The following is a 57,671-nucleotide window of genomic DNA, read 5'->3' on the forward strand; positions in this document are numbered from 1 at the left end:
TCCTCCAGGAAGGCCTTGGGTTCAACTCAATGGGGAAGGTTGGAGACCATTGGTGCAATGGGATTTAGACCTCATGGCAGGACAGTATGGCCCAAGGGTCGTGCCTGGTGAATATACCGCCAATTTGATTTTGACAGACTCAACGGGTACAGAAGTGGCGAACACATCCACCACATTTATGGTCTTGAAAGATCCTTATGCTGAAGGCAGTATAGAAGATTTGCAAGCCCAAGTTGCTTTCTCTTTACAATTACGTGATGCCATGAATTTGGCCGTTAGTAATATCAATGCAGTTGAACAATTAAGAAAAGAATTGGACATCATTCTCGCTGAAGAGTCAGATCGGAAAACGCAGCAGGAGGCCTTACGATTAAAAGCAGCAGCAGAAGAAGTGGCCTCCAAACTCTACGACATCCACCTGACCGGAGCACGTGAAGATGCCTTTCGCTCCCCTATCAAGCTTTATGGTCGATTGAGTGCGTTGGCTAGTGATATCAATGCGAGTGGAATTGACTACCCTCCTACCGACCAGCAAGGTGAAGTGTACCAAGTCTTAGACGCCCGATTACAAGTTGCCATTGAGCAATTTTCAGAACTGATCAATCATGATATTCAGGAGTTCAATAAAGCCTTGGAACGCAAAGACCGACGGATTGAAATTGAGAGAGTAAGTAAAAACTAGGTTTCATGTAAGCGAATAAGCACATCCATTTTCTTTTCCTGATCAGCTCAAGCTGTTTTAGATTTTATCCCCATTAACCATTGAGGTCTCAAACACCTCAATGGTTTTTTTAATGACTCTAATTTTCTTTTTTGAAGAGCTCCCATGAATACACCAATTTGGAATCAACTAAAAATGAGTATTTTAGAAAAAGAACATTGCCGATCCAAATTGAGGATTGATTGGTGTTGATTCCAACTATTTTGACTCTAGCATTTGGTAGTATTAGCAATGACTCATGATAAAATTCTTTAGAAAAATTAGGCAACGTCTATTGGCTAAAAATAAATTCAGCAGCTATTTGGTTTATGCAATTGGTGAAATCATCCTGGTGGTCATAGGAATTTTAATAGCCCTATCGATCAATAATTGGAATCAAAACCGCTTGGACCGTAACCTAGAGTTCCAGTATTATAAACGGGTTTTGGAAGATGTCAAAGAAGAAAAATTAATCCTAGAAGCGACTATAAATTATTCCAATCAGGTGATTGGCCATGCCAAAGAAGCCATTGCTGTATTTGAAAATTCACCAAATGCCCATCCGGATCCAGTTCAAAATCTTATAGATATGTATCAGGCGAGCCAGTTGCAAGACTCCTATTCTGCTTCGTCCACTTACAAGGAGCTTATTGCTTCTGGTCAAATTAACCTGATTCAAAATGAGGTTTTAAAAACTGCCTTAATTCGGTTTTACGAGATAGAATGGACTGAAACTGGAGTTTTCAAACTTGAAAACACGTACAGAGTAAATTTAAGAGGAAAGATGCCAAATGAAATCCAGACAGAAATTCGATCCAATTGCAACGATATCTATGTAAAATCGAGGGGTAACTATCTAACAGCCTTGCCCGATGCATGTGAAATAACTTTAGCCCCCCATTACGCCAGATCAGTAGTGGAAGAGCTACGGCAAGACGAAAGTTTAAAAAAGGATTTGCGGTATTTAATTGGGAATGAGACCGGCAAACAAAATGATCTGAAGCCAATAATAATTCAGCTCGACGATCTCAAATTGTTACTTGAAAACATAAACAATGATTAAATTTTTTAGGAAAATTCGTCAAAAATTACTTTCAGAGAATAAATTCAGTAGATACCTTCTATATGCCATAGGGGAAATTATTCTAGTAGTGATAGGAATCTTATTGGCCTTGCAGATCAACAATTGGAACTCCTTCCAAAACGACCGGGAAATTGAGCAGAATGTATTAAAAAGCCTGGCCAATGAATTTAAAATAAACCTCTCAGAACTCAAAAAAGACCATAGGTTGAACCAAGCTTCTTTGGAAGCAGGGTATGCATTGCTGCAGGAAAACCGAACCGAATTGAGTTCATATGAAGTGGACAGCCTAATAGGTACTGCATTGAATTACGCCACTTTTGATGCCCGAACAGGAGTCTTTGACGAAACCATAGCTTCCGGAAAGATGAGGTTGATTCAAAACGATAGTCTTAAAACCCTATTGAGCCTGTGGACGGGAAAATTAAAAGACTTAGGAGAAGATGCTATTATTCGGCGAGACCATATCGTTCATAATGCTTCCCCACTTTTTAGAAAATATATTCCTTATCGAAATTTTGACAAAGCTTATGACCGAAACGACTATTTAAGAGAACTAAGAATTAATCCCATCGAAATTCCCGAATCTAATTACGCTGAGTTTTTTTCATCATTAGAAGTGGATGGAGCGATTTATGAAATCTACTTAAATCAATCCTATACGACGAGTAATGAAGTCACTTTGCTAACCTATATCGAACAAGTAATTAGGATGTTAGAGTCCAATATAAAAAACCATTAACAAAAGGAACCTGTCTCCATGGAATTGGTATTTGAGGATTCATTTTTTAGAATACATAAAAATATGAGGAGTCTAGCAACTCGACGGAATTTTTATACCAACAACTTACATACTAAATAAAGCCACCTACTGCACCAATATTTAATCTGTTAAAAATGAGTATTTTATAAAAAGGTATACCGCTATAAGTTGAATTATAAAGTAATACTCGATATATAATGAACAACTAATGGTAAAAATCATCAGATATGAGAAAATACTTCTTTTTAGTCCTTAGCATACTACTTTGGACCATTATGGTCATTGGATTTTCTGATAATTGGTTAACAGATATTCATCAACCCAGTAACTCACAACCTAAATTTCTAATTCATGCACTTTTTGCATTTAGCTGGTTCACCCTCTTAGTGTTTCAAAATATGCTAATCAAAAAAGGCAATGTAACGGCTCACAAAAAAGCCGGCAAAATAGGTTTTTTGATTTACATCGCTTTCCTCCTAAGCACCTTACCTCTCTACTTCAAAGAATTTGAGCCATTATCGATCATGGTTTTTAGTCAGCTAGTCTTTGGGTCAATCTTAATCGGATTGGCTTATTACAACAGAAAAAAAGACACCCATAAACACAAGGCTAATATCATGTTAGGCTCTTTTCTGCTCATCCAACCTGCTTGGGATAGAGCGGTGGGTCATCTTTTTGGGAATTTCGGTTTAGAATGGATCTTGTTTTTTATCCTTATTTATGGACTATTTATTTGGTAGCATAAAAAGCTTAAGTGGCAAATAGTAGTGGGATTTTTCATTTGGGCGGCAGGTCTCGCCAATGTGTTCAGTCATATGGCTTAAAAAACACCTGTTTTCCTGGTACAGCGAAGGTTGATGATCGAATTAAAAAAACCTGAAAGCATAAAAAAAACCGAGCCTAGGCCCGGTTTTGGTGTTGGTTTAGTATGAATAATATTACTTCTCTAAAGAGATATATTTTAAAAACTCATTCCGAGCTTGTTCATCTTTTTCAAACTTACCTGAATAAAAAGAAGTCACGGTGGAACTATTTACGTCCTGCACTCCTCTGGAGCTTACACACATATGGTTGGCATCCATGATGACCGCCACATCATCTGTCTTCAAAACCTCTTTCAATTCGTTTCCAATCTGCATCGTCAATCTTTCCTGAACTTGTGGTCTCTTGGCAAAATATTGTACAATTCTGTTGATTTTGGACAAGCCGATTACTTCTCCGCCCGAAATGTAAGCGACATGTGCTTTACCATAAATCGGGACAAAATGATGTTCGCAGTGTGAATGAAAGGTGATGTCTTTCTCCACCAACATCTCATTGTACTTATACTTATTTTCAAAAAGCTTGGCAACAGGCTTGTTTTTGGGATTCAAACCGCTGAAAACTTCTTTCACATACATTTTTGCTACCCGATGAGGTGTACCTTTCAAACTATCGTCTGTCAAATCCAAACCCATGATATGCATGATTTCACGGAAATGCTTTTCGATTAATTCGATCTTTAATTCATCATCCATTTCAAAAGCATCCTCTCTCAATGGTGTTTCTAAAGATGTCCCTACATGCTCTTCTCCAATTTCCTCAAATGAAGCGCTGGAAATATTAATTCCCATCGTATTCAACAAAGTTTCTTTCTGTTTCATAAAGTCGAATCTTTAATTCGAATTTCCGATCAATTTTATCCCTCAAAATATTCCAAATAACCACTGCAATATTTTCGGCGGTTGGGTTAAGTTGATTGAATTCATCGGTATCCAGGTTTAAATTTTTATGATCAAATCTATTTAAGACATGCTCTTTGATCAAATCGCTGAGCACTTTCATATCATATACATACCCAGAAGCTGGGTCTACTTCCCCTCTTAAAGTCACCACTAATTCATAATTGTGGCCATGATAATTGGGATTATTACACTTACCGAAAAAAGCCTTATTTTGCTCATCTGACCATTCTGGATTGTGTAAACGGTGCGCAGCATTAAAATGCTCTTTTCTAAATACGGTAACTTTCATGCGTTGTTTGAACAGTGGAAATTTAATTTTTGTTTATCTTTTTCTATATTTTTTTAAACATTATTAATAATCCCCTACTGATCAGGGTTTTAAATTTAAAATCAGCTGCGAAATTACAGAATAATATTTCGCTATAAAAGCTATTGTGTAATCATGCAATTTAATAACTAGAAGAACTTAGCAATAGGTTCCCTTTACTAGTTAATGAAAATCAATAAAATTCTTTAAAGTTCTGAGCCATTGGAACTTTTATTCCAAGAATCAACATTGTATCTTTGAAATATCATCCGGATTAAATGATTTCATCGAATTTACTTATTCCCATTCTTTGGATTTTCAGCTATGTTTTTCCGATGGAAGAAGCAACTTCTATTGAAAAAACCATTACGCCTCCACCTCTTTCTTTATATGAGCAATTAGCAGAAACTTCTGCATCGCTTCCCAATAAGGAAGTGTTCGATCTTGCCCTTAAGGGATGGAAGAAATTGAGTGGAGAGTTGAAATCACAGGTAATTACCATCATTGATTTTAGTTTGCCTTCTACCGAAAAACGGCTTTGGATCATCGACCCTCAAAACAAAATGGTCTTACTTAACACCGTGGTTTCCCACGGAAGAAACTCCGGCAATCTGATGGCCAGTAAATTCTCTAACCAGCCAGAATCCTACCAAAGTAGCCTCGGTTTTTATAAAACTGCTGAAACTTATCAAGGTAAGCACGGCTATTCGCTTCGCTTGGATGGTTTGGAAAAAGGATTTAATGACCAGGCCAGAAATCGAGCGATCGTCATTCATGGTGCTGATTATGCCCGAGAGGAATTTGCAAAGAACGTAGGAAGATTGGGAAGAAGCTTGGGATGCCCGGCGCTTCCTACAGAAATCTCTTCAAAAGCCATTGACTTCATCAAAGGAGGCTCACTTTTATTTATCTACGGAAAGGACTCTTATTATCTCAAGTCTTCAGCTTTGATTCAGGCTTCAGTGGAGCTTTCAGCTTCTTGATCAATTCCGTATCCCGATTATAGATATCATGCCTGAAATGGGCATGTCCCGCTTCATCAGTCCAAAATGTCAAATACAACAATAGCACAGGAACTTCTCTGTCCAGTTCTACCACTTCCTCTTGCTCCTGATGCATTGCCTTTTGGATTCTTTCCCTAGTCCATTTTTTATTTCCTAACAAGGCCTTAGCAAATTGATCTGGATACTGAATCCGGATACACCCATGGCTCAATGCTCGTGACTCTCTGGCAAAAAGACTTCTAGCAGGGGTGTCGTGAATGTAGATATTATAATCATTTGGGAACATGAATTTCACTAAGCCCAAAGAATTTAATCCTCCTGGCTTTTGTCTGATTCGATATGGAAAATCAGTCCCCTCTTTTCCCATCCAGTTTACTTGTTTTGGGTTCAATACTTCTCCCGAATTAGACACTAATTCCATATTTTTTTCCTTTAAATAATCTCCATTTTTCCTTACAGAAGGAATGATTTCATCTTGAGTAATGGAGGGTGGAATGTTCCAATAGGGACTAAAAACGATGTAACTCATTGGAGCTATAAATACAGGGGATTCATTGTATTCTTTCCCTACAATTACTTTAGCAGAAAGGATGGTATCCCCATCTTTCATGTAGTCCAATTGGTAATTGGCAATATTCACCAAAACCAATTCTTCCTCCCATTTGATCTCAGGCATCCACCGCATCCTTTCTAGATTGACTGAGGCAATTTCAATCAGTTTTTCAGGAGAATCATTTAGGAAATCGGCGGTCAACTCTCCGATTGCCCCATCCGGATTCATTCCATTCTCCATTTGATAGTTTTTCAAGCCTTTCCAGATAATTGAATCAAAAAGAAGCGCATCTTTCACCTCATACTCTTGCAGAAAACCCCAAAACTTCAATCGATCCCTTAAGCCAGTTACAGAAGCATGCCTATCTCCAACTTTCAAGAAATGCTCAAAACTTACAGGCTTCCAACTCAAAGTATCCTCCTCGCCCTTCTCATATAGAGTTTGAATTACTTTTCTACCCTTCGTATACATTTCTATTTCAGGATAAAGGGATGCCAGTGCTTTTTGGATATCAAGACCGACCGCTACTTCATCCAGCAAATCCAGTGAATGGATTTTCGACTCTTTGGCGGCTAATTTCCAATAGGATCCCCTTTCATTTGGAGCAACTTTCCCTACCTCCAAGTCTTTGGAAAGCCTCAAAAATGCATCCGTCATCAAAAATTCAAGATCCACTAATTCTGGAGTGGATTTGGGCTTAAGAATCTTTCTATTTCCATGAATTTCTTCGAAAAACTCCTGAATCAAAATTTGGTTGTAATCTTCAGGGTTGAGTCCATCGTATTTGACATTTTCAATTTCCATCAGGAAATTTTCAGCTAAGGAATTAATTTTTCCATTCTCTGACCAGATTTCTTCAAAATCCCTTTTTAAATAAAAGGCCTTGATTTCTTCTGAGCTAAGTAGTGGTTCCCCAGCAACCTGTACAGCTTGTTTTTCATCATATGAAGAAAGCCTCATTTCGATTTCCTCCGTAAGGTCCGACCTTCCTATTCTTCCTACTATAAAAATAGAGGCAGCAATCAAAAATAGAACTAAAATAATAATCAGTGGTTTATTTTTCATGGTCAAGAAGGGTAGGTTGAGATATTCCTATGCTCCACAGTCCAATTTGAGTGCTGCATATTCTAAGCTTCTTAAAGATTCAAAAAAGTAGCCCATTTAGGCTCTAAATAAAGTTTTTGCTAAAAAAAGAAAATCCATTTGAAATAGATTCAAATGGATTCGCGAAATAAAATTCCTGTTTTGGGGAATCTGGATTCTATTATTAGTCCAAACTGTTCTGCTTCAAAGCTAACAGTACTTTTTCATCTCGGTCATAAATATCCTCCCTAAAATGTGCCTCTCCTTTAGTATCTGCCCAAAAAGTAAGATAAACCAACACCACGGGGATTTTACGATTCAATTGGACTACTTGTTCCTGAGTCTGATGCATAGCAGTTAGTATACGGTCCATGGTCCAGCTCGGATCATCTGCCAACAGCGCTTTGGCAAAATCCTGGGGATTTCTAACACGGATACATCCATGACTTCGAGCTCGATCATCCAAATCAAAAAGAGACGGGGCATTAGTATCGTGGATATACACATTATGTTTATTGGGAAACATAAATTTCACTAGACCCAAAGAGTTACCTTCTCCGGGTTTTTGACGAACCAGATAAGGAAATGACTTGGAATTCCAATTAATAGTACTTGGATCTACCAATTTGCCTGAAGGAGTGATGACTTCCATGTTCTTTTCAGATATGTAATTGGGATTTTTCCTGACACTGGGAATGATCTCACTTTGGGTAATGGAATAGGGGATATTCCAATAAGGGCTAAAAACAATGTAACTCATGTCCGCCATAAATATGGGGGATTCATGGTATCTCTTTCCCACTATCACTCGTTCAGTCAAAAGTGTATCGAGGTTTTTCAAGTAATCCAACTGGAAGTTAGCGATGTTCACCAGAATAAATTCCGCATTCTTTACGGTATCAGGGAGCCAACGCAACCTCTCCATATTAACGATCGCTTTATTCAGCTGCTGCCGAGGACCATCATTAAATGCTAGAACCGTCTGCCTACCAATAACTCCGTCAATATCCAAACCATGAGTTCCCTGAAAATCTTTGATTCCATCCATCATTACTGAGTCATATAATCTCTCGTCCTGAAAATCATATTCCTCAAGTAACCCCCAATAAATCAAACGTTCCCTTAACCGAGGAATCACCGGATTGGATTCTCCCACATGGATTGCCTTGTCAATTTTGACCTTCCTCCAGTTCAGCGTATCCTCTTTTACCTTTTCTACAAGCTCTTTGATTACTTTTCTTCCTTCCTTGTAAATGCTGAATTTAGGATACAAAAGTTCAATGCTTCCATGAATATCATTTTTAGCCAAGGCTTCTTCTAATAAGGCAGGAAAGGTATGAACAGGCTCTTTTCTGGCAATTTCCCAATCCTTTCCAAACTTAGACGGATCAACTTTGCCTATCTCGAGATTCCTAGCTAAATGAAAAAAGGCATCGCTTAAGAAAATATCAAAATCAGCAAGATCTCCAGGTTCGTTTGCGACTCCATTGGCCTTATTCCCCTCAAAAGTCCTAAAAAACGACTCAATCATACTTAAATGGTAATCCTCTGGCGTCAACCCATCAAATTCAGACTGAAGTATCTCCAATCTCAAATCATAGGCTGCTTTTGTCAATAAACCATTTTGTGACCATGCCTTTTTAAATGTTCGATTGTTATAAAAGTTGATGATTTCATCCGTAGTCAACAAGGAAATCTTACGGATTTCAATCTTATCCATAGGTTCATCCGATTCTATCCTAAACCGTATCAGTCTACTCACCTCATCTTCAGATTGGGCATGTAAACTAACAACTTGAACTATGAAAAAGAGGAAGAAAAAAGCAAAAAATGGAAGCCTCATGGATGTTTATGATTTATTGGATTTGAAAGTCTTGATATTTTCTTCCTACTTCCCAAGCCTCCTTTAGCATCTCCAGAAAATCACCCATTCTGTGAAGCGGAATCAAATTTGGCCCATCACTCAATGCTTTAGCTGGTTCCGGGTGAGTTTCTATAAAAAAGCCATCAATCCCTGTACCTGCTGCTGCTCTTGCCAAAATCGGTGCGAATTCCCGTTGCCCACCGGAAGTTCCTCCTTGGCCTCCCGGTTGCTGTACCGAATGAGTAATGTCAAATACCACAGGAGCAAATTGCCTCATAATAGGTAAGCCCCTCATATCCACCACCAGGTTATGGTAGCCAAGAGAAAAACCTCTTTCGGTCAAACACACATTTTCATTTCCAGTAGACCGTACTTTGGTCACTGCGTATTGCATATCTTCAGGTGCCATAAACTGACCTCTCTTGATCTTCACCGCTTTTCCAGTTTCTCCAGCAGCCAATAATAAATCGGTTTGTCTGCAAAGGAAGGCCGGTATTTGCAATACATCTACTACCTCAGCTACTTCCTTTGCTTGGTAGCTTTCATGAATATCTGTTACCAAAGGAACGTCCAAAGCTTTGCCTACGCGTTGCAAAACCTCCAAGGACTTATCCATCCCAATGCTTCGGAATGAACCTGAGGAAGTCCTATTAGCTTTATCAAATGAAGCCTTAAAAACATAGGAAAAGCCATGTTGTTCCGCCCAAGCTTTTACTTTGGTGCCAATTTCAAGGCAAATATCATAGCTTTCTACAGCACAAGGCCCAGAAAAAAGTACCGGTTTTTCTTCCCCTAAAATCACCTGATCGGTAATTTTCATGGGTTTAGTATTTCTAATCATGCTTCTTTAGTTGATAAACTCTCAATAATCGGGACCAATAGTCCTTTGGAATGTAAAATTAAATCTCCTACCTCTCTAAATACCCCTTCTCCTCCTTTGCTTTGGGTCACCCAATGTGCAAATGGTTGTACATAAACCAAAGCATCTGCAGGACAAATGGCAAGTCCTACTTGGCTTAGTATGGGAACATCGATCAAATCATCCCCAATGTAAGCAACGGTCTCCATGTCTATTTCCATGGTTTCCAGGAGATCGTTTAGCTTTTTGCCTTTATCCTTCACTCCATGGTAATGAAAATCAAACTTCAATTCCTCGCATCGGTTCATCACTACTTGGGACTCCCTGCCAGTAATCGCTCCAACCAAAACGCCGGATTTCCTCAAATGCTTGACAATTAACCCATCTTTTACATTGAATTTTTTAAATTCCAATCCTCTATCATCGTAGATGATTCCCCCGTCAGTCATCACCCCATCTATATCGGAAATCAGGAGTTTGATTTTTTTTGCTCTTTCCCAAATGTCTTCAGAAATTGAACTGAAATAGGATGCTATTATTTTTTCTGTTTCCATTGGATTGAGTAAAGGTCTAATCTTCTTTGTTCTAAATTTCTTACACTCCCTGCTTTTCTTTGCTTGGTCAATAAATCCAAGTCTACATCTGCCACAATGATAGTTTCTTCATTTTCAGAAGCCTGCGCTACGACCGCATCGTGAGGGAATGAGAAATCAGATGGTGAAAAAATAGCTGCTTGAGAATACTGGATATCCATATTTTCTACCTTAGGAAGGTTTCCTACGGAACCCGTGATCGCTACATAACATTCATTTTCGATAGCCCGGGATTTGGCACAGGTATTTACTCGAAGAAAAGCATTCTTCGTATCCGTCCAGAAGGGCACAAAGAGAATGTCCATCTCCTGTTCTGCCAAGATTCTTCCTAATTCAGGGAATTCCACATCATAGCAAATCAGAATACCGATCCTTCCTGCGTCTGTGTCAAACACATTGATTCCATTTCCGCCTTGAAGTCCCCAATAAGCCGCTTCATCCGGAGTAATATGTAATTTGTATTGCTTGGCTTGCGTGCCATCTCTTCTACATAAGTAACTCACGTTTCTAAGCTTTTTACCATCGTACTCAGGCATAGAACCGCCAATCACATTTACATTATAAGAAACCGCCAAGTCACTCATTCTAGAAACAATCTCATCGGTATAATCGGCCAAATTACGAATGGCCTCAGAAGCATCCATGTCATTAAACTCTGCCAACAAAGGCGCATTAAAGAACTCTGGAAGCAAGCAAAAATCTGATTTGTAACCTGATACCGTATCCACGAAAAACTCTACCTGTTGCATCAAATCATCCACATTGGAAAAACGACGCATTTTCCATTGAACCAGGCCCAATCTTACGATGGATTTCTTATTGCCTATCAGCTTTTCGTCTTTCTCATAATAGATATTGATCCATTCCAAGAGGGTGGCATAGGCACGGGAATCAGTATCTTCAGGAAGGTATTTGGTGATTACTTTACGAACGTGAAATTCATTCGCAAGCTGGAAAGACAACACCGGATCAAAAATCTCTTTATTCTTGACCAAATCGATGTATTTACGAGGGGTCATCTCATCCGCATAATTGGCGTATCCAGGAATTCTACCTCCGGCAATTATAGATCTTAAGTTGAGGTTTTCACAGAGTTCCTTTCGCGCATCATACAATCTCCGCCCAATACGCATTCCTCGGTATTCCTTATCTACAAACACATCGGTACCATACAAGGTATCCCCCTCATCGTTGTGTGTGTCAAACTTCCCATACCCTGTAATCTCATCATAGGTATGGTTATCACCGAACTGGCTATAGTCCACGATCAAACTCAAGGCTGCCGCGACCACTTTCCCATTGTCCTCAATACAAATCTGACCCTCTGGGAAAACTCGTAGTTGATTTTTAAGTTCTTCCTTAGTCCAGGCCCCCCCTGGGTTTTTATAAATTGAAACCATGATTTCCCGGATATCTTCAAAATCCGAGAGTTTTATATTCCGTAGCCGAAGCCTATGTTCAAGTTCTTCTTTATTCTTACTCATGCGTCAAAATTAATAAAATCCAATCATCCATTTTAAAAGCATGACTAAATCACTCTTAAAACAAAATATTATATTGAACTTTTAATCAGGTTTAAATATATATAGTTTAAGGCCCTTATTCTCAATAATTTTAAAGTCGAAATTTCGACAAAGTACCCAAATTATATGCAAGAAAATCTAAATCAAGTAGCAAAAGAAAAAGCTTCCTCATTTATAGAATGGTTTCAGGACATTATGAATTATAGCCTTTTCAATTTGGGCGAGTCTAAACTTACCATTGGGTTAATTATTACCCTATCCATTTCATTCATTGCACTCTTTGTAGTAACAGAATGGATCAGACGGTTTATGGTCCATAAGGTTCTAAAACGATACCATATTGATGTAGGCACCAAGCAATCCATAGGCACCATGATCAAATATTTATTGATCTTGGGAGGCATCTTCTCCATTTTACAAACCAATGGAATTGATTTAAGTGCCTTTGGAATTTTGGCAGGTGCCTTGGGTGTCGGTATAGGTTTTGGTCTTCAGAATATCACCAACAATTTTATTAGTGGACTAATTATACTTTTTGAACAACCCATTAAAGTCGGGGATCGAATTGAAGTGGGAGATGTAACAGGGGATGTAATCAAGATTTCTGCACGGTCTACTATGATTGTCACCAACGACAACATCACTATTATCGTTCCCAACAGTCAATTCATAGATAGTCAAGTAATCAATTGGTCACATAACGAGCGTAAGATCCGTTTCAACTTCCCGGTGGGAGTTTCCTACAAGGAGAATCCAGAAAAAGTCAGGGAAATCTTGTTGGATGTTGCCAATGCCAATAAGGGGGTATTGACCACTCCCGAGCCAGATGTACTTTTCGAAGATTACGGGGATAGCAGTATTAACTTCAACTTAAGGGTTTGGACTTCTGAATATATCAATAGACCAAAGATCCTTAAAAGTCAGTTGTATTATGAAATCTTTAGAAGATTTGGCGAAGAAGGGATCGAAATTCCATTCCCTCAGCGAGATTTGCATCTTCGTTCCGGATTTGAAAATATGATTAAATAGCCTATTTTTCGTAAATTAACTCTTTTCATACAGGAAAGCTTGGGGTTGAACATGAGAAAACTGTTATTCATAGGTCTGTTTATCTGTACTTGGTCAGCCGCCAATTCTCAGAGCTTCTACCGCTATCGTTTTGAAGAACCTTGGTCTATCGGAGCAAGTATAGGACCTACCCAATATTTTGGAGAATTATATTCCTTTTGGAAATATCAGGAAGGTATTCAACCGGATTGGAACGCTAACTTTTTGGTAAGAAGAACCATAGGAACACACCTCCGGGCAAGGTTGGAAGGGACTTATTATAAAATGTCCGGAGCGGATGAACCTTCAGATCCACGAGCCTTCAGATTTCCGAGAAATCTAACTTTCCGATCTAAAAACTGGGAAGTATCGAGCATCTTCGAATACCATTGGCACCCAGTCAAAGTGCCCAATATCCATAGACCACTTTGGAACCCTTATATTTTTGCAGGTTTGGCATTATCTACCAATAATCCTGAAACACAGCTTGATGGAGAGTGGGTAGATTTAAGGCCGTTACAACTCGAAAACAACCCCTATGAGCGTTATATCATCGCTTTCCCAATGGGATTAGGCCTTAAATACAAATTAAATGTCTACATGGACCTGACTTTTGAAGGTAATTATAGATTCACGCTCACCGACTATATGGATGATATTTCCGCCTATAATGTCAGTGAATTTTATCTAGACTTGGTAGAAGACTATGTAGATGGAAGCAATCCAGATCGCTTGAGGCTAGCCATAAGAAACCCTCAATTTTTAGATGACAATGGTATGCCAGACGTAGACAAAATCCTTAAAAATGGAGGAAGGATCAGAAGAGGCTCCGGGTTAAGACACCGTTTTGATGGATACATGACTGTCAACATAGGGCTGGAAATTCACCTATCCGAAGACATCTTCCAAAACTGGATCTTCAGGGATCGAATCTACGAGAAGCGGTTTAGATTCTGGTAATTCAGACCTTAATACTGAGCACAGCCAAGTCGCTTTGAAACACCAGCGTTTCAGTAGTTCCAACCTGATAATTCGGGATTTTTTCATGATGACCGGAGACTAAAGCCATCAATCCTATTTTATGCAATTCACTAAATTTCTCTAACCCAGTTTCAGGATCGGAATAATTAAAAACATGTTTATGGAAAGTAAACTCCTCAAAGCCCTTGATGAAATGATTCATGCGCTCCTCCACTTCAATAGAATTTGTAAAATGAGCTGGTGTATTGACAAAAACCAGATGCACACTGGCTCTAAATACTTTCACCAGCGGCTTGATACGTTCAAAAGCAGTTTTGGAAGCATGGTCAAAATTTGAAGCGAAACCTACTTTTCTAAATCCATTCCCGTCCAATAATTCCTTGACTGCAAGAACAGGATAAGGAGAGTTTCTTAAGATTTTTTGAAGGGTACTCCCAATAAAATTCACTCCGCCATTCCCTTTTCCATAAGCTCCTAAAACAATCAAGTCAGCGGAATACTCCTTTGCAACCTGAAGTATTGATTCAAATGGAACACCAATTTTCACAATTGGTTTGATCGGCGCTTTGGCAGGAGTAATGGTCCGCAAATAGGAGGGCAAGACTTCTAAAGCTTCATTGTATTCATCCAGAACTTCAGAATGTTTGGCTTTTGCCTCCTCTGATAAAAATTCCCAGTCCAATTCGGTAGGAACCACGGTAACACATAGAATTTCCGCTCCTGACTTATGACTGATTTTATAAGCAGTTTGTAAAGCGGCAACAGCATATGGAGAGAAATCAAAAGGAACAAGTATAGTCTTCATGGTTATTGGGGTTATAACTTAAACCTCAATATCCTTAAAAACCCATCAACTTATCCTAATGAAAATCAAGTAGAAACATGATAAAAATCCTGTTTTAAAAAGTAGATCTAGACCAGGTCTAATTCCATCTTCACGTCACACCTACAATATTTACCTGCTTCTGGAACCGATTCATAAAAACCAAGTTTTTTATAAATATGTAAGGCTGGCTGAAGTTTGGTACTACTATACAGGACCAGTTTCTTCCCTCCCATTTCTTTGGCCTTGTCAATAATAGCTTTGCCCAATAACATACCTACGCCCTTCCCTTGGGCAACTGGCTTAACTCCCATTTTCACCATTTCAAAAACTCCATCTTCTGCTTTCGCGAGGCCCACAGTCCCCACAACTTCATCGCCCATCTTGGCAAAAATAATATCCCCTCCAGGTTGTATGATTACCTGCTCAGGATTTTCCAGCTGAGCAATATCAAAAGGTTCCAGCGTAAAATAATCTTCCACCCAAGCCTTGGTGATCGCGACAAAATCAGATTTGTAATCAGGAGAATATGGAATTATGCTTAGATTACTCATGGAAATAGGTTTTAAATACGCTGTAAAAATAAGCAGAAACCCTTAGCTTAGGAATACTAAATATCAACCAACGCATGAAATTGAAACAATTAATCTTCGGATTGGCATTCATCTTTTGCCTTCCAATGATGGTACAGGCTCAAAACCCTGAAGCAAAAATTAAAGAGCTAGGCCTCAACCTTCCTGAAGTCGGTGCACCTATGGGGACTTACGTTAAATGGCGACAAGTAGGTAATGTACTTTATCTTGCCGGAAATGGGCCTGATGTGTACGGCAAAGTGGGGGCTGATCTAACCGTAGAAGAGGGGTATCAAGCTGCTAGAGAAACAGGTATAGAAATCCTAGCTGTGCTCAAAGCTGCTACAGGTGGTGATTTGAGCCGAATCAAACAATTTGTAAAAGTATTGGGAATGGTCAATTCTGCCCCTGACTTCACCAAACATCCTGCAGTCATCAATGGTTTTTCTGACTTGATGGTAGAAGTTTTTGGAGAAGCAGGAAAGCATGCAAGATCTGCTGTGGGCGTAGCTGCACTGCCTAATGATATTGCCGTAGAAATTGAAGTAATCGTCGAACTGAAAGACTAAGCTCAAAACAAGCTTTGTTGGACAGGAAAACCTTCCAACTCCAGCAAAGCTTGTTTTCTTTCCAAGCCTCCTGCATAGCCTGTCAGCTGACCATTCGTACCAATAATCCTGTGGCAAGGAACAATCACCAAAATGGGATTGGCTCCAATAGCTGCTCCCACCGCACGAATCGCTGCTGGGTTTCCCAGTTTTTGGGACAATTTCATATAGGTAGTCGTTTGCCCGAAAGGGATTTCATTCACGGCCTGCCAAACACTTTTTTGAAAATCTGTTCCTTTTAAATCCAAAGGAAGATCAAATACTTTTCTCTTGCCAGAGAGATACTCATCCAGCTGATGTTTTACTTCCTTTACCATTCCTTCTAAGGATTCATCACTAACCGGATCCTCGGTAAACTGAAGTAAAGTGAGTTTTCCCTCATCTAGTTCGATGAGCATGTTTCCCAGGGTGGTGGCTATAATTGGCATGGACTAATTAGTGTTTTTCAAAAGAGAGAACGTAAAAGTATTTCAACTGTATTTCGCCGAATGGAGTGAGACATATTTCCTTTTCATTAGTTAATACATCAACTCATCGCCAATCGATACCTCCAAATCTCTCTTACCTGTTCGATCTCCACCTCAAAAGGCGGGTAAATCGGATTGGCGGAACAAAGTAGCAACTTCTTTTCTTTTTGGATTCGATTGTAAGCCAGTTTAAAAGTTACGCCATCCTGTTCGGTTACCACCACATAGCGTTCCCCATTTTTGATGGACAGCCAATCATCTACATATTCACAAACGATCCAAGCTCCATCAGGGATGGGAAGCATAGAATCTCCATCTACCTGAAACACGCGATGCTTTTTATCCATGGGTAGAAATGGCAAGGAAAATCGAGGCAAATCAGCAATGTATTCCGGATCGGCAAAACCGGCCAGGTAACTTGCTTTGGCACGTTGGGAAACCACTTCGATTAGCTCCCTCCCCTGTTCATCCACGGTCGTCGCCAAAACCCGAAGTTTTCTTCCTCTCAGAAACTGGTCTGTTTCCAGCAATTCACGAAGCTTATATTCCGAATAAGATGTCAAATCTTCCCGAAGCAAGATATCCACTGATACCCCCAGATGATCCGATAGCTTCACCAAGGTTTCCAAGGGAGGATTGACATTGAGCTCATAGCCTGCCAGTTTAGATCTGGAAATCCCCAAGGCAGAGGCTAACATCTCTTGGGTGAGCGATTTTTTCTTTCTTAGAAACTTAATGTTGGCGTTTAAAGTCATAATTATATCTGAAATACAGTGGAAACACAATGGAAATAAGCCCGCAAGCGGGCGAAATACTAGACTAGCTATTATCTTTTAGTTGATTTTTAGCAGAATAAGTAGATTTAATCATGTTATTTAACCTGACTTGAACATCACGCCTGAGCTGATTGAATAATAAGAATTCTTGATCAGAAACAATACCTCTTTCAAAGCCCAAATCAATCCAATGTTCTACGCCTTCGGATAAAGATGCCCTTGAAATGTAATAGAATCTGGATTTTTCTGAAAAATGAAATCGAGCATATCCCTCAGCAATATTTGCTCCTACTGAATCAACAGCAGATAACATTTGATCGCCCCAAACTTTCTTTTCTTGAAAACTCAACCGTTGATAAACAGTCCATGCACTCGTAGAAAGCTTTCGGGAAAGACGATAAACCTCTAGCTCATGAATTGGGATATAAGCTGATTTCTCATTCATATTTTATTTTTTAGTGGAGTATATTTTTTACGAAATAGATTTCGAATCAATTATTTCACCGACCGAAGGGAGGTGTATTTCCATTTTATTTCTATTGTATTTCGCTACAGGCAAATCCTGCAAAGCATATCTCCCCCTTTCCGTCAATCTCCTTCAATCTTTCACTCCAAGTATCCAAATATAAAACTTTTGTTTAAATTATAAACATTAAAATGTCAATTTAATTAACAATACAAATGGAAGGGAAGAGAAGCATCGTGCACATGGATTTGGATTCCTATTTTGTGTCGGTAGAACGGTTATTTGACAGCAGGCTCAACGGGAAGCCTATATTGATCGGGGGCTCAGGAGACCGTGGGGTCGTAGCTTCCTGTAGTTATGAAGCAAGAAAATTCGGGGTACACTCTGCCATGCCCATGCGTACTGCCAGGCAACTTTGTCCCGAGGCATTGATCATCCGAGGAGATTTCGAAAAGTACAGTCAAAAATCCCACGAGGTCACCGAGATCATTCGGGAGGAAGTCCCTTTGTTTGAAAAATCCTCCATCGATGAATTCTACATCGATCTTACGGGAATGGATCGCTTTTTCGGTTGCTTTAAGCTTTCGCAGCAAATCCGACAACGAATCATGAAAGAAACCGGGCTGCCTATTTCCCTAGGACTCTCAGAAAACAAAACTGTCTCTAAAGTAGCTACGGGTGAAGCTAAACCCAATAATGAAAAACAGGTTCTTTTTGGGGAAGAAAAGCCTTTTCTCGCCCCTCTTTCGGTGCGGAAAATCCCTATGATCGGAGAGAAAACCTCCCAAACGCTCTACAATATGGGCGTTCGGAAAGTGCATACCTTGCAGCAAATGCCAGCCGAACTCCTGCAGGCTACTTTTGGAAAAAATGGGAATATGATCTGGGAAAAGGCTAATGGCATCGACCGGTCTCCGGTAACTCCTTACTCTGAAGCCAAATCCATCTCTACGGAAAACACCTTCGAACAGGACACCATTGATGTGAAAATGCTGGAAGCAACGCTCGTAGCCATGTGTGAGCAACTCGCTGGAAAGCTCCGTCAAAACCTACAGTTAACAGCCTGTGTGAGTGTGAAGATTCGCTATTCAGATTTTGATACACACACCGTACAGCAACGCATCCCCTATACTTCCGCAGACCATACGCTGATCCCACTGGTCAAGGAACTTTTCCGTAAGCTCTACAACCGTCGCATGTTAATCCGCCTGATTGGAGTACGTTTCAGTTCGCTGGTTTATGGCAATTACCAGATCAAACTCTTTGAAGATACTCAGGAGCAAATCAACCTGTACCAGGCCATGGACAAAATCAATGGAAAGTTTGGAGAAAAAACCATCTGCCGAGCCGTAGGCATGAGCGTAGGAAGAAGAAGGTTCAACCCATTCAATGGAATGGCTGTATGAGAAAAAGAAGTCTTGAAATTCAATAACACAAGCACGATATTGCTTTAAATTCAACTCTAACTTGAAAAAAGACTCCTATCTCTTCACTTCTACCCATCTTGGTTTTCGAACCTGGATAGATTCTGACCTAAAACAGTTTAGCTCCATGAACTCTGACCCGGAAACCATGAAATACTTTGAGAAACCTCTGAACATGGAGGAATCTAAAGCCATGATGGAGCGGATGAATAAGCTATATGAAGACAAAGGTTATTGTTACTTCGCTGTAGAGCGATTGGAGACAAGCGAATTTTTAGGAATGATTGGATTAGGATGGAAGACTTTTGAGGCGGAATTCACCCCTTGTGTGGACATAGGATGGAGAATCCGGAAAGAATTTTGGAACAAAGGCTATACTACCGAAGGGGCAAAAAGATGCTTGAACTATGCAAAGGAACTTGGACTCAAAGAGGTGCTTTCACTGGCCTCCTCAGACAACAAAGCCTCCATTCGGGTTATGCAAAAAATCGGAATGGAATATTGGCTGGATTTTGATCATCCGGACCTAAAAAAGTCAAAACATCTGAATCCTTGTAGTTTGTATCGGATAATACTTTGAAATACCATTGAAATAAACCTCCCTATGGTCGGTGAAATACTAAACCAAGCTATTTCGCCGAAGGCTTATTTCGGACGACGAAGGAGTCCCTATCTCGCCGTAGGCATATCTCGGGAGCAAAGCGACCCTATCTCAGCGAAGCTGTATCTGAGGAGAGCAGCGACTCTATCTCGCCACAGGCCTATTTCGGACGACGAAGGAGTCCTTATCGCGCCGAAGGCGTATCTCAGGAGCGTAGCGACCCCATAAAAAAAGATGCCACTTCCAATGGAAATGACATCTCACCACCCAACCCAACAATTCTAATTATGCCAAGAATAAAGACGCTATACCAAGTACCTGATCTTTGCTTAATGGTTCATCCCAGCCTTCGGAGACAGCTGCAGCATCAATCCCGGTCAATGAAGTCACATCAACTCCTCCCTGCATCACATTTTCTTCTCCAGCATAAATCGCCTGAGTAGCTGCAGGAAGGGATCCGATAGACCCATTGGTGATCCAACCTTTCACAGTATCCTGACCTTTTTTGGTTCTTAATCTTCTGACCATGGAAGCATGTCTGGCCTCCACCGAATGAATGGAAAGCGCTGCAGTTAAGACTACATCTGATTCCATCACATTTCCAGCCTGCCCTTTATAGGCTCTTACCCCTGTATCTTCAAATGCCTGTGAAAGAGCTAAGAAGGTAGGGTAGTCTGTAAATGGAGAAAAATTCCCTCCAGCAGTAAAGTCAAATTCTGGCTCTTCAACAGGTGTTCCCATCAATACATTTCCAATTACTTCCGTTAAGAAATTGACATGTGCCAACTCATGATCTCTAATCTTCAAGAAAATATTTCGATCAGCTCCTTCGATTACCCCAGACTCAATGCCCATTTGATAGTACCGGTATTCAAGGTGTTCCAGTGTCAATGCATAATTGAGTACATCGATCAGACTAGCCGTATCTGCTTTGGCTACTTTTGGCAAGGCCGAAAGTATTCCCAATGGCACCGCTGCCATGGCTAATTTTTTACTGAGACCTCAAAACTGGCGGAAAGCCTCTCTTCTGGAGAAAAATAGATCCTTTTCTTCCGGACTATTGGTGTCCGGACACATGGTATCGAGCAATTTTAATAAGTTCATATCTAATTGTGGTTAAGGTGAATATTAGCTAGGCAATTGACTAAAGTCGATCGGCGTCTTTATATAAGTAGATGCCGCAGTCAATACATCAGTAAAGCCCAAGGTGCGTTCCAGACCATTGGAGTCAATCAAATCATCTCCAGCAAAATCATCTGAACCTGGATTGATCAAGTCACGAATCGCAGCAGCATGTCTTGCTTCCACAGAAACTATCTTCCCTGCAATTAATAAATAGTCAACATTCTCGATAAACTGTCCAGCACCATTATATGCTGCCACACCTAGATCTTCAAATGTCTTGGCTGCTCCCAAAACGGAAGTCCTGCTGCTAAAATCAATGGAACTGAAATCCACTTCCAAATCTGCAATTGCAGCGCCTCCCAATGCCGCTTTAAAAAAGTCTCTGTGAGCCCTTTCATGCTTCTCCAGATCCCCCATAATGGTCTTTTCTTCTGCATTTGCATTGGCAAAATATCCCCCGGCAATTACATTGGCATAAAATGCCGCCTCTAACTGCTCCAATGCATAGGCATAATTCAAAATACCGATATCCCCAGAACCAAGGCTTACTCCCTCGTTCATCATAGGAGGCATCATATCTTCATCGTCATTACAGCCCATCAGCAGAAGTCCTGCCCCTGCAACTGACATCGTTCCAAACTTCAGAAAATTCCTTCTGTTGGTATTGGTCACCAGTCCTTTAGGCTTGATCAGTTCATTTTTCATTTTAATTGTGTTTAGGTTAATAATCCGGTTTTTGGTTTTCCATGGAAAAAAATGAAACCATATGACCAAAACAGATTCGGTCGGATGATTTGGAAGGAGTTACGAAGCGTTTTGAGTAACTGGATTTAACAGACCGAAAAAAAAGATGATTTTAGTCATAGTAACATTATTTTAGTCTTAAAAAAATACTAAAATCATTGCCGAATAATGCAATCGTTTTTATAAATTAGATTGACAGTATACTGACTGTCAATATTTTGCGACGGGCCCCTACAAAAGGGACAATGAAATTTTTATTTATTCACATTTTTCAAACAATAACTCAAAAAACAATGAAAAATTATTTTCGTGGTTCGTATTGTGGGCTTGCAATGGTGCTCACAATGACAATTATTCTATCAAGCTGTATCACTGACGAAAGCAGTCTTGATCAACCTTTAGATCCAAACACAAATCTCGAAAGAGCAACAGATTATCCGGAGGCATTTTCCCTGGAGAACCTCAGAATGGATTCTGAAACAAACAAAATGCTCGCAGATCTCCGGGCGGCCACCGCTAAATACCATCGGATCGAAGTAGCGATGGAAAATGGCTATGTTTTACCTGAGGGGTCTGGATGCGTATCCACCCCTAGTGGTGGAATGGGGTACCATTATGTCAATTTCGCTGCTTTGGATGGAGAGTATGACCCTACCATGCCAGAAGCATTATTATATGAAATGGATAAAAATGGCCAAATGAAACTGGTAGGAGTAGAATTTGTGATCGTAGCGGATGCCTGGGATGCAGAAAATGTGATGACCCCTTATTTTGGAATACAGGAATTTGATAAAGCTTTTCCTCCTGCTCCACTACCTTTCCGGAATTATCAACTCCATGTCTGGGTTTGGAAACATAATCCAAATGGTATTTTTATCAATTTTAACCCAAATGTCAGCTGTGAATAGCTTGTAAAGCTCCCTTTTATGGGAGCTTTTTTTACTACTCACCCAGCCAATCAAATCAATAATAAATGGGAAATCTAGGGTAAATCAGATGATCGCGTTTGTGAAAACACTTGCATATTAATCAAAAAGAAAAAGGAATGCTTTGAAGGGGAAAAAGAAAAACCAATTTCGTTTTCTAACACAAAAAACCCATATTTTTTTTATTCAAAAAAAATACCCTATGCCAGAAGTTTATTTTTTCACTAAAAAATATACGTAAAAATTTGATTTACAATGATTTATGAAATCAACCTCTTGAAAATTTTCAAACATCTGTTTTTTTTAATTTATCCCAAGTAAATTATATTCCCCTTTTTAAAGCAATTAAGTACTAGATATCACTGAATGTCCAATTTAATTTTATTGATTTCTCTGATTTGGACTAGCCCACCTATTCAAGTGGAAAATTCTACTAAAATGGATTCAATGGTGATGTTAGATACGCTGATCAGCAAAGGTGAAAAATATCTATATGCAGAATGGGATAGTGCTTTCTTTTACCTCACCAAAGCGGATTCTCTTGCCAGACTACTGGAAGAAGACAATAAAGTTGGGAAGGTTGCCAATTTATTTGGAACCTTATACTATGTAGAAGGTGACTACGTAGAATCGATCAGATATTACTCCATAGCCAGCGAAATTTTCAACAAAACCCAAGATGAATCTGGTCTGAACTATGCACTCAATGGCCGAGGGCTCATTTACTTAAGTCAAAATCAACTAGAGAGGGCCATTGACATATTTAACCGGTGCATTGAAATCAGCAAGAAACTCGGAGACACCTACGGAATCGGAAAAAATTACTTTAATAGAAGTATCGGTGAAGCCGACCTCGGCCAGTTTGACAAAGCCCACCGCTCCATTGACTTGGCTTTGGAATATTTGAAAGATCATCAAGACCGAGTGATCTATACCATGACCCTCAATAGAGCCGGTAAGATTTATTTTGATGAAGGAAAACTCGAGGATTCCGAGAAATATTACAAAGAAGTATTGAACTACCCGGGTCAATTATCCAATTGGGCTAGCGCATTTGCTTATACTGGTTTGGCTGAAATAGAATTTACCAAAGGGAATCCTAAAGCGGCGTTGGAATATGGAGAAATTGCCAAAGCTTATATCGACAAAACAAGAGCATATTGGGATAAAGGTAGATTATCCAAGCTTTTGATGGCTGCCTATGAACAAATTGGTCAATATGGTCTGGCACTGGAATATTCCAAACAATATAAATCCTATTCAGATAGCTTATACAACGAAAATAAGAATGCAGAAATCAGCTATTTACAGCTACTCCTAGCCAATGCTGACAATCAAAATTTATTAAATGAAAAAGAACTGGCAGAGAACAGTGCCCAATTCAATAAAAAATTCACAATCATCCTAGCTATCGTCTTAGTTGGAATGATCATAGGTTTTATACTTTATGGGAGGGTGATTCGACAAAAAGAAAAAATAAATCAAGTTCTTCTAGAAAAGCAAAGGGAAATTCAAATCCAAAATGAAAAACTGGAGGCTATTAATGAAGAAAAAAACAGGTTATTCTCAATCCTTTCCCATGATTTAAAAGCCCCTATCAATTCTGTCAAACAGCTGTTGGAATTGGAAGAGAATGGTCTTTTGGATGAGGACGAACAAAAAACCGTAAGGAAACTACTGATCAAACAGGTATCCGATACCGATGAGATGCTCCGAAAACTTCTTCGATGGTCTCATGCGCAGCTCGATGGAATCATCACCAACCGAACGGCTACAAATCTTACCGAAATCATAAAAGAACAAGTGGATCAATTGGATTATCAGACAGTTTCTAAAAATATCACTATCGATTTTTCATCGATTTTTGAAAACGCCCTTGTACTAGTAGATCCCCAGCAGTTTCGGATAATTTTGCAAAACTGTCTTCAAAATTCCATTAAGTTTTCCAACTCTAATAGTCAAATCAAACTGTGGAATTCTGTCCAGGAAGAAGGTGGATTTATCAACCTCCATATCAAAGATTACGGAATCGGGATCTCTGAAGAGAAAATGAAAGAAATTTCCTCTCAGGTGGTACGGGTTAAATCCACTGAAGGAACCCAAAAAGAAAAAGGAACAGGATTAGGACTACTGCTAGTAAGACAGTTTATGGAAAAAAACCAAGGACATATTCATATTCAAAGCAAACCTAATGAAGGAACTGAAATCATTCTTAGCTTTGAAAGAATAAACGCAACGCAAGAACCAATTGAGTCTTAACCAAATTCTTTACCCCTCCTAATGAAAAAACTTTTTCTATTTCAACTGCTACTATGGATGGCTTTGCCTCTTTTCTCCCAACAAATCACTACTCGGGAAATGGACCGAATCAACTGGATGGAATTTGCAGAGTTTGTCCCAAAAAAAATCAATACAGTATTACTTCCTACTGGCACTTTAGAACCTCATGGTGTTGTCAATAATGGTGCAGATAATACCGCTCCTTTTGCGATGGCTAAAGACATTGCCGACGAACTCAATGCCATGATTGCCCCTACACTCAATTATGGAATCACAGGAAGTATGGCAGCCTACCCAGGCGCTTTCAAAATCAGCGAAGAAGCCTATGCCCCATTCATCCGGGACATTTTGAAAGGATTGGCTAGAAATGGCTTCAAAAATATCATTATTCTCAATGGACATGGAGGTGGACAAACTGCCGTTTTACAAAAAGTAGCAGAAGATATCTCCAATGAATTGGGTGTACGAACCTTGGTCATCAATTGGTGGTCTTATGCCTCTGATGTGACGATGGAGGTTTTCAAAGAAGATGGTGGACATGCAGGTCTCAACGAAACCGCATACATCCAAGCTATTGACCCTACCTTGGTTCACAAAGAAAAATACAATGCAGACATGGCAACTGCTTATCCTAAAGCAGGAACCTATTCAGCTGTACCTTTTCCATCTAGCATCGGCTTATACCAAGAAGGTCAAGGATATCCTAATTTTGATGAAGTACAAGCCAAGGAATACTTCCAAAAAGTCAATGCAAAAATCGCTGGATTAATCAAGGAAACCATCCGAAAGTGGGATATGGCAGGACTCTAGAATGACGAAAAACGAAGTTAGAAATACGAAACTCTTGAAGACCTTGTGGGCTTAAATTACTTCTATTAGTTGAATTCTTAAAACATTTTTGCTTAGGGCAATGCCCTAAAAACCCTTTCATTAAACAAGAATGGCATATTACTCTGACCAGCAATTCCAAAATCTAAATTCAGAAAATTTCCTGCCAGGAGAATATGAAGGCTGCAGTTTTTCCCAATGCAATTTCGCTGGGATGAACTTGCAGAGCTTTAGCTTTGAGGATTGCAGTTTCACTAATTGTGACCTGAGCAATTGCAAGGTTCCCGGAGTTTCTTTTCGTGGTATCAGTTTTGGTTCCTGTAAAATGCTGGGGATTCACTTTCAAAGCTGTAACCCTTTCTTGATCGAGTTTTCTTTCAAAAACTGTCAAATGGACTATTGTGGATTCTACAACCTACAAGTGAAAAAAACCATTTTCAATTCTTGTCGATTACTTGAAGCGGACTTCACGATGGCCAATTTGACTGGAAGTAGCTTTCTGGGTTCCGAACTAAGTGGTGCCATTTTTGACCAAACTGTATTGGAAAAAACTGATTTCCGGGAAGCTCAAAATTACCACATCGACCCAGAGCTCAACCGCATCAAAGGAGCCCGTTTTGATTTGGACGGACTTCCTGGTTTGCTAGGAAAATATGGAATTAAAATTGGATAAACCTTTCTCCAAACTCCACCGAAGTCAAACGCTTCGGTTTTTTTATTTCTCTCTTCCACTCAAAAAAAGTCCCGACAATTCTCTACATCTTCTTGCTTTCGACTGCACTTTATGTTTACATTATAAACATTAAAATGTTAATTAAATTGACATTTAAAAAGGGTGATAGATATACTTAGAAATACAATTGAAATATACCTCCCTTCGGTCGGTGAAATACTATTTCCGTTTTATTTCGCCGAAGGTATATCTCGCGCAAGCATATCTCGGGAGCAAAGCGACCTTATCTCAGCGTCTACCGAAGGTGGTAAGCTGTATTTCAGGAGCGCAGCGACTCTATTTCGCCGCAGGTCTATTTCGGACGACGAAGGAGTCCTTATTTCGCCCCGTCTGCCTGCCGAAGGTAGGAAGGCATATCTCGCGCAAGCATATCTCGGGAGCAAAGCGACCTTATCTCAGCGTCTACCGAAGGTGGTAAGCTGTATCTCAGGAGCGAAGCGTCTCTATTTGGCCAAAGGCTTATTTCAGCGTAGCGTAATATTATAAAATCATGTTTATCAACTGTCATTCTCACTTCAGCTTCAAATACGGGACCTTATCCGTAGACGCACTCATCGGGGAAGCGAAAAGCAAACGTCTGGATGCGTTTGCCCTGACAGATATCAATTGCACCGCAGGAGTATTCCCCTTTATCCGAGCAGCCCAACGGGTGGGCATTCACCCCGTCATCGGGATTGACTTCCGAAATGGCACCCAACAACAATACATAGGCTTAGCCAGAAACCAGGTGGGGTTCTATGAACTCAACTCACATCTTTCTGAGCATCTCGTACACAAAAAACCATTCGGGAAACGGGCTCCGGTTGTCGATCATAGCTTTATCATTTATCCCCTGCCCAAGCGCTTTTTTGCCCTGCGGGAAAATGAATACATCGGAGTACATCCCACTCAACTCAATCAATTAATCTCCTCCCCTTGGTTCCAATACAAGGATCGACTGGTCATGTTGCAATCCGCAACTTTTAGCTCCAAAATTGAGTTCAACGCCCATCGACTCTTGCGAAGTATGGACCTCAACACCCTACTGAGTAAACTTCCTTTGGAGGAACAGGGAGACCCTGGTGATCGCTTCTATAGCTATGCCGATATGGTCGCCCGTGCCGAAGGTCATAGCTACTTACTGGCCAATGCCCAAAAACTACTGGAACACTGCCAATTCTCCTTCTACTTTCAAGCGGTCAAAAACAAACGGGATATTCTAGGCTCCGATTGGGAAGATTACGATTTCCTCCGCCAGGAAACCTTCAAGGGGGCGCTCTACCGCTATCCCGATCTGACACCCGAGATTTCCCAACGCATCGAAAAGGAGCTGGAACTGATCCAGCAAAAGGCTTTCACCTCCTATTTCCTGATCAATTACGACATTGTGACCTTTGCCCAGCAGCGCAACTTCTACCATGTAGGCAGGGGATCCGGTGCCAATAGCATCGTGGCTTATTGTCTGGGGATCACAGACGTGGACCCCATCGAATTGGATCTATATTTTGAACGGTTCATCAACTTATACCGGGAAAATCCTCCCGATTTTGACATCGACTTTTCATGGAAAGACCGGGATGAGGTCACAGATTATATTTTCAGAAAGTACAATCAAGGCAAACAGGAACATGTCAGTCTATTGGCAGCCTACAGTACCTTTCAATACAACTCCGTCTTCCGTGAACTCGGAAAGGTTTTTGGTCTCCCAAAAAGTGAAATCGAGTCCCTGATTCACTTTGCCGACAAACCTAGCTACCAACCGGATCAGTTCGGGAAGCTGATTATGAAATACAGCCAAGTACTCCATGACATGCCTTCCCATCTGACCGTACATGCCTGTGGAATTCTGATTTCCCACAAGCCCATCCATTATTACACCGCCACAGAAATGCCCCCCAAGGGATTCCCTCTTTCGCATGTGGACATGCATGTGGCTGAAGACATCGGATTGCATAAGTTTGACATCCTGAGCCAGCGAGGCCTCGGACATATCAAAAGTGCGATAGAGATCATCTACCAAAACCAAGGCGTGAAAGTGGACATCCGAAGGGTGGAAGAGTTTAAAAAAGATCCCTTAATTCGTCAACATTTGCAGACAGGGCATACCATTGGTGCTTTCTATGTGGAATCTCCTGCCATGCGCATGTTGTTGGCCAAGATGAAAGCCAATACCTACCTAGAACTCGTGGCTGCCAGCTCCATTATCCGTCCAGGAGTGGCAAGGTCAGGGATGATGCGTGAATACATTTTGCGTCATGTGGATAAGGAGCGCCGCAAAAACGCCCATCCTGTCCTCGCCGATATCATGCCTGAGACCTATGGCATCATGGTCTATCAAGAGGACGTGATCAAGGTAGCGCATTACTTTGCAGGATTGAGTCTGGGAGAAGCAGATGTACTGCGAAGAGGTATGAGTGGGAAGTCCCGCTCCAAGGATGAGTTCCAGCGTGTCAAGGACCGGTTTTTCAGCAATTGCCGGGAGAAAGGCCATCCCGATCAAATCGCTAGCGAAGTCTGGCATCAGATCGAGAGTTTTGCGGGCTATTCCTTTGCAAAGGGACATTCCGCTTCTTTTGCTGTGGAAAGCTACCAAAGCCTCTACCTCAAAGCCTATTTCCCGCTGGAGTTTATGGTGGGAGTGATCAACAATTTTGGAGGGTTTTATCACACCGAGTTTTACGTACACGAACTCCGAATGAACGGAGCCGACATCCAAGCTCCCCATATCAACGAAAGTGAATACCTGACCCGAATTATCGGAAAAACGGTTTATCTCGGATTCATCCACCTCAAGTACTTGGAGAAAGCTTCAGTAGAAAAAATTCTGACGGAACGCAGGCAAAATAGGCACTTCCTCGGACTGGCTGATTTCTGCGGACGTGTGGAAATCAGCCTGGAACAACTACTTATTCTCATTCGGATCAATTGCTTCCGGTTCACCGGTAAAACCAAACAGGAACTGCTTTGGGAAGCACATTTCATCCTAAACAAGCGGAAAGCGATACCCGGTCCCACCGATCTTTTCAAGCAAAATTCCGGGTTCAATTTCCGTCAGCCTGCAGTACCCCAACTTGAAGAAATCGACATCCGACAGGAGATCGTAGACCAGATCGACATTCTGGAGTTTCCACTGGATTCCCCTTTTCACCTCATCAAAGATCAAAGCATCCGAGGCATTCGGGCTGCCGAACTCAAAAGCCACCTAGGCAAAACCGTGCAGATCATCGGCTACCTAGTGACCGTCAAGTACACTCGCACAGTGAAAGGAGAAGTCATGAATTTTGGTACCTTCATCGATCGGGAAGGGCAATGGATCGACACCGTGCATTTTCCTCCCGTGGTCAAAAAATATCCTTTTAAGGGACGAGCTATTTACCTGATCGAAGGGAAAGTCACCGCCGAATTTGATTTCTACAGCATCGAAGCTACCAGATGTGAGCGATTGGAATATTGGAATGCAGGGGAATAGAAATTAAAAACGGAGAATGTAAAATTGAAAATGAATAAATCACAAGACATTGAAAAGTCTATTTCAGGAAAGACTGACGATCGACAATATTTTTTCTCCAAAAATAGATGATCCCTCTTCCAACTGGAACCAACTCCCTCCTTCCCGAACTTCACAGGAATTCGGACCCCAGCTATTAACTTCCAATACATTGTGTTTTTTCTATCCCATCTGTGGTAGCCCCTACTTCATTGAATTTGGTCATCAACCCACTCTCGGAAAAATTCCACCATATTACTTACAAAACCTACCCGTAACAACTCGACCAGTGAATTATTAAATGATCCTACTTTTCCCCTGAAAGCACCTTCAACTTATAATAAATTACTTACGACAATCCATCAAAATCTGACTTTCGAATATTCGATCATCCTCCAAAATGTTGAAAAACTCTTGAAGATAATTGCTGAAATTTCTATAATCAGGTTTATCCATCATCCCTTCATGCGCCTCCACTCTTGCCCAGATTTCCGGTTCCAATTCTAGAAATTCCTGTCTGATTGCCTGCATCAGGGATTCTTCTCTGCAATATCCTCTATACAGTCGCTCCGTGACATGTTCAATATCCACTAAATTACTCACCTGGGAATAAGGAGGGTTTACGATACCCGTCATATCAAAATCATAGGCCAATGGAACTACCGTTTTGGAATCCAATTTCAGAATTTTCATATTATGCTGAAACATGGTAGACCAATCTGTATTCCCAATCATCAACTGGAAATAATCATGCCGTACGGCTGCCGAGTCTTCTAGTAAGGTTCCAACGATCTTCTTTCCCTCTAAAATCTCTCCTCCAAATCGATCTGCTACATTGTCATCATCTTCTATGAAAAAACCAACCAACTCTTCTACCTCGTCTTTCTTATCATCCTCATTCTCAAAATAAACTTTAACCAATCTGGTTTGAAAAGTATAAGGCGTAATGGGTTCAAAAAGCTTATAACAAAGGTATTCTTTTACCACATCGCTATCGGCTCCATTTGACCTAGTACATGGGATCACCAGCTTCAGATTTCTATTTCCATCGAATATGGTTCCTTTGGCCTGCTTCTTTTTCACTTTTACCCGAAGTGGGGGATAAAAACAATTCTCCAACCTGAAGTTCCCCCTTACACGCATCTCAATATCCAAGGATTCCCATTCCCCAGTTTCTTCATTTTTAAGTTGGAGATAATGGTCCATGTAGGTAGAATCATTCGTTTGTTTTCTTAACTCTTTGATTGAAAACTTCATTTTGATTTCCAGCGGTTCTTGATCTGAAAACAAATCGAATTCCTCTTGGGAATACCCATTCAGTTGAAACAGCAACAACCCCAAACAAGTCCCTATTCCGTACAATAAACTTTTCATAGCTCGATTAAATCATAAAAAAACAGCAAAAATCAGCCTGATTTTCAGACTGATTACTCATTCAAATCAAACATTTCCAATTTCACATCATCTACCCCTACCTGATCAAATGGATTCTCCAATTGTATCTGAACATTAAAAAGTGAAATCAGAATGAAAGTGGAAATCATCCCTAAGGAATACAATATCCATGGGTTACTTTCTGAGCCCCCCTCTTGAAGAGTGAAATAAACGGAAGGAATATAAATGATCGGATACAGGTAAATAAAGACCAAGCAGTACGCTCTGATGGAAGCCGGAGTTCTATGTTCTTTGATAGCCGCAGTATTTTCTATACCTGACAATACATCTCCCATAAACCCTTGGATCTTCATCGAAGCATTGTATTTCATATGAGAAGATCGCTGCTGAATATAGGAACTCACTTTTATGGCATCCGCCCTCACTTTTTCCAACGGAATAGGATCGGGACCTAAATATCCTCTTAAGCTTTTTGAAACAGCCAGAATATCTGCTTTCACCGCCGCTTTTTCTTCCTCACTAATTTTCGGTTGACTTTGTAAACAGGCATTGACAGTAATCAAAGCTGAACGGAATCTCGCTAAATGCTCCAATGCCTTTTCTCTACGTCTAAATGCACTTTTAATGGAAAAAACCAAAGGAAAAATAATGGCAATACTGATCATGGTCAAACCAAAATTGTATTGAAAATTATTTACAAGAGTAAAATGGGTAGTAACCGCGGAAATTGCCAATACTACAAAAGTCCTCCAATTAATAATGATTAGGTACTTTTCCATGATAAAAATCCTGAGTTGATTGGTGATAATGCTTCAATCAAATTGAATTAGTTCAATTTAAAACTAAAATTTCCATCAATAATCCTGACAAAAATTTGAAAAACAACGAAATACAACTCTTTAATATAGGATTTTTTTCAGTTTATTTCAGTCAAAAAGATATTCTTAAATTCGACCTCAGCACCTTCCGCCTGCAATGCCACTTGTCCTTTGGTGGTAGTCGCCTCAAAGCCTTCATTTACCAATTCTCCATTGAGCCAAACGGTAATCGTGTCCTTGATACATCTGATTTTTATGTGGTTCCACTCACCTAAAGGCTTTTCTGAATCATCCGTTAAATTCATAATTCTTCTTTCTTTCCCTTCCGAAATCCCCCAATCCTCTTTAGGGCCTCTCCTACTTTCCATTTCTTCCACCTTGATATCCTGCTGTATACACCAAAAATCTCCCGCATTGCTATGCATCAATTGAACCTCAATGGATTTTGGAAACATATCATATAATGCCCTAGGTTCGGAAGCATGAACCAATATCCCACAATTTCCAGGCTCTCCTGCAAATCGATAATCCAGTTCCAATAAATAATTTTCGTATTCCTGATCCGTGATTAAATGTCCTTCAGGTGTACCCAAGCTCACTAGCAATCCATTTCTAATAATAAATGGAATCCTTAAACTACTATCCGCTTCCAAATCTGGAACATCCATATGCCAGCCATCCAAATTAGTCCCGTTAAATAATGGGATTGGTTCATTGGAAGGCTTGGTGCATTGAAAAAAACAAAGGGTTGCCAATCCAATTGAAAGAACAGCGTATAAAAAATTCTTCATTATAAGAGATTTTAGAGTGGTTTACTTGCCAACGATATTGTATACAAATGCGCGGTATTTAATCAAGGCTACGAAAATTGCTCCTCCAAAAGCATTTCCCAGTAAAGCCAATCCTTGAAACATCAAATAATCAAAAAGCGATATGTCCGGGGATTTCAACATTCCTGAAAACACTTCAATACTTCCAATAATGCTATGGTGCAAACTGGTGAATGCTAGTACCGAGGTAATCAGAAAGATCATAACAATTCTACTGATTGTATCCTTGACAGAAGCTAAAAGCCAAGACAGCAATCCCATCAACCAACCTGCTACGATTGCACTAACCAAGATCACCATCGGTTTCACTTCCAAGACATGCAAGGCAATGGTTACCACCACCTCTTTATCAAATATTCCTAATCGCGGACCTAGCCAATTAAGTAGCAAAGCAATGATATAGCCTCCTATTAAATTCCCACTGATCACAATCCCCCATAGTTTGAGCATGGCCTCAATGGTTTGTTTTTTATTTAAAACAGGCAAGGTCAACAAGGCAGTTTGTTCCGTAAAGAGGATACTTTGCCCCAAAACCACCAAAATAAACCCCAATGGATAGACCAAAGAAATCAACTTAAAAATAGAACCTTCATCCATTTTGCCCATTGCAAAAAAGAAAACGGTACATATCATCAGGTAACTAAACCCAATCTCTAGACCAGCGGTAACAGAACTCAAAAACAAACTACTTGGACTTTTTTCATAAGTCTCCAGGGCATCAGAAATCTGGTCTCTTAGAATCTCCCCATGCGACTTAGGGGCATCTTTCCCAGTTTTTTTGGTAGTCTGGATTTCCTTGTCAATTACTTTCTGCTTCTTTTTCTCTTCTGAAGCCAGTTTCTTTTCTTCCGAAGCTAGCTTCTTTTGTTCTGCAGCAATTTTTTTTTCTTCCTCGGTCATATTTCTAGGGTTTTTCACCTGAGTGATTCTTTTGCAAAAAGGATAAGTTAGATCAATTGTCTACCTTCCCAGATTCTCATGAACAACATATGAGCCATTCTTCGTGCATGCTCTTTCGCATAAGATGCCACTTCCCCTTCAAAATATCGATCTATAGTAGTAAACCATAATTCCAACCAATTTCCAAAATGTTGCTGCTCTATGCTGTGATCTACTGCGGCATCCACTTCCCGATGGACTTTAGTGGGATTAAACTTGCCAGCTCCTGGACCGGTTTGCAGCAAAATCATCTCCCAAAAATCGCTTAAATGAGTCAAATGATGCTCCCAATCCTCCACGATCTGATTAAAAACGGGTCCTAAGGCTTCATGAACCCGTACCTGATCATAAAATCTACGAACCAGAAAGTCTACTTCTTTTCTACTGCGAATATCAATCTTATCCATTCTAATCTTTCAAAATTGGCGCTAACACCTGTAACTCCCCATCTATATCTTCCGGAATCGGTAATCCCAAAATCTGACATATCAAGGGGTAAATGTGGATATTTTCAAAGGACTCAATGGTCAGACCTTCCTTAATCTCAGATCCATTGGCATAAAAAATCCCATGCATTTGTTGATAATTAGGACTAAAACCATGGCCTCCATAATAATTGGATCCTGCTCTAGCCATATTGGCTTTTACTCGGGCCAAGCCTTCTTGGTTGCTGGCTATATAAAATCCCAATTCAGGTAAAATCAAAATATCACCAATCCGGTCTCCAAACAGCGATAAATCCTGGTAGTATTCTGATTCTTCCACATCCACTACTTTGAAAGGACCCTCTCGCTTATTTAGTTTCTTCAACACCTTTTTTTTCTTTTTGGGATTGTCAAGATACAAATGCGCTAAAGCTCCATTATTTACTACTTTAAGGTCCAGCCCCTCTGTAATTTCATCCAAAGCAAAGAAGTTTTCAAAGGGCACTTCCATCATGCCGTGGTCAGAAACAATAAAAATATTTACCTCTAAGTCCAAACTTTTTACTCCTTCCATCAATGTTCCTAGAACTCCGTCTAACTGCTGTAACTTTAAATTCAGTTGTTCATCATTTAAAGGCCCAAAGGAATGACCTACATCATCCATATCCGAAAAATACATGGTAATCAGCTGGGGCATTTCTTCTTCTGGAAGCTGCAACCATTCAAATACCTGACTTACCCGAGTTAGGTTATTGATCCTTCCATCGTATTTAAAATAGTAGCTTGGCCTTACTCCCTGAACATCTGCTTCAGACCCCACAAAGAAAAAACTAGCCGCTTTCATCCCATTTTGTTCGGCCAAGACCCAAAGTGGCGTTCCACCATACCAAGATCCATCGGTTGAATAGGTAGGATTGTTATGATGGTATTCCTCATCGCGTTTCGGGTCATAAAACCCATTATCCACAATTCCATGATGTTCGGGTTTCATTCCTGTAGCAATGGTGTAATGGTTCGGAAATGTTTTGGTAGGAAAGGAAGGAATTAAAGAAGTAGCGGCTGTCCCTCCGGCAATAAATCTACTTAGGTTTTCAGGCTGAAATCGCTCCACATAATCATATCGAAATCCATCCAAAGAAATCAGAATCACCACTGGTTTTTTGGATTCCTGTGCCCAGGAATAGCAATGAAATCCCATCAAGGCAACTAAAATCAAAAAGGTCTTTTTCATAAAAGTAATCTTTGCATGAAAATACTTTGGGATTAAATCGAAACCAAGGATTCTTTTCTTATGGCTGCTGCTTTTCCCTCCAAATTGGAATTTCACCTTGGCCTATTCAATAGATTAAGATTAGTCAAAAACTGTGGACTACGCCCCATATTCGGGAATAATTTTCCATCCTATTTTCTCAAAAACAGCTAAAATCGCCCAAAATCGAACTGGCCTATGATTTGAACTGCTGCAAGCTTCAAACAAAAAGATTATGAAAACGACCAACAAAATTCTTTATACTGCAATGATTGCTTCCCTATCCATGGGAGCTGTCAGTTGTAAATCAAGTAATGCTGTCAAGGGCGGCGCAATAGGCGGCGCCGCAGGCGGTGTGCTTGGTGGTGTAATTGCCGGAAAAGACAATACAGCCACAGGCGTATTGATTGGTTCAGCAATCGGAGGTTCAGCAGGTGCTATTATTGGAAACCAAATGGATAAAGCGGCTGAAGAACTTCAGAGAGATCTGGAAGGCGCTACCATAGAACGAGTAGGTGAAGGAATTAAGATCACCTTTGATTCTGGATTGATGTTCGAAGTGGATAAATCTGATCTCAATGCCAACTCCAGAGAAAACTTGACCGAACTTTCTGAGACCTTGAAAAAATACGAGGACACTAACATCCTAGTGGAAGGCCACACAGATGCTACAGGTTCTGATGAATATAACCTAAACCTATCAAGGGAAAGGGCTTATTCTGTAGAAGATTACCTGACAGCCATGGGGGTTGAAAGATCGCGATTGGAAATTGAAGCATACGGAGAATCACAGCCGATTACTACGAATGAAACTGAAGCCGGAAGACAACAAAACCGAAGGGTGGAAGTAGCTATTTATGCCAATAAAAAAATGAAACGAATGGCTGAACGAGGTGAGTTGGGACAATAAGTCCTACCCCCTATTTATGGACCCGAAAGGCGACCCAATGGGCTGCCTTTCTTTTTATTGATTACTATTATTGGCTAATTGCTCTTGATAGTACGTCATCCGCTCCTCATTCCCAACCGCTTTATTGAGTAGATACAAATTGGAGAGCACAGATCTGCTAGACCCATATTGAAGGGATTTTTCAAATGCTTCAATGGCCTCTCGTTCTTTTTTCTGTACAATTAAGGCAGTTCCAAGGTTTGTATAGGCTGAGAACTGATCTTCATGACCTGCCTCCACTGCAGCCCTAAAATACTTTTCTGCATTCACATAATTCCTGTCCTTTAAAAAGGAGATAGTACCTAAATTGGTCAATACCACAGAATTGCCTGGGTCTACCTCAAAAGCTTTCAAAAACCTGGCTTTCGAAGCAAGCGTATCCTTAGACTCTAGCAAGGCTTTTCCGTAAGCGGCATAATACGAAGGAAACTTTTCTGCCCCTCCAAAGTTCTCAAACGCTGCCTCTATTTCTGAATAATTTCGAACTGCTTCCGCATAATTTTTATTTTCAAAGGCAGTATTTCCCGCTTTCATCGCCAATAAAAAGGCGGTCTCTTCCACAGAAAAACCATCTTCTCCTGCGCCATAGGCTTTAGCCTTTTCCAAATCCCCCAATTCGGTATACAAATAAGCCAGGTTTCTATTGATTTCTGGATCCTCTTGAACCTCCAGCGCCTTTTCAAAAACTGCCACCGCATTCGCTTTTTCATTCAGCCGGATATAAGTCAAGCCCAAGTTTTTATAAGTCGCATACATATCAGGATTTTTCGTCTGAAGGCTTTCCAGATACAATCTCCTTGCCTTTTCATAGTCCCCTCGCTCAAAGGAAATTGCCGCCAATTTGAATTTGGCGAAATGAGAATCCGGTTGTTTATCTATGCTTTGCTCCAGCACCACCAAAGCTCTGGAGGTATCTCCTACTCCAAGTAAAGACTCCGCTAAAGCAGCCAAATATTGAGAAACGGAGGCATCTTCTCCCAAAATCTCATAAGCCTGATCAAAATGCATAACCGATTCAGCATAGTAATCCCTGGCAGAATCCGGAGAAGTTGTTTTTAATTTGTCTGCTTCCAAACGTAATTCCTCTGCATACATGACGTGCGTTCTCCAACTTTTTGGAGCAGTTTCGATTCCTGAATAGGAAAGAGAAAGGCCGTCTTTCCATACTTTGGCACGATCGATAGTCTTCCAGGAGAAAGCAAGTAAGAAAGGCATTAAAATCAACGAGGAAATAAGAGGAGCCTTTTGAATTTGATAATGCTGCATGAGCATATAAAGTCCATATACCACCAAAAAACAGAATGCCAGAGAAGGGATGAACAAAAACCGTTCTCCGAGATTCGATCCAATGGTCAAAGAATCTGTTAAGTTGGCGAAAATCGAAAAAGTAGCCAGGTAAAAGAGAATCCCAAAACTGATCAATGACCGGGACTTCAGGCCTTTGACTGCCACAAAAATCAACCCGGCGAAGAATAGTAAACTGATCCAAACAAGAGGATCAGTAAAGGTTTGAACATCAATCTGGCTGAAGGAATAATCCCAGGAAAGCGGATGAGGAACTACCAGCAATTTTACATACTTGAGGTATATAAATAAGTTGGTGGCCAATCTTTCTCCGCCTGATACGCCATATAATACTGAATTGATTTTGGAATCATACACAGTGGCCGCTTCTTCCAAAACTATCATCCGGCAAACCAAATAAAGGATAACTGGAATCAAATATGGAATTACAGATTTGATACTTGCTCTAAAGGAGCGTTTCTGAAAGAAGTAAGCGATTAAGAAAACCAAAGCCATCAGGGTAATGGTTTCCTCTTTTGAAATCAGGGAAAGCAAAAATAAGCCTCCCACCAAAAATTGCTTAGGAAGGGTAAGCCTCCCTTCATTTTTGACCCAGTAAAGAATTGCCGAAAAGGCGAATAAGGAAGCTAATAAAGTATCCCTGCTTTTGACCGATGCCACTACTTCCGTATGAATGGGGTGAACTGCATACAGAAGTAATATCAGCAAAGGAACAAAGATCGGAAGGGCCTTCTTTTGGGTTAGGATCACCAATAGATTTCCCAAAATGACCAATAGCGAGAAATATAAAATCACATTGAAAATGTGGCCATTTGACGCATTGAACTCCCCAAAAATCTGATACTCTATCGCAAATGTCAGTAAAGTAAAGGGTCTGTAGATACTAGTATTTACGGGATTAATCGAGATAAAATTCATAGAACCGTATTGAAACAGTTCCGTCCATTCGGCTAATCCTTTTTGGGTGACCCGATTGAAATGGGCATAAATCCCGTCGTCTCCGGAATACCCATAATTAAAGGTATGAATGTATAATGCTGCTCCAAAAAGGGAAATGAAAAGTATCCAAAAAATGGGTTTTTGCTTCATCCTTACTAGATTCTTTAATTCGAAAAATAAGGATAAAATTCAATTTTGAGAATTTACCTTCTGACTAATACCTACCTGTTGAATTTAGACTTCTTTTTTCATTAGCCAGTCCGTTTGAACCTCATCTCCAAATGGAAAAGGATGAGCCCCGAATTTTTTAAAACCCTGCTTTTCGTAGAACTGAATGGCATTTTTATTATGCTCCCAAACTCCTAGCCACACATATTTCAGGGAATTTTCCCGGGCAAAATCAAAGGCGTAGTCCAGTAACTGCTTCCCAATACCTTGACCTTTGTAGTCTTCCAACACATACAGTCTAGCAATCTCTAAACTCTCTTCATCATGGATATCTGTTTGGGAAGGCACCTGATTGACCTTAGTATAACCTATAATTCTCCCTTCTAACTTCGCTACAAAGAACTTGGAACAAGGGTTTATAAATTCCTTTCCAAATTGGACTGGAGTAAATGCTTCATCCAAATAGGCATATACATTTTCAATTTTATTGCCGGCAGTAAATGCTTCTAAAAATGACTTCCTGGCCATAAGTACCAACTCCTCTAATTCATGGGCAGTTACTTCCTGAATATCCACGGATTTCATGATTTTAGTTTTTGTTCAATATTTTCAATGCCTGATCAATCTGATTATTGGGAAACTCTCCCAAAATCGATCGGTATTCCCCGCTTGGATGAATCACTACAAAGCTTCGGCAGGGATAAGGAAATTTAAAAAACTCTTGCTCAAAAACACCATCTGGATCAGGCATCCAGGAAATAATTCCTTGGTATTTCTCCAAGCCATGGGAGTTTTTGAAAATATAGTCCGGTTCAGAAGCATTTCTCTTCGAAGCCACCTTCATTAAATAATCATGGGTTTTCTGAAAATACTTACGGTCATTGGCATTATCTCCAGTAGAATTGCATTCATCTTTCCCCGGATAAAAAATTACGATCAATGATTTCCCCTCTTTCAACTCCTCTGATTTTCCCAGCTTTTCATAAAATGGCCCCGGTTCCACTTTACCGAACGGCATTCTATAAATAAGCATCATCACTTCCGGATCCTCACTGGGCACACCAAAATAAGGTCCATTCAAAATCTTGTTTTGGAATTCATCTTTGGATACCGACCTACCTAATTCATCTCGATACCTGGTTTGAGCCTGGGAAGTCCAGCTAGCCAACATAATGATCAGGAAAAGAAAATACTTCATCCTAGCGTTTCTGTTCAAAGAAATAAACTACCAACATCTGGACAGGGACATCTCCTTCATTGACGGGATTATGCTCCAGTCGGCCATCAAATAATAAGGAATCTCCGGCATTTAAAATAATTTCCTGATCACGGAATACATATTTGACTGAGCCTGAAATGATGAATTTGTATTCAAAAGCCTCGGTTTGTACAAAATCTCTGGTGCTTCCCGGCTGAATTTCCAACAAGACAATGTCGATGGTACTTTGTCCCATTTTCTTGGTGAATATTCGAAAATATTCATAGCCACTGGAGGGCTCCTTTTCAAAACGCTCGTAGTCAGATTTACGCTGAACGATAATTTTTGTCTCTTGGCTATACCGACTTAACTCAGCAAAAAATGAATCCAAATCCACTTCCAAAGCTTGGATAATCTGGATCAATACTAAGAGGGAAGGGATAGTTCTACTATTCTCAATTTGTGAGATCAAGCCTTTAGTTACTCCTGCTCGATCGGCAATATCCTGTAGGGTGAGTTTTTTTTCCTTTCTTATGCTTTTGATCTTGTTACTGATCTGCACGATTACTTCATGCTCCATAAATTTTGGGTCTAAACAGCTGGAAAACTACTGATTAATTGCGTTCCAGAAAAAAATTACTACTTAAAAGAGTTTTGAAAGCTCTTAGAGTTGATCAACGACTTCTTCTCCCAAGCCAAATGACAAGGTCATACCTGCCCCACCTACTCCATTGACAATGGTTACATATTGATCTATATCCCTTACAAAGTCAATGGTTCCATCTGTCATTTTAGGGTAAATGCCATGCCAGGCAGAACCGATTCTCCAATCCTTAAACTGGGCAAAGGTTTTAAGGAAATTGATGATGAGCTCGTTGATATGGCTTTGGTCAAATGGGCTCAAATTCAGGCCGTATTCATGGCTATCCCCGATGGTCAATTCTCCCAATCCATTTTGAGAAACCATTACATGGATCCCCAATTCCAATAATTCAGGGAATTGTTGCTGGTAGACCTCACGAAGCTTTGACAAAGAGTCCGCTACTTCAAAACCTTTGTAATGGATAAAACTCAAACCCGCACACAAAGGTGGGCCTATCCTCCAATTCTCCGGCTGCTGCACCAAGCGCATCATTTGCAATTTGCATTTGGTAATGGGAATCCCAGCAAATACTTCTGGATACAAGGTTTCAAAATCCGCTCCGGAACACACAAACACCTTGTCAGCTGACCATGAAGCTTGTCCACTGTACACCGTATTCCCTTCAATTCTGGAAATGACTTTATTCCAAATAAACTCCACTTCAGGCAGGGAGTTCAGGTATTTTGCAGTTTTAAACACCGCTTCCCTCGGGTCTACAATCATCTCTTCATCTGACCACAAAGCTCCTTTCAACCCTTCCAATTTAGTGGCTGGGCTTATTTCTTGGGTTTGCTCGGGAGTCAGTGCCTCCGCGGACTTCACTCCTTTCATGGCAGCTACATATTCCTCCACCACCTGCATTTCCAAATCTGTATAAGCCAAGTGAAGAGATCCTGTTTTCTCCGCAAAAAACTCCGCCTTTTGGCTCATTTCGATCCAGATTTCACGGGCTCTTTTTGCTCGTTGATAGGCTGGCCCTTGAGCCTGCCCGATGGGCCATATCATTCCAAAATTCCGAACAGAGGCTCCCTGGGCCTGTGGATGCCGCTCTATGACCGTAACTTTCCACCCTTTTGCTTGTAAAGCGCGGGTGACTGATAAGCCTACGATTCCGGCTCCAATAACGATTGCTGATGAAGTTGAACTCATATCCCTTAATTTATTAAAAATTCAGTGTTGATTCGATTATCATTTTTCTACTGCTAAAAAAAGGGAGCTTCGTGCAAGACACTTACCCCCTTGTTTTCAAAACCAACTCAATTATTGTTTAGCAAAATTAAACTTTTGTACAGTATCAAAACTATTTATAAGGTTAATTATTTATTAACTTAAGGGATGAAAATCAAATCTTCTAGGGATTATTCAATCTATATGGATTATATAATCTAAAATTAATAGAGATTTGATTTAAACTTAACCTTTCAGATTTTGCAGGTAATCCTTCAACAGGTTATTTAGTATTTATAAACTAGAAAGACATGAAACTAACCTATTCAAACCAATCCAAAACCAAACGCATTGATCTGGTTTTTGACTTGTACCGGAAATATGGGGAAGAGGATTACATTGGTGAGCCTGTATCACAGATCGAACATATGTGTCAATCCGCGCAGATAGCGGAAAAAGAAGGATACGATGAGGAGGTGATTCTAGCGGCATTCTTTCATGATATCGGGCATCTTTGTGTGCACCTGGGCAATTTTGAATCCATGGATGGATATGGCATCAAAAGCCATGAGAAAATCGGAGGGGACTTTTTAAGAGACCTGGGATTTCCAGAGAAAGTAGCCAAACTAGTAGAAAACCATGTGCAGGCAAAACGGTACCTCACTTATAAATTTCCGGAATATTTTGACAAATTATCCGAAGCCAGCAGAAAGACTTTGGAGTTTCAGGGAGGAAAAATGAATGCTTCCGAGGCAGCGGCATTTGAAAATGACCCCCTATTTGAAGTTTCTCTAAAAATGAGAACCTGGGATGAAATGGCCAAGGAAGAACAGGTGCCACTTCCAGATTTGGAGAACTATAAGAAAATAGCAAAGAACTTATTAAATAAATAAACACTGCTTTTTAAACGTTGACTTCTAAATTAAGATGAGAAATAGAAGATAACCCCTAAAATACCTGTTATAAAAATTTCCTTAATTTTTTTTAGTTATATTAATATTCAAACAAAATATTAAATATCAATAAGATGAGGGAAACCACGTATACAGTTGAAGTTAAAACGGGCCATAAAGGTACTAATGCAGACATTGAAATTTTTCTGATCGGAACAAAAGGTATGTGGAAAGATTTTCAACTAATGGATAACCCTGGAAGAGATGATTTCGAACCTAACCAAACCGATGTGTTCCATTTTATTGATGATAACGACATAGGAATAGTCACCGATATCGCTTTAAGACCTAGAGGACCTGGACTTTATCATGACAACTGGAAAATGGATTCTATAAAAATAAAATCTGATGCAGAGGGATCAAAAGAAACGAGATTCGGTGAAAGAAAACGGTTGTTTACTGGTGAGGCCGAACCAGTCTATTTGAGAGCAGAAAGTTTTATTGGTTCAAAACTCGCAGAACAATCTACAGAGACGCGGCTGAAAAATGAATATGTGATAGTAGAGAATAATTTTGGAGGAAACGCACCGAAGGATCGTATCCTCACAGATGAAATTATTGATATAGATAAATTGACTAATACCGATGAAAATTTAACATCAATTAAACAGTCATATGAAATTAAAAAAAGCATTTCTGCCCCCATCGACATCGTAAAAGTGGAAGCTTCCATGACTTTTGCAGGTGAAATTGCAACAGCTTTCAAAAATCAAGTCACCTCGGAAAAACAAAAGCAAAAGAGGCAATTAACAAGTCAGAAATATGAAGGCCTCGATTACCATTGTAACTTTTTCTTCTACAAAGAATATGAGATTCTTGCAGTCGGTTCCCTTAACAATTCCTTTTTATCTTCTCCGGAATTAAAGTCCGTCATAAAGGAACATAAAACTGTTGAAGTCAAATCCTTTAAAGCTATAGATCAAGTACTTAATGGAAGCAATGAATCTTTTGCAGAATTATGGAACAAATATGGAAAAGGCCCGATGCCAAATAGTCCAAAACTTGCCGACCTTACTTGACTTTGGTGAAGTCCTTCGATTGGGAATTGGTGTTCAAAAAGAACCTTTACCAAATCTTCCTTTGCAAAAAACGCCTCTCCATAAGTAGGAGAAGCATTTTTGATGGATGGATTAGTACAGCTAGTGAAAAAAAATCAAATAAGCTAGGCCAATCAGTATTCTCATTTGATCATTTCTTCGATTACCGGCGCTGCTTTCTCATCAGGGTATTCCAACCCTAATAATTTGAACACGGTTCTCGCTACCATGGAAGAATGCCACTGTCCATTGGATTTCATTTCTCCTGTAGCCGGTGTATCCGGGCCGATGGCTGCCAACCAAATTTGACCTGCTTCTGGAATTTGGGTGCCATGACCTCTCCAACTGGTTTTGGTGGTCCCTCTCCCATGATCCACACCGATAATCATCGTTGTCTTATCCTTGTATTGCGGGTCCGATTGTATAAAATCCCAAATTTCCTTGATATAGGCATCTGTCTGTTTGGCTGACCAAATGTATTGGTCGTAATGATTGCCATGAGCCCAATCGTCTGTTTCTCCATAAGAAATGTACAGCACTTTTGGCTTTTTGGTCTTTAAAGCAGACATCGCATAGCTATGAGTAAAAGGATCTAATCTCACTCCTCCCCATGGACCACGGATTTCACTTTGAAGTTTGTTGGTCAGAATTTCTTCAGGGGTCAGATTATTTCCTTCTGCAACATCAAATCCGGCATTGACAGGAACACCACTGCGCTCCTCATTGACGATGTAAGGAAAGACATCCCAGGATCCAAAAGCCATTACTTTGCCTTTGTATTCCGGTCTTTGATTCAAATATTCCAACAAAGTGATATTAGGATTATTGATTTTATCATTGCTGGTGATTCGCTCATCATCCGCGAAACCACTTAAAAACTCATTGTAGCCCGGGTAAGAAAACCACATGTTATTGCTGTTGTCTACCTTATTTCCATAGGCTCGATTTCCATAAATTTGCCCTTCTTTACTTAAGGTATTCCAAAAAAATGGAAGCAGCATTTCTCTTCTTTTCAACGGATCCGTATCCCAAAAATCTTTCAATAAAGAACCTGGAGATTCAATCATACCCGTATCATCTACCATCAAAGAATCTGCCCCTTTAAATACTTCCTGCCATCTCATTCCGTCCAGGGTAATCAATACCACATGTTCAGTTTTGTAATCCTGGGCCCATCCTTCCAGAGAAAGTGCCAGCAGCGTCACACAGCAGGTGAAGGTTATTTTGAGGTTTTTCATGAATTTGGTTGTTGTATGTTGTGAAAAAATCCGCCAAGCCGAATGGCTTGACGGATGAAGTATTCGTTTAGAAGTTACGAATTAATCAACATCCCACCATACACGAGTCTTGATGGCATCTGGACCTTGTCTTTGAATCGCCGCTTCATAATTGTCACCATTCAAGGCCTGAATGCTGGAAGGATACATAAACCTCACTGGAACGGTATTGATGTATGCCGCAGGTCCTGGCTCAATTTTAGGATAATCAGTTCTTCTCCAGTCATACCAAGCTTCCATTCCAGTGAAGAATAGGGAAAGCCATTTCTGTGTCCCGATTTTGCTTAATTTCTCTTCCGTGGAGCCCGTGTAGGCCACCTTAGGCTGAGTTAAATACGCTTCATCAAATATCAATAGATCAGCGATTTCAGAAAGATTCACGATTCTGTATCTGGATTCATAGTAGTTAAATGCAGCTTTCACTCCATTGTTGTAATACGTTGCTGCATCCCCTGAGATATATCCTTTTTCACTCGCTTCTGCCAAGATAAACTGCATTTCTGCATAGCTCATCAAAATTGCCTGCGCTCCGATCGGATTTGCCAGGGAAGTACAGGCAGAACAAGACCATAATAAACCTACTCTGGAGATGAAGTTAGACCCCCCTTTGGCAGGATCGCCTGATGGGCTATACGCCAAAGCTTCTTCATCTGCCAATCCGTTAGGTACTCCTTGATAGTCGTCCACCTCTCCGATAATTCCTGCACCGGAATCATTGGTTGGTTGCGCATAGGCAAACAATCTTGGATCGTTCAATTCTTTCAAAACGGATTCCATATTCTCACTCAATCGATACTCATCAAAGGAACCTGATCTAGTCGTGTAGAGGCCATGTTGATTGGGCACGTCCAGCAGGTACTGAAGCGCTGCCTGATCTTCAAAGCTGGTGAAAATAGGGTAGTTGGTAGGGTCCGAAAGAATGGTTTGCATCGCTACAGATGGATCGATTCGATCTGAAAGTCTCATCAAGATTCTCAAACGAAGTGAATTCGCGAACTTCTTCCAACTCATCACATCCCCTTCAAACAAGATATCTCCCTCTATCACTTCGTTGGTGGAACCCAACAACTCATTGGCCTCCTCTAATTCAGAAAGGATGTTGCTGTAGATTTGCTCTTGGGAGTCAAACACTGGATAGTTGATGCTTTCTTTTGCTTTGGTCGCTTCAGAGTATGGTAGATCACCATAGGCATCGGTCATAAAGGAGAACATGTGAGCTCTCATAATTTTCGCCACTGCCACGTAGTTGTTTTGATTTGCTTCCGTGGAAATGGAGATCATGTTGTTGATGTCCCTTAGCGAGTTATAAAACGTGCTATATGGGTTGCCTTCAGGCCCCCAATTGTACCGGTCTTCATTGGTAAACTGGATTTTTGCAGTGTATTGCATGACCACATTGCCATAACCCCATGCCTTACCGGAAATCTCATTGGTAGAGTTTCGAATAATGGTAGGCAGCAATAAGCTGGAGGAAACCGTCTCTGGACTGTTAGGATTCATGTTGATCTCTTCGAAATCTTTGTCACAGCTAGTCAGCGCCAAAGCGAAAGCCAAACCTAATCCTGCTATATAGTTACTATTAAATTTCATAATTGTCTGTCTTTGAATTTAGATTCGTTCAGTGGAATTAGAATTTCACATTCAAGTTAAAACCGATGCTTCTGATAGAAGGGAACGCCATGTTTTCAACACCAGGCTGTAGCGTACCACCAGACATGGAAAGTGTTTCCGGATCGAAATGTGGATTCTCCGTCCAAAGGGCCAGGTTTCTGCCTACCAAGGAGATTTTCACATCCTGGATTGGCATTTTACCCAATACAGATCTTGGAATCGTGTATCCGATGGTCACTTCTCTCAGCTTCAAGAATGTCGCATCGTACTTGGCCGCCTCTACGTTATTTCGCTCGTAGTACCTGTTGTGCCAGTTACGAGAAGTCGTTTTGAAGGTGTTAGGGCTATAAGACCCATCTGCATTCTGAACTACTCCCGGGCTGATGATTCCGTTACCTTCCACTTCTAAATCGTAGCCATTTTCACGACCATACAGTGTTTCTTCCAATTGACCGGAAGTACTTCCGATGGTTTTTGTTCTGGACACTACAATTCCCCCATATCTGAAATCGAATAGGAAACCTAAACTGATCCCTTTATAGTTGAAATTGTTCTGTAGACCCAACATCCAGTCAGGATTGTAATTTCCCTGAAGTTTCAATTCCGGATCACGTAGCGGGGTTCCAGTGGAATTATGGACAATCTGGCCATAGTACTCAGAGTTTTCATCTTCTACTCTTTCAAAACCTACCCCGTAGATATTCCCCATTCTTTCACCCACTCTGGCCTGGATGACCGCACCATTTCTGTCTGTAAGCGTGTAGGCATCCAGCCCTTCCGTCAATTCCAATACTTTACCTCTGGTCCGGGTGAAATTGGCTACTATGCTCCAATTCAATCCTCTTTCAGAATTCAGGATATTGGCATTTACTACTGCTTCAATCCCCTTGTTTTGTATCTCACCGGCATTGATGATTCTGGAAGCATAACCTGTTGAGATATCCAATTCGATTGGAATAATCTGGTTTCTGGTTCTATTATCGAAATACGTGAAATCTAAGCCTACTCTACCTTTCAGGAATCTAATATCCGCCCCTACTTCAAAGGCTCCAGTTCTTTCCGGCTTCAGTTCTGAATTGGAAAGTCTGTTGGACTCTGATTTCGCCTGAACAGACCCCCAAGCGGTTTGTGAGCCGTATACATTGGAAAGACTATATGGATCGGTGTCATTACCCACTTCCGCATAAGCTCCTCTCAACTTCAAGAAAGAAATCGCTTCTGGCATGGTGATCATGTCTGAAATCACTGCACTTAATGTCGCTGAAGGATAGAAGTAGCTATTGTTATCTGCCGGTAAAGTACTAGACCAGTCATTTCTTCCGGTAACATCCAAGAAAAATACATTTTTAAACCCAATTTGACCGAAGCCATACAAAGAGTTGATTCTCTTTTCCGAAGTGTACTGGTTCACCTGAAGGTTTACTGCTGTATTCGTGAAATTGTAAATTCCAGGAATCAACAATTGAGGAGCTACAGTTTGCACATATCTGTTTTCCTGACGCATGGAGTTACCTCCCAAAGCAATGCTATAAGACCAAACTGGCTTGGTATGCTCTGTATAGGTTATCAAGAAATCGGAGTTTTGCTCAGAGAAGAAAACATCATCTTCTCTATAATTTCCTTTTGGAAAACGTTGCGTACTGAAGGCTCTTTTACGATCTCTCAATTCATTATAGGTATCCAAACCTGTTCTCAACATTAAGTTAAGTTTATCAGTGAATTTGTAATTCACAGAGATGTTCCCATAGATTCTATCTTTTGACTGACCGTTGGTATTTTCATACACATTGAAATACGGGTTGTCATGATAGTTATAGTTGTAATTAAACTGCTGCTGACCTTCCAGTCCACGCATCCAGTAATCTCTTAGGTTTCTGGTATTAATTTGACGACCATACCAGATCCACAGATACATCAAGTTTTCAGTACCATAACTGATGCTGGGACGGTTACCACTGTTTGTTCTTTGGTAATTCACTACAGAATTCACCGAAAGTTTGTCGGTGATATTCATCCCTCCATTCAAGGCAATGGTATTTCTTTTCAAATCGGTATTTGGCACGATCCCTTTTTGATTGAGATTCGTCCAGGAAAGTCTAATATTTGACTTTTCATTTGCCGCGGCTAAGGAAACATTATTAGAAAGTGTAACTCCCGCATCAAAAAAGTCCTTGATGTTATTTGGATTAGATACCCAAGGGGTTGGAATAATTGTACTCACTGCAGGCGCATTTAAATCACCACCTCTAAAACCTTCTACAGATCTTGGAGAGTCAAACTGAGGGATCATCAGCCCTGCATCCAATTCAGGACCCCAGCTTTCATCTACCCCATCAGCAATACCTGAACCCGAACCATCTACAAATTCAAACTGACCATTGTTACCCTGCCCATATTTGTTTTGCCAATTTGGTAATACCAATGGATTGTCAAAAGTGGTATTGGAGTTAATCGTCACTCCAAGACCTTTCTTGGATTTTCCTGATTTGGTAGTAATCAAAATAGCGCCGTTAGCGGCTCTGGAACCATAAAGGGCCGCAGCAGCTGGACCTTTCAATACGGTCATGGAAGCAATATCATCTGGGTTGATTTCACCCGCAGCATTTCCATAATCGACTTCTTGATTACCGGAACCGGAAGAACCAATGATATTATTGGAAATAGGCACACCATCTACTACAAAAAGTGGTTGGTTGGCGTTGATATTCAAAGAGGATTCACCTCGAATAGTCACCCTTGAAGATCCGCCAATTCCTGAAGATCCATTGGTAATTTGGACACCTGCCACTCTACCACTTAATGAATTGATCACATTGGTTTCTCTTGCCTCTGTGAACTTATCTCCATCAACGGCTTGAACCGAGTAACCTAATGCTTTGGTTTCTCTTTCCACCCCAAGAGCGGTTACCACCACCTCGTTCAAAGCAACACCTTCACTTAATGTCACATTGATTACGGTAGAATTCCCAACAGTTTCTTCCACTGTTTCAAAACCTACAAATGAGTAAACCAAGATTTCTCCTAAATTAGCCATAATTAAATAAGAACCGTCAATATCGGTTACCGTTCCGCGTGTCGTTCCCTTCACCAGCACGGATGCTCCCGGCAAAGGCTCGTTTTTCTCGTCAATTACCTTCCCTGTGACCCGGGATTCCTGGGCAAAGGTGAGGCTCAGTGTGAAAAACAGCATTGCTGTCATCACTCCATACCAAATGCTTTTCTTAGCAATCATTTTAAAGTAGAGTTTTTAAATAGTGAGTTTTTATTGGTTAAAAATTTTACCAAAGCTAAACCTCCAATAAAAAAATGAGGTTAAAAGTTCTTTATCAAAAAGTTAATTATTTTATTGTTAAAATTATATTTTATTCTAAAATTATTTCACAAATCAACAAAACACAAAGCATTATATTAATTAATATTAGATCCAATATGTAGTAATTGTTACTTATTTGTTATTAAAAAATATATAAATGCTAAACTTTCACATACATAAAAAAAGCCTCCCGAAAGGAGGCTTCTTTTAAAAGTGTTAGGGTCGATCAAAGCAAATTAAATGCTCCTTTTACCAAAATTTTTGAATTTTCATTCAGCTGTTGATTGGGATATATTTCTACCAACTGATCATTTTGTCTACCCAATTGAACTTCTACTTTAGTAAGAACAAAGCCCTGATCATTGGTTCCACTTTGAACCAACACATAATTCCTCCCTTCTGATTCTACTACAGCGGCTACAGGTAGAGACCATCCTTCCTGAGGTGCTAACTGAACCCTAGCTTCTAAATACATTCCAGGAACCAGTCGTTTTTCTTGACTCTCATCTACTAAATGGGCATGAACCGGAACAAAACGTTGTTCGCTGATCGATTTTCCTACCACATACACTTTTGCTTCGAATTCACTCCCGGGTAAGTCCGGAAGTGTAAAAATCACTCCTTGACCTTCCGCTACATGAACCGCATCTTTTTCGAAAATATTCAGCTCAATATGCATGTGCTCTGTACTGATCAGTGTGGCAGCTTTGGAAGCAGAAGGCAAAAACGTCCCAGGTACCGTAAATACGCTTTCCACAAATCCGGCAATTGGAGAAATTATCGGAACTTTTGCCTGAATAGTAGCCGGAGTAAGCTGATCCGTATTGACATGGATCATCGCCAGTTGCTTCTTCAGACTTTCTGATCTTGCCAAGGTACTTTTGTAATCTGACTCTGCTTTTAAATATCCTTTTTGGGAAGCTATTTTCTCTCCATAAAGGGTTTTCTGTCTTTCAAACTCCTGCTTTAAGTAATTCAGCTGACTTGTTGTTTCCAGATAGTCCTGCTGTAATTTCACAAACTCAGGGCTTTCTAAGTAAAACAACACCTCTCCTTTTCGAACCTCTTGCCCTTCCATTAGTTTGAGACCGGAAACATATCCTCCAAAAAAGGGCGTGATATCCTGCATTCCCTCGACAGGAATTTTCACCTGACCTTGCACTTTCAGTTCCTCGGAAAAAGTTTTCAAAACCATATTTCCCCACTCCATATTCATGGCATCGTATTGTGCCTGAGTCAAGGAAATCTGATCCGAATTACCTACAACAGACTGAATTTCCACGCCACCGGAGGCGTCCTCTGTTTTTGAACTACATTGAAACAATGCCCCTATAGAACACGCGATAATAAGGCTTTTACAAATAGTTGATTTTATAGCTTCCATCAGTTGATGAGATAGTTTAATTCTAACACATTGATTTGGTAATTGTATCTGCTTTCTAGGTATTGCAGCGTGATATTCATGGAGTTCTCCATCAGTTGAACAAATTGGAGAAAGTCTATCTCTCCTTCTTGATAGGATCGATTTGCTTGTTCCATCAGTTGAGTAGCCAACTGCTCACCCTCTTCCTGATAATATCGGATGACCTCCAAATTCTGATCTACCTTGTACTGGGTTTGGCTATACCTGGAACTCAGTTTTTTTTCATAGTTCAAAGCTTCAAGTTCCATCATTTCTTTACGAAACTTGCTGGCTCTGACTTGAGACTTTTGGGCCCCAAAAAATAGCGGAACGCTAATTCCTCCCATGTAGGAAGGATATATTTTTGAACCTGAATACACGTTGGTTCCTCGGGCATACTCCAATGTCAGATCCGGAAGTAACTTCCTTTTCTCAACTTGCACCTGATGATCAGCTTGCATCAGTGCATTTTGGTAATAATTGACTCCGGGATGAGATTCCATATCTAATTCGGCTAATTTCAGTTCAATGCCTGAATCCACTACATTCAAGTCTCCCTCCCAATTCAACAAAATCTTTAATCCTTCCAAAGCGACTTGAAAATTCTGTCCTGCTTCTGTGAGCTTCAACCCAATTTCACGCTGTTTTCCTGAGGCAGTTAATTTTTCCAGGTAATTGGTTTCACCCAATTCAAATCGTCTATCTGCTGCATTCGCAAATACCCTATATAAACTATCCAACTTTGCATAATGATTTTTTACCTCATCCCAATGAACAGCAGTAACATAAGCTTTACTGACTTCCCCACGTAGGCTCCGCTGCTGAATGGCCAATTGACTTTCCTGCATGGCTACCTGATCCTGTAGCACATTTTTCTGCGCTGTATACAAGGAAGGGAAGGCAAAACTTTGGAGAAGTCCCCACTTGTTATTGGCATAGCCATTTTCAGCGATATCGTTTTCATCTCGAGAATAGAATAGCTGCATCTTTGAAATATCCCATCCTGCTCCAGTTTTTACGCTAGCTGCTTCTAGCCCTTTACTCGCTGCTTGTAAGTTGAGGTTTTGCTCCAAAGCCATGTTCACAGCTTCATCCAAGGTCAGTGTGAGCTCTTCAGGCTGCTCCTGAGCCATTGTAACGGTACTCAATGAAAGTAGGATCAACAGACTCAGTCCGGCCTTTTTGGCACCCGAAACAGAAATTTTCACTCCTCCTTTAAATAAAACATACAGAACAGGTAAAACTACCAAGGTCAAAATCGTGGCTGAAATCAAACCTCCAATTACTACAGTCGCCAAAGGTCTTTGTACCTCGGCACCGGCAGAACCTGAAACTGCCATGGGCAAAAATCCCAATGCCGCAGCAGATGCCGTCAACAATACGGGTCTCAATCGTTCCTTGGCTCCAATCAATACCAATTGTTTGATATCTGAATACTTAGATTCCATGGATTTAAAATGTTCTATTAACACAATCCCATTCAAGACAGCAATCCCAAACAGGGCTATAAAGCCGACTCCAGCGGAAATACTGAATGGCATATCTCTTACCCATAGTAGCAATACTCCTCCTATAGCTGAAAGCGGAATTGCTGAATAAATCATCAAGGCATCCCTTGTGGAGGAGAAAGCAAAATATAAGAGCACAAAAATCAAGATCAAGGCAATTGGAACTGCAATCAACAAGCGGTTTCTCGCCTGTTGTAAGTTTTCAAACTGACCTCCATAATCCACACGATAGCCTTCTGGAATATCTATTTGCGTACGGATGATTTCCTGAATATCATCCACCACGGACTGCAAATCCCTATTTCTGACATTTACTCCTACCACAATCCTTCTTTGGGTATCATCTCTGGATATCTTTGCAGGGCCTTTGGTATAGGAAATCGTTGCCAACTCCCCTAACGGAACACTTCCCCCGTCAGGCAATAAGATCGATGCTTGTTCAATGTTTGAAATATCTTTCCTAAAATCTTTCTCAAAACGAAGCACCAAGTCAAACTGCCGTTCTCCCTCAAACACCTTTCCTGCAGTAGCTCCAGCAAAACCCATCGTCACGATGTCGTTCAACTCAGAAATATTCAACCCATACTTGGCTATCTTACTGCGGTTGTACTCAATTTTCATCTGAGGTAAACCATCCACTTTTTCCACGATAATATCCGCTGCACCTTCCACTCCTTGGATAGCAGCCTCTATTTCATTTCCTGTTTTAAGCAACTGATCCAAATCGTCACCAAACACTTTGATCGCCAAATCAGCCCTTACCCCGGTAATCAGCTCATTAAAACGCATTTCGATGGGCTGGGTAAACTCATAATCCAGGCCTGGAATTACCTCCAAGGCCTCCTTGAACTTATCCGCCAATTCATCCTTGGTTTCTACCGTGGTCCATTCTGATGGCGGGTGCAAAGTCACAATAACATCTGTTTCCTCCATTGACATGGGGTCTGTTGGGATTTCAGCAGCTCCGATTCGGGTAACCACTTGATTCACCTCTGGAAATTTCATCAAGATCTTTTCGATCTGGGTCATGGTCTCCACGGTATTAGTCAAAGATGTACCTGTCTTCAACACTGGCTGGATGACAAAATCCCCCTCATCCAGGGTGGGAACAAATTCAGATCCCATGGACGAGAATAACAATACCGCAGCGATTAGCATGGCAGCGGCAGTACTCAAAACAATTTTAGAGTTGTCCAAGGCCCATTTAATGGTAGGCTCATACACTTTATTGATCTGACGAATCAAAAGTGTGGAGATATTTTTTGGTCCCGGAGGAGTGGATTTCAAAAACAAAGAAGAAACCACTGGCACATAGGTCAATCCAAGGATCATTGCACCGATCAAAGCAAAACTGAATACCTCTGCCATGGGACGGAACATTTTTCCTTCTACTCCGGAAAGTGAGAGAATAGGAATAAATACAATAATGATGATGATCTGACCAAAAATTGCAGAATGCATCATTTTAGATGCCCCGTTAAATGCCACCTGGTCCTTCTGTTTCTGGATTTCCGACTTGCTTAACCCAGCGAAATTCTTGTGTATTTGGGTGAATTTATAAGCAATAAATTCCACAATAATCACTGCCCCATCGATGATGATCCCAAAGTCAATGGCCCCCAAACTCATTAGGTTGGCATCTACCCCAAAGATGTTCATCATGGAGAGTGCAAATAATAAACTCAAGGGAATAATAGAAGCTACCACCAAACCAGAGCGGATATTTCCCAAGAGAAGCACCACCACGAATACCACGATCAAACAACCTTCAATCAGGTTTTTGGAAATGGTAGAAGTTGTTCTACCTACCAATTCAGACCTATCTAGAAACCCATTAATTTCAATTCCTTCCGGTAAGCTGGGCTGAATTTCCTCTAATCTCTCCTTTACTCGTTCTATGGTTCCTTTCGAATCCGCACCTTTGAGCATCATCACCTGCCCCAATACTTTTTCTCCTTCTCCATTTCCGGTAATGGCGCCAAATCGATTGGCATGTCCAAACCCTACGGTAGCGATGTCTCGAATATAAATAGGAGTACCATCCCTGCTTTCTATGACGATATTTCCAATATCCTCCAGACTTTCTACCAAGCCCTCTCCTCGGATAAAGAAACTCTCATTCGTTTTCTCAATGTATCCTCCACCTGCGATGGAATTATTTTGTTCCAAAGCTTTAAACACATCGGATAGGTTAATCTGCATCCCCTTCAATCGCTCCGGATTGATAGAAACTTCATATTGCTTTAAAAAACCTCCCCAAGTGTTCACTTCTACCACACCCGGAATACCCGAAAGCTGTCTTCTTACGATCCAATCCTGAATAGTTCTTAAATCCGTGGTAGTGTATTGACCTTCATAGCCTGGCTTCACATCTACCACATATTGATAAATCTCTCCCAATCCTGTAGTAATAGGCCCCATAAACGGCTGACCAAACCCTTCCGGAATACTTTCTTGAGCTATTTTAATACGCTCGGCGATCAACTGTCGTGGAAGATAAGTCCCTAAATCATCATCAAAAACAATAGTCACTACCGAAAGTCCAAACTTGGAAACAGATCTGATTTCCTGAACTCCAGGTAAGTTGGCCATCTCCAATTCTACAGGATAAGTCAAGTACTTTTCGACATCCTCCGTAGCTAAGTTTCTGGAAGTGGTAATCACTTGAACCTGATTATTGGTTACATCAGGAACAGCCCCGATAGGTAATGAACTCAAAGAATAAATCCCAAAAGCAATCCATCCTGCGATGGCCAGAAAAATGATGAGCTTATTATTTATGCTCCACTGGATAATTTTGTCTAACATCGAATACTCTAATTGTTAGTCAAAAATCCACAATTAATCCTAAAGACTTCTTTTAAAAACCTTAAGATTATCTTAAGAATGGGAAAAGGTCAGAAACCCAGACAAAAGGCACTTCCAGACCCTAATTCACTGGAAACACTGATTTCAATACCACTTTCTTGGGCAAGTTTTTTAACAATTGCTAACCCTAAACCCGTTCCAGGGATCAATTTTTCCAAAGCTGAGGGGTCTCTATAAAAAGGATCGAAAATCTTTTTAATGGATTCTTCTCCAATACCATGTCCCTGATCCTTTACAAAAATCAAGGGCTTTCCATTTTCGACTTGTATCTCCAAGTCAATAGGCCCGTCTGAATATTTAATGGCATTTTGGATCAAATTATTCAAAATCATTTGTAATGACTTTTCACTGACCTGTACAAAAACAGGAATGGACTCCTCGGTTTGAAAACGAACTTCCCGACCTGTTTCTTTTTCAATTTGAACCGCTACTTCCTCGACAAAGGACATAATTTCCACCTCATCTTTTATAGATTCTCCACTCCTTTCCACTCTTGCCAAGGCCAACAACTGATCAATCATGGCTGACATTCGATCTATACTTTCTAAAGCAGTTTGGATTTTCTTCACATACTCTTCCGAAGTTCTTGGCTTTCTAATCAACACCTCCAAGGTTCCTCGCATCACTGAAAGTGGCGTTCTTAATTCATGGGAAGCATCTGAAGTAAATTGCTTTTCACGGATCATTGATTGTTCCAATCGGTTAAGCAATTCATTGATCGACCGGGTCAATTGCCCTATTTCGTCTTCCTGGTCCAATACTGGTACACGTTCATTGAGATTACTCTGAGTGATTTGATTAGTCTTGGAAATAATCTTTTGAATGGGCTGAATACTTTTACCAGCTAGGTATCTCATGGTTAGAAACAAGGATATTAGAATCCCTGGATACAAAATCAACAGAATATTCCGGAGGTTATCCAATAACTCCCTAGCATCCTCAAAGGAAGTAGCCAACAACATATATCCTTCCGGCTTACCTTCGTGTTTCAGCAACATTTGTTTCTGACGAACTTCCTGCCCTGCAATGTTGATGGTCCAAGCACCTTCTTTGGAACTCCAATTGGGATGAAATAACAAACGATTGGCCCCAAGGTTCGGGGACTTATCCATGGAATTCCCTTCCAGATCGACTATTTCTATAAATATAGGATTCAATTGAATCTCCTGATGTTCTTGTTCCTGCCATTCATCTTTGTGCATGAACTTGATTTCCCCATTGGCTAAAAAAATCTGCCCCACGTGCTTATTAGATTCTATCTCCAATTCCTGATCGATATTGTCCACTACCGTAAAATCCACCACGAGGTAAATGATCCCGAAAACAAACATCACCAGCAATGCCGTAACCAAAGTCAACCTCCGCGCTATTTTCTCTTTATACGATGATTTCATTTTTCCTTAGCCATATAACCCACACCTCTTACAGTCAGGATATAGTCTTCATCCTTTTGAAGGTCTAATTTTTTACGTAATGAATTGATAAACACATCAATTACCCCAGTGTTATATTCGAAATGAATATCCCAAACACTTTCGATGATGCGAGTTCTTCGGCAAACTTTGTTTTTGTTACGCAACAGATATTCCAACAAGGCAAATTCTTTCTGGGTCAATTGTACCTCTTCTCCATTCTTATAGACTTGGTGTCTATCTGTGTACAATTCAATGGGGCCCAATGTAAATTTCTCGTATTCACCCACTTTTGACCTAAGCTGCACCCTTATTCTTTCCAACAATTCTTCAAAATGGAAAGG

Annotated in this window: 50 protein-coding genes and 1 pseudogene (2 of these 51 cut by a window edge); 19 read left to right on the forward strand and 32 right to left on the reverse strand. The window is 40.4% G+C overall.

All coding sequences use genetic code 11. From position 1 onward, the window contains the following. From JYB62_RS08285 to JYB62_RS08300, 4 genes are all read left to right on the forward strand, one after another. On the forward strand, positions 1-682 hold the 3' portion of the coding sequence (locus JYB62_RS08285; RefSeq protein WP_205644926.1) for a VPS10 domain-containing protein. It extends 2,495 nt beyond the left edge of the window; only the last 682 of its 3,177 coding nucleotides appear in the window; its start codon lies off the left edge, out of view; the stop codon is at positions 680-682. 277 nt (positions 683-959) lie between these two features. Next, on the forward strand, positions 960-1,763 hold the full coding sequence (locus JYB62_RS08290; RefSeq protein WP_205644927.1) for a DUF6090 family protein: 804 nt from the start codon (positions 960-962) through the stop codon (positions 1,761-1,763). Continuing rightward, positions 1,756-2,523: a DUF6090 family protein gene (locus JYB62_RS08295; RefSeq protein ID WP_205644928.1), complete on the forward strand. Its 768-nt coding sequence runs from the start codon at positions 1,756-1,758 to the stop codon at positions 2,521-2,523. Before JYB62_RS08290 ends, JYB62_RS08295 begins: the two co-directional genes overlap by 8 nt. A gap of 248 nt (positions 2,524-2,771) precedes the next feature. Next, positions 2,772-3,284 carry a hypothetical protein gene (locus tag JYB62_RS08300; protein WP_205644929.1) on the forward strand — a complete coding sequence of 171 codons (513 nt, stop codon included), beginning with the start codon at positions 2,772-2,774 and terminating at the stop codon, positions 3,282-3,284. Positions 3,285-3,482: 198 nt separating this feature from the next. Here JYB62_RS08300 and folE read toward each other — a convergent pair whose 3' ends face one another. Both folE and JYB62_RS08310 read right to left on the reverse strand, forming a co-directional pair. Then, a complete protein-coding gene (gene folE, locus JYB62_RS08305; RefSeq protein WP_205644930.1) occupies positions 3,483-4,187 on the reverse strand; it encodes a GTP cyclohydrolase I FolE in 705 nt (234 codons plus the stop codon). Then, positions 4,147-4,557, reverse strand: a complete 411-nt coding sequence (locus JYB62_RS08310) for a 6-pyruvoyl trahydropterin synthase family protein (RefSeq protein WP_205644931.1) — start codon at positions 4,555-4,557, stop codon at positions 4,147-4,149. The genes folE and JYB62_RS08310 overlap by 41 nt, the downstream gene beginning before the upstream one ends. 296 nt (positions 4,558-4,853) lie before the next feature. Between JYB62_RS08310 and JYB62_RS08315 the strand changes: the two genes are divergently transcribed. Beyond that, positions 4,854-5,558: a murein L,D-transpeptidase catalytic domain family protein gene (locus JYB62_RS08315; RefSeq protein WP_205644932.1), complete on the forward strand. Its 705-nt coding sequence runs from the start codon at positions 4,854-4,856 to the stop codon at positions 5,556-5,558. On the opposite strand, the gene JYB62_RS08320 is transcribed toward JYB62_RS08315, so the two are convergent. The 5 genes from JYB62_RS08320 to JYB62_RS08340 all read right to left on the reverse strand — a co-directional run bounded on the left by JYB62_RS08320 (position 5,509) and on the right by JYB62_RS08340 (position 12,015). Next, positions 5,509-7,197 (reverse strand): L,D-transpeptidase family protein, encoded by a 1,689-nt coding sequence (locus JYB62_RS08320; RefSeq protein ID WP_205644933.1) that lies wholly within the window; start codon positions 7,195-7,197, stop codon positions 5,509-5,511. The genes JYB62_RS08315 and JYB62_RS08320 overlap by 50 nt on opposite strands. A 202-nt stretch (positions 7,198-7,399) precedes the next feature. After that, positions 7,400-9,058, reverse strand: a complete 1,659-nt coding sequence (locus JYB62_RS08325; RefSeq protein WP_205644934.1) for a L,D-transpeptidase family protein — start codon at positions 9,056-9,058, stop codon at positions 7,400-7,402. Between the two features lie 13 nt (positions 9,059-9,071). Beyond that, positions 9,072-9,920: a 3-deoxy-8-phosphooctulonate synthase gene (gene kdsA / locus JYB62_RS08330; RefSeq protein ID WP_205644935.1), complete on the reverse strand. Its 849-nt coding sequence runs from the start codon at positions 9,918-9,920 to the stop codon at positions 9,072-9,074. After that, complete coding sequence (locus JYB62_RS08335) at positions 9,917-10,492, reverse strand: KdsC family phosphatase (protein WP_205644936.1); 576 nt, start codon at positions 10,490-10,492, stop codon at positions 9,917-9,919. Before JYB62_RS08335 ends, kdsA begins: the two co-directional genes overlap by 4 nt. Further along, the gene (locus JYB62_RS08340) at positions 10,474-12,015 is read right to left on the reverse strand and encodes a bifunctional GNAT family N-acetyltransferase/carbon-nitrogen hydrolase family protein (protein ID WP_205644937.1); all 1,542 of its coding nucleotides are present in this window, start codon (positions 12,013-12,015) and stop codon (positions 10,474-10,476) included. Before JYB62_RS08340 ends, JYB62_RS08335 begins: the two co-directional genes overlap by 19 nt. Positions 12,016-12,180: 165 nt before the next feature. Between JYB62_RS08340 and JYB62_RS08345 the strand changes: the two genes are divergently transcribed. After that, positions 12,181-13,083 (forward strand): mechanosensitive ion channel family protein, encoded by a 903-nt coding sequence (locus tag JYB62_RS08345; RefSeq protein WP_205644938.1) that lies wholly within the window; start codon positions 12,181-12,183, stop codon positions 13,081-13,083. Between the two features lie 51 nt (positions 13,084-13,134). Next, positions 13,135-14,061, forward strand: coding sequence for a DUF6089 family protein (locus JYB62_RS08350; protein ID WP_205644939.1), 927 nt, complete (start codon positions 13,135-13,137; stop codon positions 14,059-14,061). A gap of 1 nt (position 14,062) precedes the next feature. Here the strand turns inward: JYB62_RS08350 and JYB62_RS08355 are convergent, their stop codons facing one another. After that, positions 14,063-14,887, reverse strand: a complete 825-nt coding sequence (locus tag JYB62_RS08355; RefSeq protein ID WP_205644940.1) for a universal stress protein — start codon at positions 14,885-14,887, stop codon at positions 14,063-14,065. A 107-nt stretch (positions 14,888-14,994) separates the two neighbouring features. After that, the gene (locus JYB62_RS08360; protein WP_205644941.1) at positions 14,995-15,459 is read right to left on the reverse strand and encodes a GNAT family N-acetyltransferase; all 465 of its coding nucleotides are present in this window, start codon (positions 15,457-15,459) and stop codon (positions 14,995-14,997) included. A 74-nt stretch (positions 15,460-15,533) separates the two neighbouring features. Here JYB62_RS08360 and JYB62_RS08365 point away from each other — a divergent pair, with 74 nt between their 5' ends. Further along, on the forward strand, positions 15,534-16,046 hold the full coding sequence (locus JYB62_RS08365) for a RidA family protein (RefSeq protein ID WP_205644942.1): 513 nt from the start codon (positions 15,534-15,536) through the stop codon (positions 16,044-16,046). A 2-nt stretch (positions 16,047-16,048) separates the two neighbouring features. Here the strand turns inward: JYB62_RS08365 and JYB62_RS08370 are convergent, their stop codons facing one another. From JYB62_RS08370 to JYB62_RS08380, 3 genes are all read right to left on the reverse strand, one after another. Then, the gene (locus JYB62_RS08370; RefSeq protein WP_205644943.1) at positions 16,049-16,513 is read right to left on the reverse strand and encodes a methylated-DNA--[protein]-cysteine S-methyltransferase; all 465 of its coding nucleotides are present in this window, start codon (positions 16,511-16,513) and stop codon (positions 16,049-16,051) included. 98 nt (positions 16,514-16,611) lie between these two features. After that, positions 16,612-17,307 carry an XRE family transcriptional regulator gene (locus tag JYB62_RS08375; RefSeq protein ID WP_205644944.1) on the reverse strand — a complete coding sequence of 232 codons (696 nt, stop codon included), beginning with the start codon at positions 17,305-17,307 and terminating at the stop codon, positions 16,612-16,614. Between the two features lie 64 nt (positions 17,308-17,371). Then, the gene (locus tag JYB62_RS08380) at positions 17,372-17,773 is read right to left on the reverse strand and encodes a four helix bundle protein (protein ID WP_205644945.1); all 402 of its coding nucleotides are present in this window, start codon (positions 17,771-17,773) and stop codon (positions 17,372-17,374) included. A gap of 236 nt (positions 17,774-18,009) precedes the next feature. Between JYB62_RS08380 and dinB the strand changes: the two genes are divergently transcribed. Together dinB and JYB62_RS08390 are read left to right on the forward strand one after the other, a co-directional pair. Beyond that, positions 18,010-19,200 carry a DNA polymerase IV gene (dinB, locus tag JYB62_RS08385; RefSeq protein WP_205644946.1) on the forward strand — a complete coding sequence of 397 codons (1,191 nt, stop codon included), beginning with the start codon at positions 18,010-18,012 and terminating at the stop codon, positions 19,198-19,200. Positions 19,201-19,261: 61 nt separating this feature from the next. Then, the gene (locus JYB62_RS08390; protein WP_205644947.1) at positions 19,262-19,798 is read left to right on the forward strand and encodes a GNAT family N-acetyltransferase; all 537 of its coding nucleotides are present in this window, start codon (positions 19,262-19,264) and stop codon (positions 19,796-19,798) included. Between the two features lie 306 nt (positions 19,799-20,104). On the opposite strand, the gene JYB62_RS08395 is transcribed toward JYB62_RS08390, so the two are convergent. Together JYB62_RS08395 and JYB62_RS08400 are read right to left on the reverse strand one after the other, a co-directional pair. Beyond that, positions 20,105-20,800, reverse strand: coding sequence for a ferritin-like domain-containing protein (locus JYB62_RS08395; RefSeq protein ID WP_243431468.1), 696 nt, complete (start codon positions 20,798-20,800; stop codon positions 20,105-20,107). A gap of 147 nt (positions 20,801-20,947) precedes the next feature. Then, positions 20,948-21,649 carry a ferritin-like domain-containing protein gene (locus JYB62_RS08400; RefSeq protein WP_205644948.1) on the reverse strand — a complete coding sequence of 234 codons (702 nt, stop codon included), beginning with the start codon at positions 21,647-21,649 and terminating at the stop codon, positions 20,948-20,950. A gap of 332 nt (positions 21,650-21,981) precedes the next feature. Here JYB62_RS08400 and JYB62_RS08405 point away from each other — a divergent pair, with 332 nt between their 5' ends. The 6 genes and pseudogenes from JYB62_RS08405 to JYB62_RS08425 all read left to right on the forward strand — a co-directional run bounded on the left by JYB62_RS08405 (position 21,982) and on the right by JYB62_RS08425 (position 29,903). Further along, the gene (locus JYB62_RS08405; protein WP_205644949.1) at positions 21,982-22,596 is read left to right on the forward strand and encodes a hypothetical protein; all 615 of its coding nucleotides are present in this window, start codon (positions 21,982-21,984) and stop codon (positions 22,594-22,596) included. A 384-nt stretch (positions 22,597-22,980) separates the two neighbouring features. Continuing rightward, entirely contained in the window at positions 22,981-24,873 is a 1,893-nt protein-coding gene (locus JYB62_RS08410; RefSeq protein WP_205644950.1) for a tetratricopeptide repeat-containing sensor histidine kinase, read from the forward strand. Between the two features lie 21 nt (positions 24,874-24,894). Then, positions 24,895-25,704: a creatininase family protein gene (locus JYB62_RS08415; RefSeq protein WP_205644951.1), complete on the forward strand. Its 810-nt coding sequence runs from the start codon at positions 24,895-24,897 to the stop codon at positions 25,702-25,704. Between the two features lie 130 nt (positions 25,705-25,834). Beyond that, positions 25,835-26,014: pseudogene (locus JYB62_RS20110) on the forward strand (pentapeptide repeat-containing protein); the annotation flags it as partial. Positions 26,015-26,143: 129 nt separating this feature from the next. Next, complete coding sequence (locus JYB62_RS20115) at positions 26,144-26,395, forward strand: pentapeptide repeat-containing protein (protein WP_394369692.1); 252 nt, start codon at positions 26,144-26,146, stop codon at positions 26,393-26,395. Between the two features lie 550 nt (positions 26,396-26,945). Further along, positions 26,946-29,903, forward strand: coding sequence for a DNA polymerase III subunit alpha (locus JYB62_RS08425; protein WP_205644953.1), 2,958 nt, complete (start codon positions 26,946-26,948; stop codon positions 29,901-29,903). A 363-nt stretch (positions 29,904-30,266) separates the two neighbouring features. Here JYB62_RS08425 and JYB62_RS08430 read toward each other — a convergent pair whose 3' ends face one another. The 6 genes from JYB62_RS08430 to JYB62_RS08455 form a co-directional block, all read right to left on the reverse strand. Continuing rightward, positions 30,267-31,295 carry a hypothetical protein gene (locus JYB62_RS08430; RefSeq protein ID WP_205644954.1) on the reverse strand — a complete coding sequence of 343 codons (1,029 nt, stop codon included), beginning with the start codon at positions 31,293-31,295 and terminating at the stop codon, positions 30,267-30,269. 53 nt (positions 31,296-31,348) lie between these two features. Next, complete coding sequence (locus JYB62_RS08435) at positions 31,349-32,095, reverse strand: hypothetical protein (protein ID WP_205644955.1); 747 nt, start codon at positions 32,093-32,095, stop codon at positions 31,349-31,351. Positions 32,096-32,232: 137 nt separating this feature from the next. Continuing rightward, entirely contained in the window at positions 32,233-32,925 is a 693-nt protein-coding gene (locus JYB62_RS08440) for a 3-keto-disaccharide hydrolase (RefSeq protein WP_205644956.1), read from the reverse strand. Positions 32,926-32,946: 21 nt separating this feature from the next. After that, positions 32,947-33,864: a formate/nitrite transporter family protein gene (locus JYB62_RS08445; RefSeq protein WP_205644957.1), complete on the reverse strand. Its 918-nt coding sequence runs from the start codon at positions 33,862-33,864 to the stop codon at positions 32,947-32,949. Positions 33,865-33,911: 47 nt separating this feature from the next. Next, positions 33,912-34,310, reverse strand: coding sequence for a group III truncated hemoglobin (locus tag JYB62_RS08450; protein WP_205644958.1), 399 nt, complete (start codon positions 34,308-34,310; stop codon positions 33,912-33,914). Between the two features lies 1 nt (position 34,311). After that, on the reverse strand, positions 34,312-35,559 hold the full coding sequence (locus JYB62_RS08455; protein ID WP_205644959.1) for an alkaline phosphatase family protein: 1,248 nt from the start codon (positions 35,557-35,559) through the stop codon (positions 34,312-34,314). Positions 35,560-35,812: 253 nt separating this feature from the next. Here JYB62_RS08455 and JYB62_RS08460 point away from each other — a divergent pair, with 253 nt between their 5' ends. Continuing rightward, a complete protein-coding gene (locus JYB62_RS08460; protein WP_205644960.1) occupies positions 35,813-36,487 on the forward strand; it encodes an OmpA family protein in 675 nt (224 codons plus the stop codon). A 54-nt stretch (positions 36,488-36,541) separates the two neighbouring features. Here JYB62_RS08460 and JYB62_RS08465 read toward each other — a convergent pair whose 3' ends face one another. From JYB62_RS08465 to JYB62_RS08485, 5 genes are all read right to left on the reverse strand, one after another. Continuing rightward, entirely contained in the window at positions 36,542-38,920 is a 2,379-nt protein-coding gene (locus JYB62_RS08465) for a tetratricopeptide repeat protein (protein ID WP_205644961.1), read from the reverse strand. An 84-nt stretch (positions 38,921-39,004) separates the two neighbouring features. After that, entirely contained in the window at positions 39,005-39,523 is a 519-nt protein-coding gene (locus tag JYB62_RS08470) for a GNAT family N-acetyltransferase (protein ID WP_205644962.1), read from the reverse strand. A gap of 4 nt (positions 39,524-39,527) precedes the next feature. Beyond that, positions 39,528-40,136, reverse strand: coding sequence for a hypothetical protein (locus tag JYB62_RS08475; protein WP_205644963.1), 609 nt, complete (start codon positions 40,134-40,136; stop codon positions 39,528-39,530). A gap of 1 nt (position 40,137) precedes the next feature. Next, positions 40,138-40,716 carry a helix-turn-helix domain-containing protein gene (locus tag JYB62_RS08480; protein ID WP_205644964.1) on the reverse strand — a complete coding sequence of 193 codons (579 nt, stop codon included), beginning with the start codon at positions 40,714-40,716 and terminating at the stop codon, positions 40,138-40,140. Between the two features lie 84 nt (positions 40,717-40,800). Continuing rightward, positions 40,801-41,928 (reverse strand): TIGR03364 family FAD-dependent oxidoreductase, encoded by a 1,128-nt coding sequence (locus JYB62_RS08485; protein WP_205644965.1) that lies wholly within the window; start codon positions 41,926-41,928, stop codon positions 40,801-40,803. A gap of 329 nt (positions 41,929-42,257) precedes the next feature. On the opposite strand from JYB62_RS08485, the gene JYB62_RS08490 reads away from it, so the two are divergent. Beyond that, positions 42,258-42,839, forward strand: coding sequence for a phosphonate degradation HD-domain oxygenase (locus tag JYB62_RS08490; protein ID WP_205644966.1), 582 nt, complete (start codon positions 42,258-42,260; stop codon positions 42,837-42,839). Between the two features lie 134 nt (positions 42,840-42,973). Beyond that, positions 42,974-43,918 carry a PLAT/LH2 domain-containing protein gene (locus JYB62_RS08495; protein ID WP_205644967.1) on the forward strand — a complete coding sequence of 315 codons (945 nt, stop codon included), beginning with the start codon at positions 42,974-42,976 and terminating at the stop codon, positions 43,916-43,918. A gap of 161 nt (positions 43,919-44,079) precedes the next feature. Here JYB62_RS08495 and JYB62_RS08500 read toward each other — a convergent pair whose 3' ends face one another. From JYB62_RS08500 to JYB62_RS08530, 7 genes are all read right to left on the reverse strand, one after another. After that, a complete protein-coding gene (locus JYB62_RS08500) occupies positions 44,080-45,174 on the reverse strand; it encodes a phosphoglyceromutase (protein WP_243431469.1) in 1,095 nt (364 codons plus the stop codon). 81 nt (positions 45,175-45,255) lie between these two features. Continuing rightward, on the reverse strand, positions 45,256-46,803 hold the full coding sequence (locus JYB62_RS08505; protein ID WP_205644968.1) for a SusD/RagB family nutrient-binding outer membrane lipoprotein: 1,548 nt from the start codon (positions 46,801-46,803) through the stop codon (positions 45,256-45,258). 37 nt (positions 46,804-46,840) lie between these two features. Continuing rightward, the gene (locus tag JYB62_RS08510; protein ID WP_205644969.1) at positions 46,841-50,056 is read right to left on the reverse strand and encodes a SusC/RagA family TonB-linked outer membrane protein; all 3,216 of its coding nucleotides are present in this window, start codon (positions 50,054-50,056) and stop codon (positions 46,841-46,843) included. Positions 50,057-50,363: 307 nt separating this feature from the next. Next, complete coding sequence (locus JYB62_RS08515) at positions 50,364-51,521, reverse strand: efflux RND transporter periplasmic adaptor subunit (RefSeq protein ID WP_205644970.1); 1,158 nt, start codon at positions 51,519-51,521, stop codon at positions 50,364-50,366. Continuing rightward, positions 51,521-55,855: a CusA/CzcA family heavy metal efflux RND transporter gene (locus tag JYB62_RS08520; protein WP_205644971.1), complete on the reverse strand. Its 4,335-nt coding sequence runs from the start codon at positions 55,853-55,855 to the stop codon at positions 51,521-51,523. The genes JYB62_RS08515 and JYB62_RS08520 overlap by 1 nt, the downstream gene beginning before the upstream one ends. An 89-nt stretch (positions 55,856-55,944) precedes the next feature. Continuing rightward, a complete protein-coding gene (locus JYB62_RS08525) occupies positions 55,945-57,309 on the reverse strand; it encodes a sensor histidine kinase (RefSeq protein ID WP_205644972.1) in 1,365 nt (454 codons plus the stop codon). Continuing rightward, positions 57,306-57,671 carry the 3' portion of a response regulator transcription factor gene (locus tag JYB62_RS08530; protein ID WP_205644973.1) on the reverse strand. Its footprint extends 303 nt past the window's final position, so only the last 366 of its 669 coding nucleotides appear in the window; its start codon lies off the right edge, out of view; its stop codon occupies positions 57,306-57,308. The genes JYB62_RS08525 and JYB62_RS08530 overlap by 4 nt, the downstream gene beginning before the upstream one ends.

Origin of the sequence: Algoriphagus lutimaris (genome assembly GCF_017051705.1) — a bacterium.
Lineage (GTDB): Bacteria > Bacteroidota > Bacteroidia > Cytophagales > Cyclobacteriaceae > Algoriphagus > Algoriphagus lutimaris.

Bases quoted from the DNA above. Each gene is read 5' to 3' on its own strand.
- JYB62_RS08495 (WP_205644967.1), top strand. From the start codon at position 42,974: ATGAGGGAAACCACGTATACAGTTGAAGTTAAAACGGGCCATAAAGGT.
- JYB62_RS08500 (WP_243431469.1), bottom strand. From the start codon at position 45,174: ATGAAAAACCTCAAAATAACCTTCACCTGCTGTGTGACGCTGCTGGCA.
- JYB62_RS08355 (WP_205644940.1), bottom strand. From the start codon at position 14,887: ATGAAGACTATACTTGTTCCTTTTGATTTCTCTCCATATGCTGTTGCC.
- JYB62_RS08325 (WP_205644934.1), bottom strand. From the start codon at position 9,058: ATGAGGCTTCCATTTTTTGCTTTTTTCTTCCTCTTTTTCATAGTTCAA.
- JYB62_RS08320 (WP_205644933.1), bottom strand. From the start codon at position 7,197: ATGAAAAATAAACCACTGATTATTATTTTAGTTCTATTTTTGATTGCT.
- JYB62_RS08340 (WP_205644937.1), bottom strand. From the start codon at position 12,015: ATGAGTAAGAATAAAGAAGAACTTGAACATAGGCTTCGGCTACGGAAT.
- JYB62_RS08370 (WP_205644943.1), bottom strand. From the start codon at position 16,513: ATGCCAATTATAGCCACCACCCTGGGAAACATGCTCATCGAACTAGAT.
- JYB62_RS08315 (WP_205644932.1), top strand. From the start codon at position 4,854: ATGATTTCATCGAATTTACTTATTCCCATTCTTTGGATTTTCAGCTAT.
- JYB62_RS08430 (WP_205644954.1), bottom strand. From the start codon at position 31,295: ATGAAAAGTTTATTGTACGGAATAGGGACTTGTTTGGGGTTGTTGCTG.
- JYB62_RS08515 (WP_205644970.1), bottom strand. From the start codon at position 51,521: ATGGAAGCTATAAAATCAACTATTTGTAAAAGCCTTATTATCGCGTGT.
- JYB62_RS08410 (WP_205644950.1), top strand. From the start codon at position 22,981: ATGTCCAATTTAATTTTATTGATTTCTCTGATTTGGACTAGCCCACCT.
- JYB62_RS08290 (WP_205644927.1), top strand. From the start codon at position 960: ATGATAAAATTCTTTAGAAAAATTAGGCAACGTCTATTGGCTAAAAAT.
- JYB62_RS08380 (WP_205644945.1), bottom strand. From the start codon at position 17,773: ATGAATGAGAAATCAGCTTATATCCCAATTCATGAGCTAGAGGTTTAT.
- JYB62_RS08365 (WP_205644942.1), top strand. From the start codon at position 15,534: ATGAAATTGAAACAATTAATCTTCGGATTGGCATTCATCTTTTGCCTT.
- JYB62_RS08295 (WP_205644928.1), top strand. From the start codon at position 1,756: ATGATTAAATTTTTTAGGAAAATTCGTCAAAAATTACTTTCAGAGAAT.
- JYB62_RS08520 (WP_205644971.1), bottom strand. From the start codon at position 55,855: ATGTTAGACAAAATTATCCAGTGGAGCATAAATAATAAGCTCATCATT.
- kdsA (WP_205644935.1), bottom strand. From the start codon at position 9,920: ATGATTAGAAATACTAAACCCATGAAAATTACCGATCAGGTGATTTTA.
- JYB62_RS08360 (WP_205644941.1), bottom strand. From the start codon at position 15,459: ATGAGTAATCTAAGCATAATTCCATATTCTCCTGATTACAAATCTGAT.
- JYB62_RS08405 (WP_205644949.1), top strand. From the start codon at position 21,982: ATGAAAAATTATTTTCGTGGTTCGTATTGTGGGCTTGCAATGGTGCTC.
- JYB62_RS08485 (WP_205644965.1), bottom strand. From the start codon at position 41,928: ATGAGTTCAACTTCATCAGCAATCGTTATTGGAGCCGGAATCGTAGGC.
- JYB62_RS08460 (WP_205644960.1), top strand. From the start codon at position 35,813: ATGAAAACGACCAACAAAATTCTTTATACTGCAATGATTGCTTCCCTA.
- JYB62_RS08465 (WP_205644961.1), bottom strand. From the start codon at position 38,920: ATGAAGCAAAAACCCATTTTTTGGATACTTTTCATTTCCCTTTTTGGA.
- JYB62_RS08480 (WP_205644964.1), bottom strand. From the start codon at position 40,716: ATGGAGCATGAAGTAATCGTGCAGATCAGTAACAAGATCAAAAGCATA.
- JYB62_RS08435 (WP_205644955.1), bottom strand. From the start codon at position 32,095: ATGGAAAAGTACCTAATCATTATTAATTGGAGGACTTTTGTAGTATTG.
- JYB62_RS08440 (WP_205644956.1), bottom strand. From the start codon at position 32,925: ATGAAGAATTTTTTATACGCTGTTCTTTCAATTGGATTGGCAACCCTT.
- JYB62_RS08350 (WP_205644939.1), top strand. From the start codon at position 13,135: ATGAGAAAACTGTTATTCATAGGTCTGTTTATCTGTACTTGGTCAGCC.
- JYB62_RS08300 (WP_205644929.1), top strand. From the start codon at position 2,772: ATGAGAAAATACTTCTTTTTAGTCCTTAGCATACTACTTTGGACCATT.
- JYB62_RS08505 (WP_205644968.1), bottom strand. From the start codon at position 46,803: ATGAAATTTAATAGTAACTATATAGCAGGATTAGGTTTGGCTTTCGCT.
- folE (WP_205644930.1), bottom strand. From the start codon at position 4,187: ATGAAACAGAAAGAAACTTTGTTGAATACGATGGGAATTAATATTTCC.
- dinB (WP_205644946.1), top strand. From the start codon at position 18,010: ATGGAAGGGAAGAGAAGCATCGTGCACATGGATTTGGATTCCTATTTT.
- JYB62_RS08475 (WP_205644963.1), bottom strand. From the start codon at position 40,136: ATGAAGTATTTTCTTTTCCTGATCATTATGTTGGCTAGCTGGACTTCC.
- JYB62_RS08455 (WP_205644959.1), bottom strand. From the start codon at position 35,559: ATGAAAAAGACCTTTTTGATTTTAGTTGCCTTGATGGGATTTCATTGC.
- JYB62_RS08415 (WP_205644951.1), top strand. From the start codon at position 24,895: ATGAAAAAACTTTTTCTATTTCAACTGCTACTATGGATGGCTTTGCCT.
- JYB62_RS08395 (WP_243431468.1), bottom strand. From the start codon at position 20,800: ATGGCAGCGGTGCCATTGGGAATACTTTCGGCCTTGCCAAAAGTAGCC.
- JYB62_RS08490 (WP_205644966.1), top strand. From the start codon at position 42,258: ATGAAACTAACCTATTCAAACCAATCCAAAACCAAACGCATTGATCTG.
- JYB62_RS08525 (WP_205644972.1), bottom strand. From the start codon at position 57,309: ATGAAATCATCGTATAAAGAGAAAATAGCGCGGAGGTTGACTTTGGTT.
- JYB62_RS08510 (WP_205644969.1), bottom strand. From the start codon at position 50,056: ATGATTGCTAAGAAAAGCATTTGGTATGGAGTGATGACAGCAATGCTG.
- JYB62_RS08335 (WP_205644936.1), bottom strand. From the start codon at position 10,492: ATGGAAACAGAAAAAATAATAGCATCCTATTTCAGTTCAATTTCTGAA.
- JYB62_RS08425 (WP_205644953.1), top strand. From the start codon at position 26,946: ATGTTTATCAACTGTCATTCTCACTTCAGCTTCAAATACGGGACCTTA.
- JYB62_RS08400 (WP_205644948.1), bottom strand. From the start codon at position 21,649: ATGAAAAATGAACTGATCAAGCCTAAAGGACTGGTGACCAATACCAAC.
- JYB62_RS08470 (WP_205644962.1), bottom strand. From the start codon at position 39,523: ATGAAATCCGTGGATATTCAGGAAGTAACTGCCCATGAATTAGAGGAG.
- JYB62_RS08310 (WP_205644931.1), bottom strand. From the start codon at position 4,557: ATGAAAGTTACCGTATTTAGAAAAGAGCATTTTAATGCTGCGCACCGT.
- JYB62_RS08375 (WP_205644944.1), bottom strand. From the start codon at position 17,307: ATGACTTTAAACGCCAACATTAAGTTTCTAAGAAAGAAAAAATCGCTC.
- JYB62_RS08445 (WP_205644957.1), bottom strand. From the start codon at position 33,864: ATGACCGAGGAAGAAAAAAAAATTGCTGCAGAACAAAAGAAGCTAGCT.
- JYB62_RS08450 (WP_205644958.1), bottom strand. From the start codon at position 34,310: ATGGATAAGATTGATATTCGCAGTAGAAAAGAAGTAGACTTTCTGGTT.
- JYB62_RS08345 (WP_205644938.1), top strand. From the start codon at position 12,181: ATGCAAGAAAATCTAAATCAAGTAGCAAAAGAAAAAGCTTCCTCATTT.